Below are 57,671 nucleotides of genomic sequence, written 5' to 3'. Positions count from 1 at the left end.
TGGTGCGCGGGCACTCGCTCCTGCGCGCGACGGCGGGGCGCGCGCACCGTGGCCGAACACGGAGGTCCCGGCGGCGGCCGTGAGTGCGGATCGTTAGGATGAGGTGCGTGAGCAGAACACAGGCGGGGGCGCAGGGCGGGCCGGCACCGCAGCGGGACCGGAGCGGAGCCGATGACCCGGCGTCGGCCCGCGTGGATGTGTGGCTGTGGAGCGTGCGCCAGGTCAAGTCCCGCTCGGCCGCGACCGCCGCCTGCCGCGCCGGGCACGTGCGCATCAACGGCGAGACCGCCAAGCCGTCTCAGCATGTCAAGGTGGGCGACGAGATCCGCTACCGCGTCCAGGGATTCGACCGGCTCCTGCGGGTGCAGCGCATCCTGGTAAAGCGGGTCGGCGCTCCAATCGCCCGCACTGCCTACGTCGACTTCTCCCCGCCGCGGCCCACGCCCTTGGACGCACCCGCGGCGATCATCCGGGATCGCGGCGCCGGCCGCCCCACGAAGAAGGAGCGCCGCCAGCTCGACGCCCTGCGCGCAACAACCGGCCCCGCCGTCGACATCGAGCACATCCTCGACCAGGACTGAACAGGAGAGCCCATGTCCCCCTCCACCCGTGCCACCCTCGGCGCCGCCGCCATCGCCGCTCTCAGCGCCGTGGGCGCACTGGCGGTGCGGCGCCGTGAGCTCGGCCCGGGGCTGGAGCGGGTGGCGCACGAGCTGCGGGCACCACTGCTGGTCATCGGCCGCGGGCCGACCGGCGACCCCGAGGACCTGCCCGCCGACTTCTCCTCGCTGCTGTCCAGTCGACTGCCGACCCGAGTGTTCCCGCCCCGCCTGGGCCGGCGCGCCGTCGCCTCCTGGCAGGGCCGGGAGGTGCCCGTCTGGGTCTATCAGACCGCTGGTCGCCGGCAGACTCCGCCCACCGGTGCACTGGTGTGGCTCCACGGCGGCGGCTACGTGGGCGGCAGCCCGGCGCAGGACCACCTGCTGTGCTCCCGCATCGCCCGAGAGCTCGGCATCCTGGTGGTCTCGGTCGACTACCGGCTGGCTCCCGCCCACCCCTACCCCGCCGCCCTGGACGACGCCGACGCGGCCCTGCGCTGGTTGGTGCAGCAGGCGGGCGACCTGGGGGTGGATCCCGCACGGATCGCCGTCGGCGGCGCCAGTGCCGGCGGCGGACTCGCCGCCGCCCTGGCCGGCAGAGCCCTGGACGAGGGGCTGCGGCCGGCCTTCCAGCTCCTGGTCTACCCGATGCTGGACGACCGCACCGGCGCCGGCGGCGTGGAGATCCCCGGGCGCGGGGAGTTCGTGTGGACCGCACGCCGCAATGCCGAGAGCTGGGGCGCCTACCTCGGCCGTCCGGCACGGGAGCAACCGGACTCCGCTCCGGCCGAGGCGGCCCCGGCCGCCGCGCCCTGGGCGGTGCCCGCCCGCAGGGCGGACCTGCGCGGCCTGCCGGACGCCTGGATCGGCGTCGGCGATCTCGACCTGTTCCTGGACGAGGATCGCGCTTATGCCGAACGCTTGCGCGCAGCCGGGGTGCGGGTACAGCTGCGCGTGGAGCCGGGCATGTATCACGCTGCCGATTACTGCACCTGGTCGGGGGCCATGCGGGACTTCCGTGATGAGGCGATCACCGCCTTGGGCCGGGCGCTGGCCGCGCAGCGCTGACGGCTCCCGCCGCTCCGCGGGCCACCCTCAGCCCATCCGTTCCAGCAGGGCGTCGATGGTGCGCAGCACCCCGGATTCGGTGTTGGCCGGCGCATGCCAGCGGGCGACCGCCTGGATCCCCGGATGGGCGTTGGCCATGGCGAAGGACAGCTCGGCATGGTCGTACATGTCCAAGTCGTTGAGGTAGTCGCCGAAGACCGCCGTCTGCGCGGGCGAGACACCGAGGCGCGCCTGCAGCGCGGCCAGCGCGCGTCCCTTGGAGGCGCTGGTGGGCATGAGGTCGGTCCAGTGCTCGCCGGAGACGACGGCCTGCACCTCGGGCACGGCGGCCTTGAGCGCCTGCGAACTGCCCGCCTCGACGTCGTCGAAGTCGTAGACGGCGACCTTGAGCGTACGGTCCAGCGGCACCGCCAGCAGGTCGTCGACCACCTCGAGCTCCCGGTAGTAGCGGGAGACCTCCTCCAGGAAGGGCGGGTCCTGCCGGTCGATGTAGGCGCAGTCCACGCCGGCGAGGACGGCGCCGACGTCATAGCCGTCGATGCGCAGGTCGCGGGTGGTGTCGACGGCCGCGATCGTCGCGTCCACGGTGATGGTCTCGCAGTGGATGACCTCCTCGCCCTGCACCACCAGGGTGCCGTTCTCGGCGATGATCGGCGAGTGCGCGATCGACTCGCCCAGCACGGTGCGCAGGTTGGCCAGCTGCCGCCCCGAGGCCGGGGCGAACAGCACCCCGTGCGCAGTCATGCGGGCGACAACGTCGGCGAAGTCGGCCGGCAGGAGGCCGTCGCCGTCGAGCAGCGTTCCGTCCATGTCGGAGACGACCAGTCGCAGGTCGACGGGTGGGTGCGGCAGCGGGGTGTCGGCGTCGGGGCCGGGTGCGGTGGAGGGCTTCACGGAGGCGATTGTTCCAGACCCGGCGCAATGGTCAGTAGCCTGGGGCCGGTCAGATGGTGCGTTTGACAATGCCGTCTACGACGGCGTCGATCGCCTCGATCAGCCGCAGGCCGATTACGTCCACGCGCCTGAGCAGTTCGCGCCGGGCCAGCGCCTCCATGCTCAGCTCGCCCAGGAACAGCTGCCGGAGGCCGTCCTCGTACTGCTCCCGTACCCGCCTGCCCTCCGTGCGGGCCGCTGCACACCTCTCCCGGCTGATGCGGCCGGATGCGGCATCCATGGCACCGAGCAACCGGTTCAGGCCACGGCGCACGTGCTCAAGGCCGGCCCGGGAGTGCGCGTCGGGCTGCACCTGCCAGGCGCGAGTCTCCCTGACGAAGTCACGGGTGTTGGTGAGCACCTCGTCCAGGGATCGGGAGAACCGGAACATGTCCTCACGGTCGAGCGGCGTCACCACGCGGGTCGACAGCAGGTGCACGAACTGCAGGCGGGTGGCGTCTCCCTTGTGCTCAACCTGCTCGATGCGCTCGACCAGCGCGTCCAGATCGGCGTCCGGCTCGCATGCGCGCAGGGCGAGCTCCACGCCCTCAATGGCGAGGCCCGCCTGTGCGGACAAGGTGCCGACCAGGGTCTGTCGCCGAGTTCTCCGCAGCCCCCGCGACCACGCCCGCATTCGCTTCATCGCAAACCCGCCCCCCATACCGTCTTGTGCCCGATTGTGCACGCCGCACCGCGTCGCGCTCAATCGCCGAGCAGCATTGACACGCCACTGCCGCACAATAGGGACACCGGCAGCGTCCACGCCCAGGCGGCGGCGATGCGGCCGACCGCGTTCCACCGCAGTCGTCGCCATTGGACGCCGGGCACGCTCCCCATGAGGGCTCCCACAGTGGCCTGAGTCATGGACACGGGCGCGCCGGCCACGGAACCCACCGTAGCTGCCAGGGAGGTGGCCAGCAGGACGTTGGCGACCTGATACGGCTTCGGGGGAAACACCCCGCCGCGCCAGGCGCGCCCCGCGGACCGCAGCCCCGCCCAGGTTCCGGCGGCGAAGGCCAGCCCAGAGCCGAGCGCTACGACGCACCGCAGCGCGACGACGCCCTCCGGGCCGCCCAGGGAGCCTGCGAACGCCGTCGTCCAGACCACGAACAGCTTCTGACCGTCATTGCAGGCGTAGGCGGCACAGACGCAGATGAATCCCCCGCTGCGGGCGCATCCGACCCAGCGGTCGGCGTGTGGCAGCCGGATCCTCTCCAGCACCGCCAGCAGGGCGCGGGCGCACAATCCCGCCAGCAGGGGTGCGAGGGCGGCGAGCACCAGCACCCGGATGACGAGCGGCCAGTCGGCGTCTCCGCCCGCCAGGCGCGTGCCGGTGGCGGCACCGACCAGCGCGAGCGTCACCGACGTGGGCACGCGCACCACCGCCGCGGCCGCGAGCGTCACTATCGCCGCCAGCAGCACCACCCCGAGCTCGCGGGCACCGCCCCCGCCCAGGAGCTGGCGGTAGGTGTCGGCCACGGGCGTTATCCCGACGAGCGGGACGGTTACCGTGGCCGCCGTGAGGAGGGCGATCAGACGCCAGGGACGCTTCCGGGTGGCCCCGATGCTGAGGGAGCACAGGGGCGCCCCGTCATTTCTGCCGACGACGGCGGTGAAGGCCAGGACCAGCGCGGCGGTGAGGAGCATGGGGCAGGTTCCTCAGGCGCACAGCGCGACGATCCACCGACCCGGGGCCTCCAGCCGGAACGGCCCCCGGCTGTACGGAGCGTGCACCACCTGCCTGTCCTCGTCGATAACCAGACGGGTCCCCGTCCGGTCGACCAGCACTGTTCCCACCGCGTCAACCGCCATGAGCTCATCATGCCCGTAGTTCGCAACGCCGCCGAGCCGCACCAGCGCAGGCGCGTCGGTGAGGGCGGGGCGGGCCTCGTCGGGGCTGATCAGCCGTGCCGTCCCGGTGACCGTGGTGCGTCCCGCCGCCATGGCGTCGATCAAAGCCGCGGCCGTGCACTCCTCCGCGGCGATCCAGGTAGTCGGCATCCCCGGTCGCAATGGGGTGGAACGACCATGAAAATCGCTGCCGCCGATGATGATCTGGCTGCATCCGCACGCCGCCGCCCAGGCCAGAGGCCCCGTTCCGCTGGGATTGCGGTAGGCGGAGCCGTGGAAGAGCTCCGCGCCGGCGTTGCCCGGCAGCAGGGGATGCAGCCATGCGCAGTCGCCATCAACCGGGTGGTTGATCGAGATGAAGCCGCCACGCCGTTCGGTCTCCCGCCTCCAGAACTCGACCTCCCGACGGAAGTCGATGACACCGATCGAGCCCCAGGCATTGGCGTGCCCACGGTGGGTGGTGATCTCCTGCCCCGGAATCAAGGTGATGCCGTGGCGCTGACCCACGGCGCCGAGGTGCTCGTGATGGCTCACAGTGTTGTGGTCGGTGCAGCCCAGATAGTCCAATCCCGACCTGACTGCCTCATTGGCGAGTTCCCACAAGGACAGCTCCCCGTCGGAGTGAAGGCTGTGACTGTGCGGATCACCGGCGTACCAGGTCATGCCCGGCGGGGCGGGCAGGCCGCGATCGGAGCCGCGCAGGACTCGTCGTACGGGTGCTTCACGAGGGCCGTGGAATGGGCGGGCGTTCGCCGGAGATGCCACGGTGACGGACACGTCAACACCGTCGGCGGGAAGTTGATGCAGCCCCAGCAGAACCGCCCAGGCGCCGGCCTCCAGACCCGGCAGGTATCCGGGAGTGGCGTCGTCCTGCTCGATGACGTAATTGGTCCGGGCTGCTCCCGACCAGCCCCGCAGGCCGTCGGGACCCAACAGGCCCAGGTCGATCACCGCGTCCGCCGCGTTGTCGTGCACGTCCAGGGTGACCTCGACAGAACCGGGATGCGGCGGCAGGGTGAAGGGGATCTGCAGATAACGGTTCGCAGCCTGGTCGGCCAGGGTTGGATGCAGAGTCGCATGCTCAAGCAGCGTCATGACTCCGTCTCCTGCTGCGCTGCATCCGTGCAGCCATGCGACTGCACGTCCTCGCTGGGGCCGCCCGAACGTCGTCGCAGCGTGAGGATGGCTGCCGCGGGAACATCCAGGTCCCACAGCGAGACGGCCTCCTGTGTCACCGTCCCGGTCAGGTCGGTCCTGTCCCACTCCCCCGCGGCGCGTACTCGCAGCGGTTCGGGGTGGCGGTGATAGTTCACGAAACGCGCCTCAAGCACGCCATCGTCCAGACGACGAAGAGACTCCAGCGCCACGCGCCCGTGCGTGCTCAGGGGCGACGCAATGCTCGCTGCGGTGGCGAGCCTGTCCGTGCCGACAAGGCAAACGGGATCGAAGCGGAACTGATCCGCATGACGGATGAGGTCGGAGTCGTCCCAGTCAGGGCATGACAGGTCGATGGCGAAGTCGGTGGTCACGACCGTCCCCAGATACTGGGCGTCGGGCACCGCGACTTCCGCGCCCGCTGGCTCATCGCGCAGCGGGTGGAGGTTGACGCTCATGAGCCCGACAGCACGCAGAAGGGTCAGGGCGATCTCGTCGGGACGGCCTGAGGCCGCCCCCTCTTCGTCGGCGAAAGTGAGTATCTCGTACTCCATGGTCCGGTCGGTGAGGACGGCGACTCCACCGGCGTGGACGAAGCGCGCGGCCGGGTAGGTCGGCAGGGGGTACTCGCCCCAGCCGCCTTCGCCGGCACGGCCGCGCCAGGTGACGCCGTACTGTCCTGCGGCGGCGGCTCCCTCTACCGCCCGCCGACGGATGGGAACGTGAATACGGAGACGGTGATTGCCCGCCGCATTCACCAGGCTGGTGCGCACGCGCACGAACCGCTCGCCCTGACGTAGTTCCAGTCGCGTGTCGATGCCCTGGTCGCAGGCCTGTGGGCTGCGTGACCGGCCGTCCGCCCCCAGCCCAACCGGGATGCGGTACACGCGGTGAATCCGGATCCTTCCTCGCAGGGGACCGTGCTCCTCAACCAGTACCTCTGTGCTGACGGGCTGCCTGACCGTGCCGGATGGAACGGGCCCATAGTTGTAAGAGTCACCCCGGTCGCCCTCGTCGACAATGGCGAGGGCGCGGTCAATGGCGCTTCCACTGGGCAGATCCGTGACTCGGACCAACCCGTCATCATCAATATCGACGCGTATGAGGCCGTTCGTCATGCTGCGTTCCGAGGCCCTTACGGGATGTTCTACGTCGCCGTCCCCGAGCAGGGCGACGCTCATGCCCGCCGCGCGGCCTGCCAGCAGCACTCTGCACGACGGTGAGGTCCGGGTGACCACGTGCCAAGTAGCATCCGGGTCTGCTCCCTCCAGACGGCAGTGGAGCTCCCGGGAGAACGCGTCAGGGTCGAAGGCGCCGGTGTCATGGCGGGAGGTCTCAAGGACGAGCTCGTCCTCCCGCGGAAAGTGGTAGCCGCATATGGTGCGGCCGAAGAGCTCTCGGCCGTGAATCCGTCGCAGCAGGCGGGGCATATCGACGGCGTGAATCCGCTCGTCGCCGATGACCGTGGGAAGCGCCTCTATGAGCTGCGCCCCCTCGGGGATAGCGTCGGCCTCGACGTCCAGCACCGTCTCCCCATGCAGCACTCGCTCCCAACCGGATTGGTTGAAGGCGGCCGCCGCTCCTGCCGGCGTACGGCCGGCCAGCTGCGACAGGGCCGTGTCGATGGCCCCACGAGCCGTATGCGAGGCTACTCGCAGACGATTCAGCACCTCCGCCGCCGTATCGTCGCAACCACAGCCGGTGGCCGAATCGTGGGCTGATGACTCCACAACGAGTCTCCAGCCCCGTTCACACAGCATCCGGAGGGAGGGGCCGCCCGTCGCGGCGTCGAGCCGCTCCGCCGTGGTGAGGTCACGCTCCGCACGCGCCATGGCGGCCTTGAGCTCGGTCCTGACCGACAGCACGCCGGGCAGGATGTTGCCGCGAACGTGTGCACGCAGCTCACCGACCACCACCGGCAACTCACGCAGATGTGCGGCATCGTGTGGGCGCGAGGCGACCACCTCACCGAGAGTCGCCAGGGTCAGGCGGGCGTCCGGGCAGCGTGCGTTATGGCCGCGCACCAGACCGAGTAGATCCGCCCGCGGAGTCATGTGATCGGTTCCGAACATGGCCATCGGCGGAGATCCGCGGAAACGGGCGGAGTGGACCCGCAGATACTCCGCCACGAGCCGGTCGAGTTCCTTCTCCGGCTCGAAAAGCTTCAGCGCCGATCCGTAGCCGTCCCACAGGTACTCGACGCGCACCTCCGAGCCGTCCAGTGCTCTCCACCGGAATGCATCGGTGTCCACCGCAGCCGGAACCCCTCGCCACAGAGCGGCGTCAACCATGCCGAATCCCTTGAGCAACTGCGGCATTTGGGCGGCGTGGCCGAACATGTCGGGAAGGTAGCCGACCCGCATCACCCCGCCGACGGCCTGGGCGGTATGAATACCCTGCTCGAGGTTGCGCACCATGGTTTCGCCGTCGCAGCAGAACTCATCCATCAGGATCGCGAACGGTCCCACCGCCAGTTGTCCGCGGGCAACAGCGGCACACAGCCTCTCCGTGTTCTCCGGGCGGATGGCAAGATAGTCGTCGATCATGGCCGTCTGGCCATCCAGGGTGAAACGGTACTCGCCGTCGTCCTCCAGCAGATCCAGCAGCCGGTCGATGACGGGTATCAGGCGTGCCCGGAACACGTCGTGGGGCTCATACCACTCCCGGTCCCAGTGGGTGTGGGGAACGAGCCACATGGCGGTGGGAGCGGAGTCATCCGAATGCATTGTCACTGCCTCCTCCGATCAGTGTGCCGCCTTCGGTTTCAAAGACCAGAACTTTGGTCATCGGGAAGGTGAACCAGCAGCGCTGCCCCGGTTTTGGAAGCGGATCCTCCCCGACTACTGCCTGCAGGCGATCCGCTCCAGCACGCATGGTGAGCAGAGTATGGGCACCCAGATTCTCCACTGTGCACACCTGCCCGGCGATGGCGCCAATGGCGGGCACCGACCCGACGGCGGGACGGGCGTCGGCGGGCGACCAGCCGACGTACTCTGGGCGCACGCCCCAGGTGACCCGGGCGCCGTCGGTCAGCGCGTGTACCGCCTCCGAGGGTGCGGGAATTGCCGCATCCATCGAGGCGATTCGTCCGCCGTGCAGAACGCCGTCGATGAGGTTCATGGGGTGCGCACCGATGAAGGAGGCGACGAACTCGTTCGCAGGGGCGTGGAAGATCTCCCTGGGGGTACCGACTTGCTGGATCTTCCCGTCCTTCATAACGGCGATGCGGTCGGCGAGGGCGAGGGCCTCGGCCTGGTCGTGGGTGACGAAAACCGAGGTGACCCCGAGCTCGCGCTGCAGCTCCTTGAGGAAGGTACGCGCCTCGAGGCGCAGCCGGGCATCGAGGTTGGACAGGGGCTCATCGAGGAGGAGCACCTCGGGGCGGGTGGCGATGGCACGGGCCAGGGCGACGCGTTGCTGCTGGCCGCCGGAGAGCTGTCCGGGCCGACGCTCCAGCAGTTCCTCCAGAGACAGTTCCGCCGCGGCGTCGGCGGCGATTCGCTTACGCTCACTCCTGGGAACCTTGCGCACACGTAGCGGGTAGGCGATGTTGTCCGAGACATCCATGTGCGGGAAGAGGGCGTAATCCTGAAACACCATGGCCACGCCCCGTTCGCCCGGTTCAACATTCGTCATGTCAACGCCGCCGATGTGCAAGGTGCCCTCGGTGATGGTTTCCAGTCCGGCGATGGTCCGCAACAGCGTGGTTTTCCCACAGCCGGAGGGGCCGAGCAGGGCGAAGAACTCCCCCTCCTTGATCGACAGGTCGATCCCGTCGACTCCGCGCACGCCATTGGGGTACTGCTTGACCAGGCCACGCATGGTGATGGCGCCTGTCATGACTTGATCCCTCCGTAGAAGCGGAAACCGAATCTCCTGTTGACGTAGAAGTAGATGACCAGGACGGGCGCCGCAAACACGAGGGCGAACACGGAGATGAGTCGCAAATCGGCCTGACCGGACTCGGTGTAGAAGGTGTACATGAGCACCGCGGCGGGCTGACTGTCCGGATCACGCAACAGCAGGTAGGGGACCAGGAAGTTCCCCCATACCTGCACGACCGTCCAGATTGAGACAAAGGCAATCCCGGGCCTGGCGACGGGAATGACGATGTCGGTGAGGATCTTGCCGGGGCCGGCACCGCACAGGCGGGCAGACTCCTCGTATGACTTGGGAACGGAGTCCATGAAGTCCTTGAGGATGAACACGACCGTGGGCAGCAGTCCACCGGCCAGGACCAGGACCACGCCGGTATGGGTGTTGATGAGGCCGATGGCGTTCATCAACTGGAACGTGGGGACCATGGCGGCGGTTCCGGTGACGATGGACGACAGCAGCAGCATGGCGTACAGAAGACCGTCCCGTCCCGGAATGCGCACTCGGGAGAGCGCATAGGAGGCGAATGTGCCCAGCACCACCACCACCGCCATCGTGCCCAGGGCGATGACCAGGGAGTTGGCAATGGATCTCATCGCATAGGGGTTGTCCAGCAGGCTGCGGAAGCTCGATAGCGTCCATCGCGGCCACTTCACTGCCATGGTCGGGCTGCCGTCGAACGGGGCGAGGATGAGCCAGGTCAGGGGGAGGGCGAAGAACACGCCCGCCAGGGTCGTCGCCACTGTGAAGACGATTCGTCGCACGAATCTCAACGTCGGCTCCTTCCCGCGCGCATATAGGCCAAGGCGATCACCAGGTTGATGAGCAGCATGAGCACCGACAGGGCGGCGCCGCGCCCGAGTCGTCCGCCGGGAATAGCGGTCTTATAGATGTATACGGACAGGATCTCGCTCCGCCTGCCCGGGCCGCCGGCGGTGAGCAGGTAGGGGGTGAAGGTGTTGAACGTCCACAACGTGATCATGAGTGTGTTGGTCAGAATGTGCCCCCGGATCGTGGGCAGGACGACGTCGCGCAGCTGTTGCCAGCCGGAGGCGCCGGCCATGCGCGCGCTCTCCAACAGGGAGGGTGCCACCGAGGACAGCGCCGAGGAGAAGAGCTGCATGGAGAACGCGGTCCCGCACCAGATGTTGAAGATGATGATGACAGCCATGGGATGTTCAATGAGCCACGCCTTGCCCGGCATGTTGAGCAACACGTTGAGCGTGCCTCCGCGTCGGTCAAGCAGGGCGATCCACAGGAAGGAGACGACCGAGCCGGGGATGACCCAGGCGGCGAGCACCACCGACTCCAGAAAGGTGCGCGCCCAGCCGCTGAGCCTGCGCGTGGACCAGGCCAGGGCGAAGCCGACGACCGTCTGGCCAATTACCCCCGACAGGGCGACGAAGACGACGGTCAGGCGCAGCGAGTTCCAAAAGGCAGGGTCGCGCAGGGTGGCCAGATAGTTGTCCAATCCGACGAATTCGGTGTGCGCGGCCGCCAAACCGGTGAGCCGGTAGTTGGTCAGGCCCAGATAAATGGTCCACACCGCCGGAAACAGGAGAAACAATACGATCAGGACCAGCGCGGGAAGCACGAAGAGCGTGGCGCGTCCGCGGCCGAGGCCGGCTACGTCCTCGGCACGCCTGCGGGGGCGCTTGGTGCGAGTGCGTGCCACGAGATCAGTTCCCATTACCGACCGCGTCGGCTCCAACGATGCTCTCGAGAGCGCTCACGTAGGAGGCCACGGCGTCATCCACGCTGATTCCTGTGACCACGTCGAGGGTCGCCTGCTGTAGCAGCACGGACACCTCCGGGTACTCGGCCAGGCCGGGGCGGTAGGAGGTGATCGGCAGCACCTCCTGCGAGACGAATGACAGCATCGGGTCGCTCGCAAGCAGCTCCTCATTTACGTCGTCACGCGGCGAGATCGACAAAGTGCCCTCCGCCCGGGCCTTGAACGCCTCTGAAGAGTTCATGAAGGCCAGAAGCTCCCAGGCGAGTTCGGGGCTCGCCGAGTTCGGGTTCAGCACCCTGGCAGTACCGCCCGACATGGACACGAAGTCCTGTCCATTGACGCCGTCCCCGGGTGTCATGGCGGGGATCTTCGCGTATCCGACCGTGGTGTCGCGGTCGGCCATGGGGGCGGTACCGACCCCCTCGGCCGGGTTGATGACCGAGCGCCAGAAGTAGTCGCCCTCGAACAGTATGGCGATGCGCGCCTCGGCGAACTCCTGGAAAGAGGCGTCGCGTCCCGAGGCCTCCTGCTGGAGGATCGGATCGCCGAGTTCCTCATCGACGTAGATCGTCTTGTACAGGCCCAGGACATCCCGAATTCCGTCGGTGTCGCCGGCCCATCGGCCATCGGACCAGATGGTCTCTCCGGCGCCCGCGAGCATGGGCAGGAACCCCTGCATGGTGGTGGCCTCCCCCATGGCGGTTCCGGCGTTGAGCTGAAGGGGCACGACGCCGTCGACCCGCTGTTTGAGGGTGCGTGCGGCTTCGAGGATGTCGGCCCAGGACGCCGGCTGCCAGTCGGCGCTCAGTCCGGCCTGCTTGAAGATGTCCCGGTTGTAGTAGATGACGCGCCCGTCGGCGCCCTGCGGCACGCCGAAGCGCTCACCGTCGAAGGAGGCAGCCTGCTGGACGCTTTCAGGAATCTGCTCCCACCCGTCCCAGGAGGCGACGGCGTCCCCGGCAATCTCCTCGAGGGGCTCGATGTAACCGGCCTGGGCGAATTCACCGATCCAGATGCCGTCGAGCCCGACGACGTCGGCGCCCTTGCCGGACTGGAAGTCGAGTGCGGCCTTCGTCTTGTAGTCCTCGTCGTCAACGCCCTGTGCCTCGAAGACCACCTTGACCTGCCTGCCGGCCTCCTTCTGCGCGGCGGTGAACTCGGGAATGACCCAGTTCGCGATCCAGTCGGCTTCGGCGGCGTTCTTCCCCCCGGCGATCGCGTTGGTCATGATGGTCAGGGTCGTAACGCCTGACGTGGAGCTCGGGATGGACTGGTCGCGGGATGTGCAGGACGCCAGTGCGAGTGCTGCCGACGCCAGCGCCGCGCCTGTGATTGCGGTACGTCGCGTGATGGATGACTTCATTGTCATTACCTCCATGGTGTGTGGCTCCGCGCCCGCCACGGGCACAGTCGCGTTCAATACGCCCGCGGAGTGCCCGGACGACCCGACATCACCTCCTCGTGATGTCCGCCACCCATTAGTCTGGACTTCTGAATAAATGCTGTCAACGCCTGCCTGGGCAGTGTTACGTACTTGGGACTCCGATGGGTACGGGTGCCAACGAGTAGAGGACGAGTAGAAGCGGACCGCCCAGTCACACCGAGGAGGTGGGTGGACGAGGAACGTACAGGCTGTCGTGTACCACCGCCGCGGCACCGACTGCCCCAACGTTCTCCCCCATTGCAGACGAGAGCACCGACACCGGGTGCGGCCCCCTGGCCGACGGCCGCCGCACGGCGCGCCCGGCCGCCGGCGCATACCAGGGCCTGAGCAGGTTCCAATAGGGACCGCCGAAGACGACCGTATCTGCATCGAGGAGCTCCACGGCCATCATGACCAGTTCCGCCATGCGCGCGCCCGCCGCGGTCAAGAGCGCATCGGCTTGCTCATCGCCATCTGCGGCGGCGGCGCACAAGCGCGTCAGAAGCCGCTCAACGGCGGCAAAATCCGTACGTTGCGGGGGCGTTTCCGTCTGGAGCCCCAATGCGTGCGCGCGCTCAACTATGAAGGCCGGGTCATTGTCCATCCCCAGGTGGTCCCCGGGAGTGCGCGATCCCAGCGCGGTCATCATCGTCCCCACCTCTCCGCTGTTTCCGGAGAATCCGCGTATGGGCTCACCATTGACCGACAGCCCGAGCCCGGTCCCCGTCCCCACGTAGACGAAGATCATGGTCGAGTCGAGCGAGTCTCCGCCTCTCACCCAGTTCTCACCGATGACCGCCGCCAGCGTGTCCTTGACGACCGGCACGGAGATCCCCAGGCGTCCGCCCAGCACGCCGCCCAGCGGCACGGCATTCCAGCCCGGCAGCCAGGCGGGGCGGTCCGGCGCGCCAGTCACGGGACTCAGCGGCCCGGGGATGGCGAGGCAGGCACCGGCCAGACGTTGTGCGTCAAGGGAGTGCTCAGTCACCAGCCTACGCACGGACTGTGCAACCCGCGCCATAGTCGTATGGGGATCGTCGGGATCCACTTGGCTCAACGACGACACCGCAATCACACTTCCACTCAGGTCGAGTGCAACCACGGTAATGACCGAGGGGTCCACGTGTATGCCAACGGCAACCTTCGCAGAGCCGACGATATTGAGCAGGATACGGGGGCGGCCACGTCCGTTGACCTCCGTACCTACCTCCGCAAGCATCCCCTGTCGTTGCAGGCCGCGCACGATCGCCGACACCGTTTGTGCCGATAGACCCGTGGCAGCGGCGATGTCGCGTTGGCTGCATGCGCCCAGGCGGCGCAGGGCATGGATGACGACGTTGGCGTTGTATCTGCCCAAGTCAGCCAGGTTGGTGCCCGCCCGCATCGAATCGCCCTTCCTGCGGGCAGTCGCCGCAGCTCACCATGACCGGCGCCGACCCGCAGGATCAGCGTACGCAGCCTCCCGTGGCCCGTGAAGTCACGGGAGGCGGGAGCCTCACCGCCACCAGGCCGGCTCAGGCTCCAGCAGGCCGGCGGGATCGGCGTCGGCGTAGTCCCCCAACCGCACGCACCGCAGCGCGGGGTCGTCATAGGTCGAGTAGTAGTAGGTGCCCGTGCGGGCCGAGTAGCAGCCGGTGTACAGCGTGCGCTCGTAGGCGCCGTCGGCCATGAGGGCGGCGCCGTCGACCATGGACACGTTCCCAAGGGTGTGGAACAGCCGGGAGACATTCTCGGCCTCATTGTCCTTGAGGGGATAATGGGCGTTGAGGAATGCGGCCTTGGCGAACCGGGAGGGCGAATAGTAGTCGCCCGGGATTCCTCGCATTCCCGCTCCGGAGCCGAAGGGAACGAGTTCGGCATCGCGCCAGTGGGCCGATTCCGGAAGGTCGCCGGTGGCCGTGATGAATGTGCGCAGGTTCTCCATGTGCCAGTCGAATCCGGGCTGATTCGCGAGGGTGTCGACCGGGTTGTGGTGAATGTGCAGCCCGTCATTCATGCACTCCACGACGATGCTGCGCCGACCATCGCCGATGATCCAGTGCAGCAGCGAGACGCCGAGCTCGTCGCTGACCGGCTTGCCGACGATGGCGGTCTCGCTCAGAGCCGCCTCGACCTCGTCGACGCCGGGGAAGTTCGCGGTGACCCACAGGGGGAACTCGTAGGCGGCCACGTTGGTCTTTCCGACCACGGGACCGTCCTGATAGCGGGCGTAGCCGGGGAAGTTCAGCCCGGCCACGCCCAGGCCGGCATCGTTGCCGCAGTCGAAGTACAGCGGATAGTCCTCGAAGACGATGCCCATGCCGATGACCGCGTGTGCGGCCGGGCCATCGTCCCCGAAGGCCGAACGGACCTGGAAGCCCCGCGGCACGATGACGATGCGCTCGCCGTAGGACGTGCTCCAGTCCAGATTGCGCCCGAAGTACATGTTGCCGTCACTGTCCGTGAATCTGATTGCCGTGCACATGGCCCCTCTTTTCAAGATTGAGCGTTGACGACCTATTGGCTGAGAGGAACCGAGTGGCCCTCTGGAAGGTAATTTAGTACCACACCCACGGACATGTGGGACACTTCACCAATTCGATACGGCGGACGCGGTTATCTGGGAGAACCATGAAATTAGACTGCGGTTCTCCGGGGCGGCGAGTGTGCCATATATAACCGGGCGCATTATGGCTTGTCCGACCCGGGCAAGGGGCTACCGGCCACGATCTCGGCCACGCGGAACACCTCGTCCAGCTCCGGCGCCTGGCCGAGGTAGGCCAGCCGGTACACGAATGTGCCCACCAGCATGTCCACGGCAGTATCCGGATCCGGTCCGTCCCACTGCCCGGCGGCCACCGCGCGGGCGATGGCATCGATCGCCCCGTTGCGGAGCGGTGCGATCACGCGCTCCCGGTACGCAGCGGCCGCCTGCGGATGTCCGGCGAGCTCCATGCCGAGCCCGGGCAGCGCCGTCGTCAGGGGCGGGCGCATGAGCAGCTGCCACGTATGGATGACGATGTGGACAAGGTCCTCCAGCGGGTCCTCCCCCGGCGGGAACTCGCGGGGGCCCAGGGCGGCGTCGACGGCGTCGACGGCGAGCTCCGCCAGAGATGACCAGCGCCGGTAGATCGTGGACTTGGGGACCCCGGCGCGTGCCGCCACCTGGTCGGCGCGCAGGCCGTGAAGGCCCTTCTCGGTCAGCAGGGAGAATGTCTCTTGCAGAATGCGCCTGTCCAGAGCGGCATCACGCGGGCGTCCGCCGCGGCCCACGCTTCTGCGCCGAGCAGTATCGGCCCGCGCCGCGGACCGCAGGTCCGCCTCGTCCCCGTCGTCCGGCTTGTCAGCCACGGCGCCCTCCTCATCCTCTCGCCGACTTGCGCGCGATTCTTCCATCGCACGCCTTTTTCCGCTACCGTGGGTTGCGCAACTGATGGTCGCGCAATGCGGGGAGGACTCATGGACAAGGTGGATCTGGCGACCTCGGGACTGTTCTTCTCCTGGCTCGCCCACGACCTGGAGGAATACGCGACCATGCCGGGCCGCGCCCTTCCCTATATGCGCTCACTGCCGTTCCTGCCCGAGGAGGTGCGCCTGCGCGGGTTCTCCCGCGACCAGGTGTATGTGGCGCTGAGCCTGATGGGGGCGTTGATGGCGGCGGCCTCCGTGGACGGCTTCCGCACCCGGGGGCGTTCAGCCTTCTATCAGGCGATGCTCTACGGCTACGGCATGCACGCCTTCATGCACCTGGGCTCGGCAGCACTGGCCCGCGGCTACACGCCCGGCTGCGTCACCGCCCTGCCGGTGGTGCTGCCCTTCTGGCGCTTCGCCAAGGCGGCTCTGCGGGCCGACGGCGTGGAGCCGAAGGCGGCCCGGTGGACCATTCCGGCCTTCCCCGTCGTCGGCGTCGTGCTGCACGGGGCCGGGTACCTGGCCGCCCGGCGCTGGCGAAGGTTCGCGGCGTGAGACGGCCGAGCCCGGTGGACGCGGCCACACTGGGACTGGCTGTCTGCTACCTGCTCAACGACTCCGAGGAGCTGGCCACCTACCGGGCCTCCTCCGCCTGGCTGCTGCGCCGCGCGCCGGAATGGGTGCCGCTTCCGGAAGGGGCGCGGCGCGAGGGGTGGAGTCAGGCGCACGTGAACCTGGCGATCGCGCTGATCGGAATCCACTGGGTGGGCGCCTCGCTGGCCGGATACCGCTCCGAGGGCCGCTCCGCCTGGTTCCAGAACGCGGCGGCCGCCTGGGGGCTGCACGGCTTCGTCCACCTGGCGGCGTGCGCAGCCCGGCGCGCCTACGTCTCCGGGGCGCTGACCGCGCCGGCCGTGATCGCCTACGGGGCATGGGCGCGCCGCACGCTCAGGCGTGCCGGAGTGCCGTCGCGGGTCTCGGTCGCCGGGGTGGCCGCCTCGCTGCCGGTGCTGTGCGCCGCGCACGCCGGGGCTGAGCTACTTCTCGCCATCGCCCGGCCGGCTAGCGGTACCGTGGCAGTTAAGCCCTGACCGGATAGGAAGACAGCAGAGGCCGGCGTGACACGTGTACTGGTAACCGGAACAAGCACCGGCCTGGGGCTGGGCGCCCTGGGCGACCTGCTCGACGCCGGGGCGCAGGTGGTGGCACACGTGCGCCGCGAGGAGCAGCTATACGAGGTCCGCCGAGCGCTCGGGACGCCACTGCCCGGCGTCGTCGGGGACCTGGCCGACCAGGCCGAGGTACACCGCGTGGCCGAGCAAGTCGCCGACCTGGGCGGCGTGGACGCCGTCATCCACAATGCCGGCACCATGGACGAGCGCCTGGTACTGCCCGTCAACGTCGTCGCCCCCTACCTGCTGACGGCGCTCATTTCCGCGGAGCGGCACGTGTACCTCTCCTCCAGCATGCACCGCGGGGCGCGCCTCAACACCGACCGCCTGACGGGACTGGACTGGACGGGTGCGCGGCCGACGGCGTCCTACTCGGACTCCAAGCTGCTGGTGACGGCGCTCGCCGCCGCCGTGGGGAGGCTGCGACCGGGCACCTGGGCCAACGCCGTCGACCCGGGCTGGGTCCCCACCCGCATGGGCGGCGCCGGCGCCCCGGACGACCTGGAGGCCGGACACCGCACCCAGGCGTGGCTGGCACTCGGTCAGGACCCGCGCACCCGCGTGACCGCCTATTGGCACCACATGCGCGCCGGGCAGCCCGACCGGCGCGCAGCCGACGCCGAGTTCCAGGACCGGCTCCTGGCGGCGCTGGAACGGGCGACGGGCACGGAGCTGGTATAGCCCAACCGGCGCGCACCAGCACAGACTTCCGGACCGTTGCACGACGGTCTCGACCCGGCAGCCGGGGCACGTCCCGGGCGCCCGTCACGGCGTCAACGACCTAGATTTCCCGCATGCCAATGCTTACCGCGCGCGGCGTCGCCACCGATGCCGCCCCCGACCGGATGCCTCCCCGCTCCTGGTCCCTCACATTGACGCTCACCATGCTCGGGCTGTTCTCCGCCTGGTTCGGACCCATCCAGGTACTGCTCGGCCTGCAGGCCTCACAGCTCGCCCCTGACCACAAGGAGGCCGTGCTCTCCCTGGTCACCGGGCTGGGCGCACTGGTGTCCACGCTCGGCAATCCGGTCTTCGGCGCCCTGTCGGACCGCACCTCCGGCCGCCTCGGTCGCCGCCTGCCGTGGATCGCCGGCGGCCTGGCCCTGGGCACGATCGGCCTGGTGGTCCTCGCCGTCGCCGACTCCGTGGGCGTGATGATCCTCGGCTGGTGCCTGGTGCAGGGCTTCCTCAACGCCGCCTACGCCGCCCTGAACGCCTCGGTCACCGACCAGGTGCCGGTCGACCGCCGCGGCCTGGTCTCCGGGCTCATCGGCGTGGCACAGACCGCCGGATTGGTGATGGGCGCCGGCATCGCTGCCGCTGCGGGCGGGACCCGCACCGGCTACCTGGTACTCGCGGTGCTCGTGGTCGTGCTCGGTCTCCCGCACGTGCTCAACGCCCGTGACCTGCGGCTGCCCGACGGCGCCCCACGTCCGTCGCTGCGCCACATCCTCGCGGGCTTCGTACCGCCGCTGCGCTCCCACCCCGACTTCGGCTGGGCGTGGCTGACCCGCTTCCTGGTCAACCTGGGCAACTCCACGGGCACCCTGTACCTGCTGTACTACCTCATGGACGCCGTCGGCATGGAGGCCGATGCCGCCGCGACCGGCGTCTTCATCCTCACCGGCATCTACGCCGTCGCCGTGTTCGGCTCCACCGTCTCCGGCGGCATCTGGTCCGACCGTCTGGGAAGGCGCAAGCCCTTCGTGATCGTGGCCGCGCTGGTCACGGGCCTGGCGGCGCTTGACCTGGCGCTGACCCAGACCTGGGTGGGCGCGATCATCGGCGCGGTTATCCTCGGCGTCGGCTTCGGCGCCTTCACCAGCGTGGACTTCGCACTGGTCACCCAGGTGCTTCCCTCCTCCGGCGACGCCGCCCGCGACCTGGGCATCATCAACATCGCCTCCGCCGGCGCCCAGGTGCTGGCACCCGTTATCGCCGCACCGATAGTGACCAGCTTCGGCGGCTATACCGGCCTGTACCTGATGGCCGCCGCCGTCTGCGTGCTCGGGGCCGTCTGTGTCACCAGGATTCGCACGGTCGCCTGACACCCCGGCCGCCTCGGGCAGCTGCCGCTCCCGCCACTCAGCCGAGTAGCTCAATCTCCCGCACGACTTCCCCAGGCGCATCCAGCATCACCAAGTGCCGACACTCTGGAAGGCGCCGCAGTCGGGTGCTGTGGAATGCCGATGCCAAGCCGGACGTCACTCCCGCACCAGCGAAGGGCAGTGCCTCCAGGACTACCGCCGTCGTCGGCGCCGGCAGGCCCTGGACGCGGCGCAGGGCCGCCAGCTCGGCAGCCTGGCCCCGGAAAGAAAGCCACTCGGATGCAGCGGCCCCAAGCTCTCGCTCGCCACTCCACAACGGCCGCCATCGCTCGGCGTCGACCATCTCCGGCCGCCTAGTCTGCCGCCTCATGCCAACTCGCAGAACCCGGCCCGCGACAGCGCGTATGGGACTGATGCGCAAGCAGCGTGTCGCCAACCGACTCAGCGGGCCCGCAGCAGCGCAGCTCCGCACCCGCTTCGGCGGCATTGAGGGATCGACGAGCACCACTCCCGACACCAGTGCTGGCCGCACGCGGGCCAGCGCCTCGGCCTGGAAGGATGCCATTGAGTGTGCCACCACCACCGCAGGCCCAGGTTCTGTTGCAATCAGCTCCGCCAGGAAACGGGTCTCCGCCGCCAAGGACGGCGGTCCGGTGCACACGGTCCCGTAATGTCCGGGCCGGTCCACGGTGATCACCCGTCGGCCCGGGAGGCCTGCGACAACGTCATCCCATCCGGCGCTGGATAATCCACAGCCGTTTAGGAACAGCACCGCCCGCCCGTGCCCCTCGCGCACCCGAATCGTATGGCCGCTCGGATAGCGCCTCTCACCGGTCCCCGAGGAATCAGCCATCCCTTACCTGCTGGCCTTCGTCCTCGTCCTCGAGCCGCCACGCAAGCAGCCCTATCCATGCTGAGCACAGCACCACCTGGATGATCTGCACCGCCCCCTGGGTTCCGGGGGCGAGCTTGGGAGCCACCGTGCTTGAGAACAGCAGGGCCGCGACGACGACCCCGAGTCCGGCGGTCGCCCGAACCCGCCCACTCCACCGCTCTCGTTCCCACCAGCCCAGCGCCACCAGCCCGATCAGCAACAGCATTGAGGTGGACACCACGGTGGAGGAGGCCTCGTGCACGCGCCTGACCAGGCTGGGAGTCGCTGCGCATACGGCGTCACGGCTCTCCGCGCACGGCAGGTTGAATACGGCGTCCGCCACAGTCCCGACCGCCACCACCAGCAGGGCCGCCGACACCTGCGCGGCGCGCGGACCGATCCATCGCCCCCAGCCTCGCCGTCCGAGGACCGCAATGACTGCGAATACGGCGGCCGCCAGCAGATCTCCCAGGCGGAACAGCCACTGGTAGGGCTGGTCCTGCGCCGCCAATTCGGACAGGTAGCCGGACAGCGCTCGTGGATCGCCGTTGAGCCTCCACAACAGCCAGCTGTTGTAGGTGACGATGGCGAGCAGGACGAGCACGGCCCGTCCCCGGTGGCGGCTCATCGCCCGGGCCTTACCAGCGGGAAGGCGATGGTCTCCCGGATCGAGGCGCCGGTCAGCATCATGACCAGCCGGTCCAGACCCACGCCGAGCCCGCCCGAAGGCGGCATGCCCTGCTCGAGCGCCTCGAGAAAGGCCTCGTCCAGCTCCATGGCCTCCGGGTCCCCTCCTGCGGCGGCCAGGGACTGGGCGGTGAGTCGTTCGCGCTGAAGAACCGGGTCCACCAGCTCGGAGTAGGCGGTGCCCACCTCCGCGCCGAACACGATCAGGTCCCAGCGCTCCGCCAGGCGTGCGTCGCCACGGTGGGGACGGGTCAGCGGCGAGGTCTGTGCCGGGAAATCCGTGAAGAAGGTGGGCTCCACGGTGGTGGACTCGGCGAGGTGCTCGTACAGCTCCTGCATCAGGTTCCCCCACTCCCAACGCGGGTCGTATGGCATGGCAAGAGCGTCGGCGTGCGCGCGCAGTGCCTGGACGGGGGTGTCTGGACCGACCTGCTCGCCGAGCCCCTCGGAGACGGCGTCGCATACGCTCACCGTGCGCCATGGGGCGGACAGATCGATCTCGCGCTCCACGCCGCCTACCCGACCGCGCACCACGGTGGTGCCCAGCGCCGCACGAGCCGCGGCAACGATGAGTTCGCGCGTCACGTCCTTCATGACGTTGTAGTCGGCATGCGCCTGGTACGCCTCGAGCATGGTGAACTCGGGGTTATGCGTGGCATCCGCGCCCTCATTGCGGAAGTTGCGTCCGATCTCGAAAACGCGCTCCATGCCGCCGACCATGAGCCGCTTGAGGTATAGCTCCGGTGCGATGCGCAGGTACAGGTCAAGGTCATAGGCGTTGATGTGCGTCTTGAACGGGCGGGCATTGGCGCCGCCGTGCACAGGCTGCAGTATGGGAGTCTCCACCTCCAAGTAGTCCCGTGCCAACAGCTCCTCGCGCACCGCCTGGATGGCGTGGGCACGGGCCACAACCATTTCGCGCTCCCGCGGGTCGACGATCAGTGCGAGATGACGCTGACGCACCCTGGTCTCGGGGTCCCTGATGCCCCTGCGCTTGTCCGGAAGGGGGCGCAGTGCCTTGGACGTCATGGCCCAGTCCTGCACCAACAGACTGCGTGTGCCGTTGCGGGACGCACCTACCTTGCCGGAAACCATCACCTGGTCGCCGGAGCGCACCAGTCGCTGGAAGCGGCCGACGGCGTCCGCCCCGGCACCGGACCGTTCCAGGATCGCCTGCAGGTCCCCGCTGCGATCGCGTAGGTCGGCGAAGACGACGCCTCCGTGGTTGCGTACGGCCAGTACCCGCCCCGCGACCGCGCAGTAGTCCCGCGCATCCGCACAGGAGGAGTCCACCTGGACCAACGGCGGGTACGGCTCGAGGCCCTGAGCGAGCATGGCCTGACGTGAGCCGAGGCGTGAGCCGAACTGCTTGGTGCGGCGCCTGGGCGGAGCGGTACTGACCGATCCCATACTGATCGCCGCCAGACGTGCCGAGTCCTCGTCGTCGCGGCGAGGCTGCTGGATATCCGTGGCGGATGAGAACCATGCGGGAGGAGAAACAAATCCCTCCGCGACTCCCATGGCAAAGGCCACGCGGGCCAGGTCCCCTCCGTCGGGGTAGCAGATCATCCGTGGATGCCAGCCCGGGTTGTACTTCGCGTTGGACCGGTAGAGGGACTCCAGCTGCCACCAGTGGGAGGCGAGCAGCAGCAATCGTCTCCACAGACGCCGAACGGGGCCGGCGCCGATTCGCTCCCCCTCCACGAACGCCGATCGGAAGACCGCGAAGTTCAGCGACGCCCGAGTGACACCCAGTTCGACGCCGTCGGCTATCAGGGACACAACCATGAGCTCGGTCACACCGTTGTCGGCCTCGGGGTGCCGCCTCATCACGTCCAGGCTCAGACCATCCGCTCCCCAGGGCGCAAAGGAGAGCAGTGCGGCAACTTCCCCGCGCTCATCGCCGCCCGGGAAGAGGGCCTCGACCATCATGCAGTCGCCGTCGGAGGGGTCACCCAGGCGCCCCAGCGCCATTGAGAAGCCGCGCTCCGCCTCTCCCCCCAGCCATTCCTGCGCGAGGTCGGCCAGTGCCGAGAGCTCGTCGGCGGGAATCGAGCGATGCCTCCGAATTCGTACCGTGTACCCCAGCTCCTTGAGACGACGAACCGGTCGGCGCACCTCGGGCATGTCGTCGATCCGCACTCGTGCGAAGTCAAGCACGGCCTCGTCCCCAATGTGCAGTGCCCGCAACCCGGCATCGGCGTAGGCGCGGGCGCCCGCCTCGGAGACCCCAATGACGGCGGGAGTCCACCCGAATTCCGCGGCGCGGCGGACGAAGGCGCGCGCCGCGGACGGCCAGGTGGACGGATCCCCCAAGGGGTCGCCGGAGGCCAGCGCCACGCCCTTGGCGACCCGGTAGACCACCGCGGAGTCGTTAGTGAGTAGTGCGGACTTGTCTCGGCGCGTGGCGAAGTAACCCAGCGAGTCCGCCGGATGCTCCGCCAGTAAGGTGCGTACTCGGCTCTCCTCCTCTGTCGTCATCTGCGCGATCTCCTTCTGGGAACGCAGCAACATCCCGAAGGCGATGAGGAAACTGACCGCCCATCCGAAGCCGAGCAGACTCACCAGCCACTGGGGGGACGCGTTTCCGGCGAGCAGCCCGCTCAACTGTTCTATTCCAATGCCGGATATGGCGAACTTGGTGCCGATGGCGGCCAGGGTGACGCAACCGGCAAGGATCAGGAATACCACAAGGGCGCGGCGGCTGTTACCCGGCTGGGAACGTACCGTGTAGCTCCGGCGATACACCGTCAGCAACACGATGAGCACCAACAGCGTGGCTACGTTCACGATCAGGAAGGACCGCATGTCCGCCAGGTCTTCGTCTTGAAGCGCGACGATCAGGACGAGTGCGTGCAGCAGGGCGGCCAGCACCGTCATCACCGTCAGAGCCGTCCAGGCCGCCCGCTTGCGCTTGTGCACACCCGCTGCGAGCAGAAACAAGACCACCGCAGTCAGCCAGTCGATGGAGGGCAGAGGAATGATCCAGAGGAAGATGAACTCCAGGGCCGGCCCGACTCCGGGGACGGAGTCCAGTACGGTGTCTGCCAGCGCGAGAATGGCGATGACGTACAAGAACTTGGGCAGGAGCCGTGTGAATAAGGGATCGTGCGTCCGCATCGTCGGTGTTCGTTCCTTCCGGTCTGTGCCCGCGCGGGCACAGATGAGGATTCTTCACAAGAACACCGCAGTCGGGATCATCCCCGCGCAGGACATGGGACCACGAATCCTTGCCCCCGCAGGAGGATGCGACCATCCCCGCTCAGCGGAACCTATAGGGCCTCGGCGATCGGATGCCGGACCACGGTGCGCAGCTTCTCCGGGGCGACGCGCCGCGCATCGCTCAGGTAGATCTCGTGGTGGCGGCGTTCGGCGGTGAAGTCGGGCGCGTAGCCCTGCGCCTCCATGAACTCGTGCATGAGTGCGAGCGTGGTCGGCTCGTCGTCGTAGGGGCCGATGTGCATGCACTGCACGCACAACCCCTCCTGCAAGGGCATGAACTGGACCCTGGAGAAGTCGGTGCGCTTCTTGGCCGTCGCCTCCTGAACGGCCCACTCGAACTCCGTCTCGGTCACGAAGTCGGGCAGTCGGATCGCGGAGATCCACTCGAACCGGTCCTTGTGGGCGTAGTCGATCCCCTCGACGCCCTCCTGCCACCAGAAGCCCTCCAGGGGTGGGACGACGTAGTCGAAGTAACCCTCCATCAGGTGCCCGGACCGCTTGCTCATCTTGATGGTGAAGGCGACGGCGTACAGCAGGCCAGTCGCCCGCTGGTACTCCCCGTCCTCGCGGTTGGGGTCACCGCTGCCCCGCACGGCGATGTAGTTCATCGCCGGGACGTCGACGATGCCCGGCCGCCTGGGCGGGGCGTAGAACTCCTTGTATTCCTTCTTGTAGTCGAAGGCCATGTCACACCTGCTGCTTCCTTGCACCCGGTCGATTCGACGGTTGTCCGAGCGAGTCGCGTCTGCGTTTCCTGCCGTGAGCGGCCCTGAGGCTACCAGTCAGTCCTTCGTCGCGATCCACGTAGCCACCGAACACCCTGACACCGTGGCAGATACAACCGCAGGCCCCGGGGCCTCCCAAGTCGAGGCGGTTCAAGTCACCGCCGCCGACGTGCCCGCCGCTGGATCAGTTCGCGCAGCTGCGCCCGCCCCATGCCGGTGGCGGTTGCCAGCATCAGTGCCAGCTCGGCGTCGTCGAGCCCGGCGGCATCGGTGGACTCGGGCGACGGTGTCTGCGGGGCCTCATGTTCGCCGGGAGCTCCCGTACCGTCTGCGGTCAAGATGAATCCTCTCCTCACTGCCGGGCTCCACGCACAAAACAACCCCGGCAGGAAACAGAATCCTCCGGGGTTATGGTCGGGCTGGCGGGATTTGAACCCACGACCCCTTGACCCCCAGTCAAGTGCGCTACCAAGCTGCGCCACAGCCCGCGTCCGCGCGGTTCGCGCCGCTCGGAACATGGAAGACGATAGCCCATCCGGGCGCCGGCGTCGAAATCCGCGGGCGGTGACGCCGCTCACCGTTCCTGCCGAGCCCTGGGAGCCACTTCAACCGATCTCGGCACGTAACTTCAACCGATCTCGGTGGTTGTTTCTACCGATCTCGGGAATTGGGGCCGCAGGCCGGGCAGTCTGGGCGCTTCCCGATCGGCAGCTCCGCGCCGCGCCCGTCCCAGGCGTCCAGCACCAGCATGCGGCCGATCAGCGGCCGCGCTCCCCCGACCACCAGCTTGAGCGCCTCCGCGGCCTGCATGGCCCCGACGATGCCGGGCAGCACTCCGAGCACGCCGACCTCGGCGCAGGAGGGCACCGCACCAGGTGCCGGCGGGATCGGGTGCACGCACCGGTAGCAGGGTCCGCGCGCGGCGTCGAAGATGGTGACCTGCCCGTCCAGCCCGAGCACCGCCCCGTGCACCAGCGGGATGCCGAGCAGCACGCAGGTGTCGCTGAGCAGGTAGCGGGTGGGGAAGTTGTCGGTGGCGTCGACCACCACGTCCCAGCCGCGCAGAAGCTCCAGGGCGTTGGCGCTGGTCAGTGCGAGCCGATGAGCGACCACCTCCACGTCCGGGTTCAGAGCGGTGACGGCATCCCGGGCAGAGTCGACCTTGGGCCGGCCCGCGGCGGCGGTGGTGTGCAGCACCTGCCGCTGCAGGTTGGAGATGGCGACGTCGTCGTCGTCGATGATGCCGAGCGTGCCCACGCCGGCGGCCGCCAGGTACAGCACCGCGGGCGAGCCCAGGCCGCCGGCACCGACCACCAGGACGCGGGCGGCCCGGATGCGCTGCTGGCCGCGCCCGCCCACCTCCGGTACGAGCACGTTGCGCGAGTAGCGTGCGCGCTCGGCGGTGGTGAGCGGGCGCAGGCGGGCGTCGTCGATCAGCGAGGGGAAGGACTCCCCCGCGCTCACGGCAGTGCCCCTACACGGTCCGGCACCGCGTCAGTGACGCAGCCCGCGGTAGCGGTCGATCAGCTGCCGGGTGGAGGCGTCCTGGGCGGCGTAGGCGGACTCGTCGCCCTGCACGGCCGGGGCGATCTCCAGGGCGAGCTTCTTGCCGAGCTCCACGCCCCACTGGTCGAAGGAGTCGATGCCCCACACGATGCCCTCGGTGAAGGTGATGTGCTCGTACAGGGCGATCAGCTGCCCCACCACGGCGGGGGTGAGGGCCGGGGCGAGGATCGACGTCGTGGGCCGGTTGCCGGTGAACACGCGGGCCGGGACGATCGCCTCCGGGGTGCCCTCGGCGCGCACCTCCTCGGCGGTCTTGCCGAAGGCGAGGGCGGCGGTCTGGGCCAGGTAGTTGGACAGCAGCAGCTCGTGCACGTCCACCTCGCCGTCCTTGACCGGGTGGGCCGGGTTGGCCACGGTGATGAAGTCGGCGGGGATCAGCCGGGTGCCCTGGTGGAGCAGCTGGAAGAAGGCGTGCTGGCCGTTGGTGCCGGGCTCGCCCCAGAAGATCTCGCCGGTGTCGGCCACCACGGGGCTGCCGTCCCAGCGCACGGACTTGCCGTTGGACTCCATGGTCAGCTGCTGCAGGTAGGCCGGGAAGCGGTGCAGGTACTGGGCGTAGGGCAGCACCGCGTGCGAGGCGGCCTGGAAGAAGTTCACGTACCAGACGTTGAGCAGGCCCATGAGCATGGGCACGTTCTCCGCCGGCGCCTTGGTGGCGAAGTGCTCGTCTACGGCGTGGAAGCCGGACAGGAAGTCGGCGAAGTTCTCCGGGCCGACGGTCACGGCCAGCACGGTGCCGACGGCGGAGTCCACCGAGTAGCGGCCGCCCACCCAGTTCCAGAAGCCGAAGGCGTTGGCGGGGTCGATGCCGAAGGCCTCCACCTTGTCCAGGGCGGTGGACACGGCCACGAAGTGCTTGGCGACGGCGCCGTCGGTGCTGATGCCGCGCGCTGCCAGCGCCTCCAGCAGCCAGGTGCGGGCCATGCGGGCGTTGGTGAGGGTCTCCAGGGTGGTGAAGGTCTTGGAGGCGATGATGAACAGGGTGGTCTCCGGGTCCAGGTCGGAGACCTTCTCGGCGCAGTCGTTGGGGTCGATGTTGGAGATGAAGCGGGCCTCCAGGCCGTCGCGCACATAGGGGCGCAGGGCCTCGTAGACCATGACCGGCCCCAGGTCGCTGCCGCCGATGCCGATGTTGACGACCGTCTTAATGGGCTTGCCGGTCACGCCGGTCCACTCCCCCGAGCGCACGCGGCGGGCGAAGGCGTAGATCTTCTCCAGAACCTCGTGCACGTCGGCGACCACGTCCTGCCCGTCCACGGTCAGGGAGTCGGTGGCGGGGCGGCGCAGGGCGGTGTGCAGGACGGCGCGGTCCTCGGTGACGTTGATGTGCTCTCCGGCGAACATGGCGTCGCGGCGGCCGGGCACGTCCACGGCCTCGGCCAGCTCCACCAGGGCGTCGCGGACCTCATCGGTCAGGAAGTTCTTGGACAGGTCGACGAACAGGTCGCCCATCTCGTAGGAGTAGCGCTCGGCGCGCTGCGGGTCTTGCGCGAACCAGGCGCGCAGGTCGGGCTCCATGGCCTGGTGCAGCTCCGTGAGGCGCTTCCAGGCGGGCGTGGTGGTGGGGTCAACCGGTGTCTGCATTGTCGACATGTGGCCAGTCTAGGCCGTCCGCTACGGTTGCCGCATGGGCGACCTGGTGATTGGCGCGGACGGCCTGGCGCGGCCGGTGTGGGCGGCGGGAGATCCGCTGCTGCGCGACTACTACGACACCGAGTGGGGCATGCCGGTGCGCGACGAACGCGGCGTGTTCGAGCGGCTCAGCCTGGAGGCCTTCCAGTCGGGCCTGTCCTGGCGCACGATCCTGGTCAAGCGGCCCGCCTTCCGGGAAGCCTTCGCCGACTTCCGGCCGGAGGCGGTGGCCGCCTTCGGGGACGACGACGTCGCCCGGCTGCTGGCCGATTCCCGGATCGTGCGCAACCGGGCCAAGGTGTTGGCCACCATAAGCAATGCCCGGGCCACGGTTGCCCTGCGGGATGCCGACGACGTCGACGGCGGCCTGGCGGGCCTGGTGTGGTCCTACCGGCCGGCGGCCACCCCCGCCCCGCGCACCCTGGCGGAGACTCCCACGCGCTCACCGGAGTCGGAGGCGCTGGCCCGCCGGCTCAAGCGCCTGGGCTTCCGCTTCGTCGGCCCGACGACGGTATTCGCACTCATGGAGGCCATCGGCATCGTGGATACTCACCTGGTGGGCTCCTGGCGGCGCGGCTCATCCGGGGTGTGGGCCTGAGCGGTCCCCCGCGGTTGCCCGACCCACCACCATCACTCCTCTGGATCGCCTCACGGCAGGCAGAATGTCCGAAATCGGCACGAACAAGCCCGCAGCTCCAAGGCGCAGCTCAGTAATCGTTGGAATCATGCGGTTTCATATTTGGCACAGAGAACCAAACCCGGCGTTTGTGCCGATCTGGGACAGTTTCCCGACACGGGTGGAAGGTCAGCGCTGCGAGTCCTCCAAGAGCTTGGCCAGGCGCTTCTTGCGGCGGTTCTGGGTGACGATCCAGGCCATGTCCGGGTCGCCGACGTCGAGCGCCGCGAATACGGGGAGGCCCGCGCCGGGGTCGGCCGCAACGGCCACGCTCCAGCAGTAGCCCAGGGACTTGCGCAGCGTCCTGGCCGCAGGGGTCTTGCGTGCCTGCGCCGGCAGCGCGATCAAGTGGTCGGTGGTGCGCTGGCACACCTCAATGGCGATCCGTGCGGCCTCGGAGGTGCGCAGCAGCCGCGGCTCGCAGATCGCCACTGCGGCAGCGCGCTGCACCAGCGGGTCTTCGTCGTCGGCCCATGCCCGAACGAGGGAGAACAGTGTCTGTAGGTCGGAGTCGCCCAGCAGCTGCAGGCCGATGGTGACGGCCTCCCGCACGCGCCAGCGCTCGTCTTTGGCCAGCTCACGCGCCCGCCGTTCGAACTTCTCATCAGTCGCCCGGAAGCCCAGTGCGGCGGCCGCGCACGCAGTGGTGTACTCACCGCCGTCGGCCAGCAGCTCCTCGATCGTGCCTGGATCAGCGGCCCGCGCGACCACCGCGATCAACTCGATGTTCGCCCGGGGGCCGGGAAGCCCCGAGCGCTGGTTCAGGTACGCAGGCCAGCCGGCGGCCTCCAATGTCTTGAGCTCAGCCAGCCACAACGTTGTGTCGACCATGCCTCCAAACGCTACGTCGCGACGGCGTGCAGGGCAACTGGAACGCAGGAATGTCCGAAATCGGCACGAACGAGCCCGCGGCTTCAAGGCGCAGCTCTGAAATCGTTGGAATCATGCGGATGCGAAATCAGCCCGGGCAGCCTAATCCGGCGTTAATGCCGATCCTGGACATTCTGCCACACCCGACGCGCTTTCACGCCCGGGCGAAGCCGCCCTCAGCGCCGCTGACGGCGCTCGCGCACGCGCACGCCGATCTGGATGGGGGTGCCGACGAAGCCGAACTCCTCGCGCAGCCGGTTCTCGATGAAGCGCCGGTAGCCCGCGTCCAGGAAGCCGGTGGTGAAGATGACGATGCGCGGCGGGGCGGCCTGCACCTGGGTGGCGAAGAGGATGCGCGGCTGCTTGCCGCCCCGCACGGGATGCGGCGTGGCCGCCTGCAGCTCACCCAGGAAGGCGTTCAGTCTTCCCGTGGGCACGCGCGTGTTCCAGCCGGCCAGGGCCGTGTCCAGGGCGCGCGCCAGCCGGTTGGTGTGCCAGCCGGTGCGGGCGGAGAGGTTGATACGCGGAGCCCAGTCCACGTGGGCGAGCTCGTGATCCGCCTCCCACTCCAGCTGCTTGCGGCGGTCCTCGTCCACCAGGTCCCACTTGTTGTTGACGATCACCAGGGCGCGCCCGGCATCCACCACCTGCTGGATCACGCGGATGTCCTGCTCGGTGATGGCCTCGGAGGCGTCCAGCAGCACCACCCCCACCTCGGCCTTCTCCACGGCCCCCTGGGTGCGCAGCACCGCGTAGTAGTCGGCGCCGCGCGCCTGACGGATGCGCCGCCGGATGCCGGCGGTGTCCACCAGCACCCACTGGCGGCCGTCGAACTCGACGACCTCGTCCACCGGGTCGCGCGTGGTGCCGGCCAGCTCATTGACCACCACCCGCTCGCTGCCGGCGAGCTGGTTCAGCAGGGAGGACTTGCCGACGTTGGGGCGCCCCACCAGGGCGATGCGGTGCAGGTCGTCGCTGCGCTCCGGCCCGGCCACGGCTGACACCTCCGGCAGGATGGCGACGGCGGCGTCCAGCAGCTCCCCGCTGCCGCGGCCGTGCAGTGCGGAGACGGCGTAGGGCTCCCCCAGGCCCAGGGCCCACAGGGCGGCGGCGTCGCCCTCCTGCACGGGCGAGTCGACCTTGTTGGCGGCCAGCACCACCGGCTTGCCGGAGCGGCGCAGCATCTTGACGATCCGGTCGTCCGCCTCGGTGACGCCGACGCGGGCGTCCACCACCAGCAGCACCGCGTCGGCCAGGTCCACGGCGGCCTCGGCCTGGGCGGCGACGGCGGCGTCCAGCCCGGCCACGTCGATCTCCCAGCCGCCGGTGTCGACGATGGTGAAGCGCTTGCCCGCCCACTCGGCCGGGTAGGAGACGCGGTCGCGGGTCACCCCGGGCACGTCCTGCACCACAGCCTCCCGCCGGCCCAGCACCCGGTTGACGAGCGTGGACTTGCCCACGTTCGGACGGCCGACGACGGCCAGCACCGGCAGGCCCGCGTCCAGGCCCGTCTCGGCGGCGGGGATCGCCTCCCCCGCCAGCAGCGCCCGGTCCGCCTCATCGAGCTCGTAGTCGTCCAGGCCCGAGCGCAGGGCGTCGGCCCGCGCCTCCTCCAGTTGCTCGCGCTCGGTGGCCTCGGCACGCGCCTGTTCCACCAGCTCGGTGACGCGGGCGACGGTCTGCTCCAGCGTCAGGTTCGAGGTATCCACCACGGTGACGCCCTCGGGAGCGGTGAGGAACTGGGAGACGGTGGCGTCGTCGCGGTCGCGGCGCACCACCTGATCGCGCAGGGCGGCGGCGTCAACGGTCTTGCCGGCGGCGTCCAGGTCGGCGCCGCGGCGGGCCAGCCGGGCCTGCTCGCTGGCGGTCAGCAGCAGGCGCACGTCGGCGTCGGGGGCGACGACGGTGGTGATGTCGCGGCCCTCGGCAATGATGCCGGCGCCGCAGGAGAAGGATCCGGACAGACCGCTCGCCTCGGCGCGGATGATCTCCCGCTGCAGGCGCGCCATTTCGGCGCGCACGTCCAGGTTGGTGGCAACCTTGGACACCACGGTGGACACGTGCGGTTCGCGGATCGCCTCGGCGATGTCCACGCCATCGCAGGTCACTCCCGGCGCCTCGGGATCCAGTCCCATCACCAGCGGCATGGCCTGCACGGCGTGGGTAACGGCTTCGGCGTCGTCCAGGTCGATGCCGATGCGCTCACACCACCAGGCGGCCGCCCGGTACATGGCGCCGGTGTCCAGGTAGGCCAGCCCCAGCGCGGTGGCAACCCGCTTGGACACCGTGGACTTGCCGGACCCGGACGGCCCGTCAATGGCGACGACGATTCCCATGTGCTCCTCCAACTGTCGGCCCGGCGAACCCCGGCGAGCTCCGGTCGGCCTCAGGGGGTAAGCGTCGCACAATCATGCGGCCGGGCGCGGATCTGCCTCGGATGAGTCCGCCCACAGCCCCGCGGCCTCGGATTCAGCCCGCCACCAGGGAGGAGTAGCTGTCCCATATCGGCATGGGCACCCCGAGCCGTCTGCCCGCCGCCAGCACCTCGAAGAATCCGGCCCGCCACTCGGCGCGGCCGTGAGCCAGATGCGCCAGCACCATGCGGCGCGTGTCGTCCTGGGAGAACATGCGGCCCAGGCCCGCGGCAACCATCCCCACCGGAAGCCGCAACAACGGCGCGGGCGGGATCCGTCCGGTGGCAATCCCCCGCGCCCGGCATACGGCCACGCCCTCGCGCAGAGCCAGCACCATGCGTCTTAACGCGGCGTCATCGGCGCACAACCGGTCGTAGCCGCCGGCCTCCAGCAGCGGGCCGAGCGTGAGCGACTGCTGCAGGTAGTGCACGGCGAGCCAGCCGGGCATGTCCCGCTCCCGCTTTACCTTCAGCCCCGCCGCCGCCAGCGCCGAGTCGATCCGGTCCAGGAGCGCGCGCCTGCCCCGAGCGCCGGCCTCCAGGCGCGTGCCCCGGTCGAAGAGCGTCGCCTCGATCCCCTCCGCGGTATGCCCGCCCCCGATCTGGCCGGGAAAGCCGACACAGTAGTGCCCGGGAGCCAGCCACGAGGACACCTCCCCGACGATGTCCCAGTGGTTGAGCATGAACAGCAGCGGCGTGCTTCCTGCCAGCGGCTCAAGCATGGGAAGCAGCTCGCCCAAGCGGGTGCGGTCCACCGCCACCAGTGCCAGGTCGGCGTCGACGGGCTCGTCGACCACCCCGGGCCGGAACCGGCCGACCAGGGACGGCCTGCCCCGCCGCCCGCCGCCGGCACGGTGCAGCCGCATCTGCACGCCGGCTCGCAGCTGCTCCGCACGATGCGGGCGGGCCATGACCACCACCTGGTGGTCTCGGCTGAGCAGCCAGCCGTAGCTCAGGCCGATCACTCCCGCCCCGATGATCAGGATGCGCATGCTGCACCGCCGTCAGGCCACGACCACGCGCCAGCCGCGGGCGTCCAGGGCCTCCTCCAGCCCCTGCGCGGCGGCCGGCATGACCGAGAGCATCGCCAGTCCGGCGCTCTGCCCCGGCGAGTGCTCCATGGCGAAGTCCTCGATGTTGACGCCCGCCTCGCCCACGTCGGCGAACAGACGGCCCAGCGAGCCGGCGGAGTCGGGCACGAGCACCTGCACCTGCGTGTAACGGCGCGGCGCCCCGCCGTGCTTGCCGGGAATGCGCGCCTGCCCGGCGTTGCCGCGAGTCATGACGTCGGTGATGGCGCCGACGGCGCCGGGGGCAATGGTGGCGGCGTCCCCCGCGGCGGTGTAGGCGGGGTCGGCCGGGTCGACGGCGGCCGGCTCGATCCCGGCGATCAGGGCGTCCAGGTCCTCCCGCAGCCGACGCAGCATGCCCACCACCGGTCCGGCGTTGCCGACCACGATGGCCGACCACAGCCTGGGGTCGGAGGCGGCGATGCGGGTGGTGTCCCGCAGCCCCTGCCCGGCCAGGCCCAAGGCGTTCTCGGGGATGGTCTCCAGCCGGGCGGCCAGCAGGGAGCTGACCAGTTGGGGCACGTGGCTGACGGCGGCCACGGCGGCGTCGTGCTCGGCGGCATTCATACGCACCGGCGTGGCACCGACGTCGACTGCCAGGTTGCGCACGGCCAGTTCGGCGTCGGGGGCCGCCCCGTCCGCAACCACCACCCAGGGGCGGCCGGCGAACAGGTCGGAGTCGGCAGCGGCGGCACCGGAGCGCTCCCGGCCGGCCATGGGGTGAGAACCGACGTAGCGGCGCGCCTCCGGCCCGCCATGGCGGCGCACCTCGGCGGCGATGCGCGCCTTGACGCTCGCCACGTCCGTGACCACCGCGCCCGGGTGGGCCGTCAACTCACGCAGCACAACCTGCGCGGTCACGTCCGGCGGGGTGGCCACCACGATCAGCGCCGGCTCGGAGCTGTACTCGTCGCGAACGCGCCCCGCCCCCATGTCGCGGGCCAGCGCCAGGGAGGTGGGCGAGGTGTCGGCCAGCTGCACCTCAATCCCGGCGGCCGTGAGCGCCAGCGCCAAGGAGGTGCCCAGCAGGCCGGTGCCGACCACCAGCACCGGCCCCCGGGTTGCCAGCGGAGCTGACGGGTTTCCGGCGGCGCTCACAGTCCCACCTCCTGCTGCAGGGCGCTGACCTCCGCGCCGGTAAGCGCCCGCATGGCGCCCGGCCGCAGGTTTCCCAGCGTCAATGGTCCGAGCCGGGTGCGGGACAGGCGAATGACGGGGTGGCCGACCGCTGCCAGCATGCGGCGCACGATCCGATTGCGGCCCGAGTGCAGGGTGACCTCCACGATCGAGGCGTCCGGACCGGCCTCCTTGACCACTGCCCGGTCCGCGGCGATCGGCCCGTCCTCCAGTTCAACGCCGCGCCGCAGTCGGCGCGGCAGTCCGGCGGCGACGTGCCCCTTCACCACCGCCACATAGGTCTTGGGCACCTCATAGCTGGGGTGGGTGAGCCGGTGGGTGAGCTCGCCGTCGTTGGACAGCAGCAGCAGCCCCTCAGTGTCCGCGTCCAGGCGGCCCACGTGCACCAGCCGCAGGGCGGCCGCCTTCTCCGCTCCGCCCAGCTGCTCGGCGTGCTCGGACAGGTAGCGGTCGGCGTACTCGGCTACGGTGGGGCGCCCCTCGGGGTCCTCCATGGTGGTGACCACGCCGGCGGGCTTGTGCAGCATGACGGTGATGACGTCGGGGTCGGTCAGCACCCGGGAGCCGTCCACGCGGATGTCCTGGGTAGCCGGGTCCACGCGGACCCCGGGCTCGGTCACCCGCACTCCATCCACGCTCACCCGCCCGGCCGCGATCAGCTGCTCGCACACGCGCCGCGAACCGACGCCGGCGCGGGCGAGCACCTTCTGCAGTCGCTGCCCGCCGACCACGTAGGGATCCTCCGGCTGCGGCGCCTGCGCCCCGGCCGTGCTTGCGCCTGCCGCCTCGGCCTGCGCATCGGCTTCGTAGCCGATCTCCTCCAGGTCGTCGGCGTCGTAGAACTCCTCGGCGCCAAAGTCCAGCACGGCGTCCGCGCGCTCGGCGCTGTTGTCCTTGCTCGCATTCACGGCAGTATTCTCCCGGTGATCTCGTCTTCGATGTCCCCCAGGGCGGAGGCGTCGGGCAGGTAGGGGGCCAGGGGCGGCAGCTCGTCGAGTGAGTCCAGGCCCAGGTACTCCAGGAACTCGTCGGTGGTGCGGTACAGGATGGCCCCGGACGGCTCGGTGCCCGTCTCCTCGATCAGGCCGCGGGCGTGCAGCGTGCGGACGACGCCGTCGACATTGACGCCGCGTATGGCCGCGATCCGGCCGCGGGTCACGGGCTGCCGGTAGGCGATGACGGCCAGGGTCTCCAGGGCGGCCTGTGACAGGCGGGCAGTGGCTCCGCCGACGACGAAGCGATCCACCAGCTCGCTGAACCGGGGGGCGGAGGCCAGCCGCCAACCGCCGGCGGCGCGGCGCAGCACGAAGCCGCGGGCCCGGGCGTCGGCTTGGGCTCCTCCGTCCTCAGCGGACCGCTCACCCGCGTACTCGGCGGCGAGGGACTCCAGCACCGCCTCGACGGCGGTCTCCTCCCGGTCGAGGGCGGCGGCCAGGGCGGCCGCGGTGACCGGCTCGTCGGCAACCACCAGCACCGCCTCGACGGCGGCGCGCAGATCCTCCTCCGGCACGGGTACGGGCAGCCGGGCGGGGGCCGAGTCCGGGGTGGTCATGCGAACTCCTCCTCCAGTTCGGGGGCCGCCATGCCGATCGCCTCCGCGTCGCCGCGCCAGACGACGGTGATCTCCTCCATGGGGGCGTCCTGCGCCAGGTCGACCCCGCCCTGCCGGTACAGGATCAGCAGGGCCAGGAAGCGGGCGACGACGACGGCGGTGCGGCCCGCGTCGGCGGTCAGCTCCGTGAAGGTCAGCGTGCCGCAGCGGCGCAGCCGGTCGGCGAGCAGGCGCAGCTGCTCCCCCACGGGGACGCGCTCGTGCAGGTGGACGGTCTGCACGCCGGGGTCACGCGGGCGGGTGAACACGTCCGCGGCGATGCGGGCCAGGTCCTCGGCGTCAATGGTGGCCACGAGCCGGGGCAGCAGCGCCGCCAGCTCGGGGGGCAGGGCCACCACGCGCGGGTGGGTGCGGGAGGCGGTCTCGGCACGGGCGCGGAAGGAGGCGGCCGCCTCCTTGTAGGCGCGGTACTGCAGCAGGCGGGCGAAGAGCAGGTCACGGGCCTCCAGCAGCTCCATGTCCTCGTCCGTGTCCTCCGGGTCGTGCGGCAGGAGCCGGTGAGCCTTGAGGGCCAGCAGGGTGGAGGCGACAACCAGGAACTCGCTGGCGCGCCCCAGGTCCCAGTCGGCGCGCAGGTAGGCGATGAACTCGTCGGTGACCTCCGCCAGGGCCAGCTCGGTGATGTCGAGCCGCTTGCGGGCGATCAGGGTGAGCAGCAGGTCGAAGGGCCCCTCGAACTGGGGCAGGTTGACGCTGAAGCCGGGAACCTGGGCCGGGGCGGACGTCGTGGCCGGGTCCTCCGGCGGGGTTTCCAGCTGCGGCTGCCGGGCGACCGGAGGCGTCCCGGCCGCGGTCTCAGGCGACATTGCCGCGGGCGATGACCTCTCGGGCCAGGCGCCGGTATGCCTCTGCGCCGGGATGGCCGGAGGCGTAGCTGGTGATGGGTTCGGCGGCTACGGAGGCGTCCGGGAACTTGATGGTGCGGCGGATCTGCGTGTCGAAGAGCTTGTCGCCGAAGGCCTCGGCCAGGCGCTCGAGCACCTCCCGGGAGTGGAGGGTGCGCGGGTCCACCATGGTGGCCAGGATGCCGTCGATCTGCAGGCGGGGGTTGATGCGGTCCCGCACCCGGTCCACGGTCTCCACCAGCAGGGCCACGCCGCGCAGGGCGAAGAACTCCGTCTCCAGCGGGATGATGACGCCGTGGGCGGCGGTGAGCGCGTTGACGGTCAGCAGCCCGAGTGAGGGCTGACAGTCGATGATGACGGCGTCGTAGTCGTCCAGGACGGGGCGCAGCACGCGGGCGAGCGCCTGCTCGCGGGCGACCTCGCCGACCAGCTGCACCTCGGCCGCGGACAGGTCGATGTTGGCGGGCACCAGGTCCAGGCCCTCCACGGAGGTGGAGTGGATGATCGGACGCACGTCGGGCCGGGCGGCCACCAGCATGTCGTAGACGGTCTTGTCCAGCTCGTGGGCGTTAACGCCCAGGCCGGCGCTGGCCGCGCCCTGGGGGTCGAAGTCCACAATCAGCACCCTTCGCCCGTACTCGGCCAGCGCCGCACCCAGGTTGATGGTGGTGGTGGTCTTGCCGACGCCGCCCTTCTGGTTGCACATGGCGATGACGCGGGCCGGCCCGTGTGACTCGAGTGGCGCCGGGGCGGGGAAAACCCTCTCCTCTTCCTCCTGCTGGCCCGGGGCGGAGTTCTCGGGCGGGTCGATCAGGCCGGGCTGCTTGGCGTCACTCACATGGGCAGCCTAGTCGAAGTGGCGCCGCGGGGCTCTCAGACGGGCCCGCCGACCGTCAGCCACGGGCCCGCGGGTGGCTGGTGGCGTAGACCTCGCGCAGGTGGTCAACGGTGACCTTGGTGTAAATCTGGGTGGTGGTGACGGAGGCGTGGCCGAGCATCTCCTGGACGACACGCACATCCGCTCCCCCGGCCAGCAGGTGGGTGGCGAAGGAGTGGCGCAGCGTGTGCGGGGAGATGCGCCGGTCGTCATCGCCGGCGGTGTCGGTCAGCGCGGCGCGCTGCGCGGCGTGCTGGAGCACCGCCCAGGCGGACTGGCGTGACAGCGGCCGCCCGAGGGTGTTGAGAAAGACCTCGGGCGCGCCCCGTCCCTTCGCGGCCAGCACGGGGCGGCCGCGCACCAGATAGGCGTCCAGGGCCTCCCAGGCGTACTGCCCCATGGGCACGATCCGCTCCTTGCGGCCCTTGCCGAACAGGCGCAGGCAGCCGGAGGCCGAGTCCAGGTCGTCCACGACCAGGCCGACCGCCTCCGAGATGCGAGCGCCCGTGGCATACAGCAGCTCCAGCAGGGCGCGGTCCCTCAGGGACACCGGGGAGTCGTCGGTGCCCGCGGACTCCAGCAGGCGCCGAACCTCGTCCACGGTAAGGGCCTTGGGCAGCCTGCGGCCCACCTGGGGCGGGCGCACGGCCGCGGACGGGTCGGCGTCGGTGACGCCCTCGGCGTGGAGGAACTTGTGCCAGCCGCGCACGGCGGTGACGGTGCGGGAGGCGGAGGAGGCGGCCAGCGGCCGACCGCCGTCGGTGCCGGTGCGCAGCGCCTCCAGGAAGGCGGACACGTCGGCCTCGGTGACCGCGGCGGGGGCTTGAATGGAGCGGCTGCGCAGGAACAGGCAGTAGCGGCCCAGGTCGCGCTCGTAGGCCGCCAGCGTATTGGGGCTCAGCCCGCGTTCAACCCGCAGGTGAGCGAGGTAGCCGGCGCGGGCCCGCTCAAGCGCGTCCCCACGGGGGTCAACGACCGAAGGCTCTGCGGGAGCTGTGTCGGCGTGCGGCTTAGTGATGGTTCCGTCCGGTGTGTTCAGGCGAAGCGGGCGACCAGCCCGAGGCCGATGATGGTGGCGGCCCACAGCAGGGCGACGCCGACGGTGATGCGGTTGAGGTTGCGTTCGGCGACACCGGAGGAGCCTGCTGAGGAGGAGATGCCGCCGCCGAACATGTCGGACAGGCCGCCGCCCTTGCCCTTGTGCATGAGGATCGTCATGATCAGGAAGAAGCTGGAAAGCACCAGCAGCACTTGCAGGATGATGGTCAACACGCCCACGCCGCATTCCCTTCGTCGTCATTCCGGCCGGTTGGGCCCTGGTCGCAGTGAGGCGGCCGGCGCCTCGTCCACGGCGAGGATACCCGATCCCCGGCTCCTTGCACGTGTGTGCGCCCGGCTCCACCGGGGAGCCGGGCGCACACGTTGCTCGCAGCAGGATCAGGCAGGTCGATCAGCCGGCATGCCTGGCCCCCGGGTCAGGCGTAGAACCCGGCCATCTGCGCGAAGGAGTCCGCCTTCAGCGAGGCGCCGCCGACGAGGGCGCCGTCGATGTCGGCCTCGGCCATGAGCTCCTTGATGTTGGCGGGCTTGGCGGAGCCGCCGTAGAGGATGCGGGTGGCCTCGGCGGTGGCGTCGCCGTAGTCGGCGCGCAGGGCCTCACGGATGGCGCCGCACACCTCCTGGGCGTCGGCGGCGGTGGCGGTCTCGCCGGTGCCAATGGCCCAGATGGGCTCGTAGGCGATGACGATCTTGGCGACGTCCTCGGCGGACCAGCCGGCCAGCGCGGCACGGATCTGGGCGAGCACGAACTCCACGTGGGTGCCGGCCTTGCGGACCTCGAGGGCCTCGCCACAGCACAGGATCGGGGTCATGCCGGCGTCCAGGACCTTGCGGGCCTTGGCGCCGACCAGCTCGTCGGACTCGTTGTGGTACTCGCGGCGCTCGGAGTGGCCCATGACCACGTAGGTGCAGCCGAGCTTGGTGAGCATGGAGGTGGAGATCTCACCGGTGTAGGCGCCGTTGTCGTGGATGGACACGTCCTGGGCGCCGTACTTGATGTCGAGCCCGTCGGCCTCGACCACCGTCTGGACCGAGCGGATGTCCGTGAACGGCGGAATGACCAGGACCTCGCACTTGGAGTAGTCGTGGCCGGCATCGCTCAGGGCCATGGCCAGGCCCTGCACCAGGTGGTTGGCCTCGAGGTGATCGAGGTTCATCTTCCAGTTGCCCGCCATCAGCGGGGTGCGGTTGCTCATAATGCGCTTCCTTAATGTGGGATGGAATTGGTTGGGGCCGTCAGTCCTCGAGGACCGCGATGCCGGGCAGCGTCTTGCCCTCCAGCAGCTCCAGGGAGGCGCCGCCCCCGGTGGAGATGTGGGAGAAGGTGGACTCGTCGAAGCCAAGCGTGCGCACGGCCGCGGCGGAGTCACCGCCACCGATCACGGAGAAGGCGTCGGAGGAGGAGATCGCCTCGGCGACCGCCTTGGTGCCCTCGGCGAAGGCCGGGAACTCGAACACGCCCATGGGGCCGTTCCAGACGACAGTCTTGGAGGTGGCGATCGCCTGGGCGAACAGCTCCCGGGTCTTGGGACCGATGTCCAGACCCATCTGGTCGGCGGGAATGGCGTCGGCGGCGACGACCGTGGCCGGGGCGTCCGGCTTGAACTCGGGGGCGACGACGGTGTCGACGGGCAGGAGCAGCTCCACGCCGTTGGCCTTGGCGGTGGCCAGGTAGCCCTTGACGGTGTCGATCTGGTCCTGCTCCAGCAGGGAGGTGCCTACCTCGTAGCCCTGGGCGGCGAGGAAGGTGTAGGCCATGCCGCCGCCGATCAGGAGACGGTCGGCCTTGCCCAGCAGGTTGGCGATGACGCCGAGCTTGTCGGAGACCTTGGAGCCGCCCAGCACCACGGTGTAGGGCCGCTCGGGGTTGTTGACGGCCCTGCCGAGGGACTCGATCTCCTTGGCGACCAGCAGCCCGGAGGCGGCCGGAAGGATACGGGCCACGTCGTAGACGGAGGCCTGCTTGCGGTGCACGACGCCGAAGCCGTCGGAGACGAACACGTCGGCCAGGGCGGCGAGCTGCTCGGCGAAGGCGGCGCGCTCGGCGTCGTCCTTGGAGGTCTCGGCGGCGTTGAAACGCACGTTCTCGAGCAGGACGATGTTGCCGGGCTCCAGGGCGGCGACGGCGGCCTTGGCGCTCTCACCCACGGTGTCCTCGGCCAGCGTGACCTTCACGCCGGCCAGTTCGGCCAGCCGCGTGGCGACCGGGGCGAGCGAGAAGTCGGGGTTGACCTTGCCCTTGGGACGGCCCAGGTGGGCGGCCACGATGACCTTGGCGCCGGCGTCGAGCAGCGTCTTGAGGGTCGGCAGGGCGGCGCGGATGCGGCCGTCGTCGGTGATGTTCTTGTCGTCGTCGAGCGGAACGTTGAAGTCGGAGCGGACCAGGACGCGCTTGCCCTGCAGATCGCCCAGGGACTCGATGGTCTTCATGGAACCTCGCAGTGTTGAGATGGGATTGAGTGTGTTGACTGGGATGAACGGGCGGACGCCCGCGCACGCGGGTGGCGTGCGCGGGCGTCCGTCAGGTGCTCACAATGTGAGGACTTGTGTCTGCCCGAGCTCAGGCGAGCTTCTCGCAGACGAGGGCGGTGAGCTGGACCAGGCGGTTGGAGTAGCCCCACTCGTTGTCGTACCAGGAGACGACCTTGACCTGGTCGCCCTGCACCTTGGTCAGCTTGGAGTCGAAGATGGAGGAGTGCGAGTCGCCGACGATGTCGGTGGAGACCAGGTCCTCCTCGGAGTAGGCCAGAACACCCTTGAGCGGGCCCTCGGCGGCGGCCTTGACGGCGGCGTTGATCTCCTCCACGGTGGCCGGCTTGGCGGGCTTGAAGGTCAGGTCCGTGACCGAGCCGGTCGGGACCGGCACGCGCATGGCGTAGCCGTCCAGCTTGCCCTTGAGCTGCGGGAGGACGAGGGCGACGGCGCGGGCGGCACCGGTGGAGGTGGGGACGATGTTGAGGGCGGCGGCGCGGGCGCGACGCAGGTCCTTGTGCGGGGCGTCGTGGATGCGCTGGTCACCGGTGTAGGCGTGAACCGTGACCATCAGGCCGTTCTCGATGCCGAAGGCCTCGTCCAGCACCTTCGCCAGGGGGGCGAGGCAGTTGGTGGTGCAGGAGGCGTTCGAGATGATGTTGTGCTTGGTGGTGTCGTAGTCCTGCTCGTTCACGCCGACCACGAAGGTGCCGTCCTCGTTCTTCGCCGGGGCGGAGATGACGACCTTCTTGGCGCCGGCGTCGATGTGAGCCTTGGCCTTGGTGGCGTCGGTGAAGAAGCCGGTGGACTCCACGACGACGTCGACGCCCAGGTCCGCCCAGGGCAGGTTGCCGGGCTCGCGCTCGGCCAGGACGCGGATCGGCTTGCCATCGACGATGATGTTCTGCTCGTCGTAGGTGACCTCGGCGGCGAGGCGGCCCATGATGGAGTCGAACTTCAGGAGGTGGGCGAGGGTCTTGATGTCGGTCAGGTCGTTGACGGCCACGACCTCGAAGTCGGCGCCCTGCTCGAGGGCGGCGCGGAAGAAGTTGCGGCCGATGCGGCCGAAGCCGTTGATACCAACGCGGGTGGTCACTTTGTGTCCTCCTAGTGCGCCAGTGGGCGCACGTACTCGTAGCTTGCTGCACACATGGTGTGCCCCGGCCTTCGTGGGGAGTCCCCCGTCCGATCCGGCAGGTCGAGTCTAGCCTCACACGTCTGCCGCCGTGCGGGTTCGGGCACGCCACGGGCGAACACGCGGATACATCTCACATGTCGAGCATGTCCTGGGTGAGCACCGACTCGGTGTCCGGGATGCCCAGCTCGTGGGCGCGCTTGTCCGCCATGGCCAGTAGGCGGCGGATGCGCCCGGCCACCGCGTCCTTGGTCAGCTGCGGATCGGCCATGCGGCCGAGCTCCTCCAGGCTGGCCTGCTTGTTCTGGATGCGCAGCCGGCCTGCCTGCACCAGGTGCTCGGGCACGTCGTCGCCCAGGATCTCGAAGGCGCGCTCCACCCGGGCGCCGGAGGTGACGGCGGCGCGCACCGAGCGCCGCAGGTTCGCGTCGTCGAAGTTGGCCAGGCGGTTGGCGGTGCCGCGAGTCTCACGCCGGGAGCGCCGTTCCACCCAGATGGCGTTCGCCTCCACCGCCCCCATCCGCTGCAGCAGGACGCTGATCGCCTCGCCGTCGCGCACCACCACCCGGTCGGCACCGCGCACCTCCCGGGCCTTGGCGGCCACTTCGAAGCGGCGGGCGGCGCCGACCAGGGCGAGCGCGGCCTCGCTGCCCGGGCAGGTGACCTCCAGGGCCGAGGAGCGACCGGGCTCGGTCAGCGAGCCGCGGGCCAGGAAGGCGCCGCGCCAGGCGGCCGCCGAGGCGTTGCGGCCGCCCTGGACGACGGCGACGGGCATGCCGCGCACCGGGCGCCCGTGGGCGTCCACCAGGCCGGTCAGCCGGGCCAGGTCCCGGCCCCGGTCGGCCACGCGCAGCACGTAGCGGCTGCCGCGGTGCAGCGAGCCGGCCTGCACGACCAGTACTTCGGGGGTCATGCCGAACAGCTCCCGCAGGTCGCGGTGCAGCCGCCGCACGGCGCCGCCGTGGTCGAGTTCCGCCTCGACGACGATGCGGCCGGACACGAGGTGCAGGCCGCCGGCGAAGCGCAGCATGGAGGCCACCTCGGCACGCCTCTGAGCGGCGTTGTCGGTGGTCACGCGTGCGAGCTCGTCCTTGACGGTCACCGTCAGCGACATTGGTGGTGCTCCTGGTCCTGTGGCGGGTGAGATGGTTAGTTGTGCGGGGCGGTCAGGCCCCGCGCGGCGGCGAGGTGATGTCCCCCACGACGCCGTCGAAGGCGTCGCGGAAGACGGCTGCCAGCCGCAACGGGTCATGGTGGCACAGCGCGTCCCCGGTGCGCACCTGCCGCAGCACGAGCACCGCCCCCATGGATGCGGCTACGGCCTCCAGGTCGGCGACGTCCTCGACCACGCTGGGGTCGGCGACGACCACGTCCAGGCGCAGCTCGGGGGCGTAGTCGGCCAGGACGCGCAGGTGGTCGGCCACGGTCATGTCGTCGGTCTCGCCGCTCTGGGCCGACAGGTTCAGCACCACGAGCTTGCGGGCGCGCGTGCTCACCAGCGCCCGACGCATGGACGGCAGGATCAGGTGCGGCAGCACGGAGGTGTACCAGGAGCCGGGGCCCAGGATCACCCAGTCGGCGGCGTCGATGGCGCGGATCGCCTCGGGGTGGGCGTCGGCGTCCTCGGGGACCACGCGCACGTGCTCCATGCGGCCGCGGGTGGTGGCGACGGCGACCTGGCCGGAGACGCGCTGACGGTGGTCGCCGTCGACGATATCCGCCTCGATCACCAGCGGGGAGGCGCTCATGGGGATGACACGGCCGTGAATGCTCAGCAGCCGACCCACCCAGTCCAGCCCCTCGACCTCGTCGCCGAGCAGCTGCCACAGCGCCAGGATCAGCAGGTTGCCCAGGGCGTGGTTGTCCAGCTCACCCTCGCCGGAGAAGCGGTGCTGCAGCACGTCGCGCCAGGTCAGTCCCCACTCGGTCTCGTCGGTGAGGGCCGCCAGGGCCATGCGCAGGTCCCCGGGCGGCAGGCAGTCGAACTCGCGGCGCAGGCGCCCGGAGGAACCGCCGTCGTCGGCGACGGTGACCACGGCCGTGAGCCGGTGGGTGACGTGGCGCAGGGCCCGCAGCGTGGCGGACAGGCCGTGCCCGCCGCCGAGGGCTACTACTGCCGGCCCCTCCTCCCCGCGTCGGCGCCAGCCGGCGGCGTCTATGGTGGCGCGGGCCGTCCGGGTGGCGGTGTCGGCGTCCTGACTCGGAGCCGCGCTCCGCTGGTCGCTCGGCGTCATGCTCATATCCGCCTCACTCCCTGCCCAGGTCCCGGTGCTGCACCGAGACCTTGAAGCCGACGGCCCGTAGGCTCGCGGCGATTCGTTCGGCGGAGGCGACCGAGCGGTGCTTGCCGCCGGTGCAGCCCACCGCGATGGTGACATTTGGCTTCAGCTCGTCGACATAGCGGGGCAGCGCCGGAATCAGCAGGTTAACGTAGCCGTCGACGAAGGCGGCCGCACCGTCCTGCTGGAACACGTACTCGGCCACGGGGGCGTCCCGCCCGGTCAGATGCCGCAGCTCCGTAACCCAGTAGGGGTTGGGGATGAAGCGCACGTCCAGGACGTGGTCGGCGTCCATCGGCAGGCCGTACTTGAACCCGAAGGACATGACCGTTACCCGCAGGGCCAGGTCGGACTCGTGCGCGACCAGCTCGCGGATGCGGCGGGCCAGGTCGTGCACCGAGTAGTCGGTGGTGTTGATGACCTCGTCGGCGGTGCCCTTGAGCCCCGCCAGGAGCGTGCGCTCGTGCTCGATGCCGTCCAGGATGGAGCCGGTTCCCTGCAGCGGGTGGGGGCGGCGGGAGGACTCGAAGCGGCGGATGAGGACGGCGTCGGAGGCGTCCAGGAAGATCAGGCGCACGTCGACGCCGCCGTCGCGCAGCTGCCCCAGGTACTGCATGAAGGAGGCGAAGAACTCGCGGCTGCGCACATCGACGACGGCGGCCAGTCGGTGCACGCCCGCCCCGACGGTGGTCATCATGCCGGCCAGCGCCGGCAGCAGCTGCGGGGGCAGGTTGTCGACCACGTACCAGTCGAGATCCTCCAGGGCGTTGGCGGCCCGAGAGCGCCCTGCACCGGACATGCCGGTGACGATGATCATCTCCGGCCGCTTGGCCGGCGGCACCGGGGCCGCCGCCTCATCAATGGCCGGGATGCCGCGCGGAACCGTGTCCTTGACCGGGTTGCGGGCCGAGTCCGTCGTCTCCGCTCCGGCGGCGTGGCGCACCGGCCGCCGCGGGGGCACGCCCGCGGGAAGCGGGGTGGCTGACCGGGAACCGCCGACGGGGACCGACGGGGGGATCTGGTTGGGGCCGCGGCCTTCGGCCGACGCGCGGCCGGGGTCGGTTCGGTCCAGTGCATCCATGCCCCCAGCATGGCACAACCGGCTGTGATGGGCGCGTGGAGTTTCGGTAGCGTGGTAGCAGCACTCGGCGCCGCGGCGCCGAACCGCCCGGGCGCGACCGCGCCCGGCGCACGCATCGACTTGGAGGCGACCGTGACCGCATCCCAATCCCCCACCCCCGCAGCCGGTCTCGGCACCCCGGGGACGCCGTCGGCAACCAGGGTGGTGCTGCTCGGCTCCGGCGAACTCGGCAAGGAGGTGACGATCGCGCTCATGCGCCTGGGCGTGGAGGTAACCGCCATTGACCGCTACGCGGGTGCTCCCGCGCAGCAGGTCGCCCATCACGCCCTGACCGTGGACATGTCCGACCCGGCGGCTCTGACTGCGGCGATTGAGTCGACCGGGGCGCAGATCGTCGTCCCGGAGATCGAGGCGCTGGCCACCGATGCGCTGGTGACCCTGGAGGACACCGGGCGGGTGCGGGTGGTGCCGACGGCGCGCGCCGCCCGACTGACCATGGACCGGGAGGGCATCCGCAGGCTGGCCGCGGAGGAGCTCGGCCTGCCCACGAGCCCCTACGCCTTCGCCTCCTCCGCCGCGGAGCTGGCCGCCGGGGCCGAGCAGGTCGGCTATCCGTGCATCGTCAAGCCGGTGATGTCATCCTCCGGGCACGGCCAGTCCTTACTGCGCGGCCCCGACGACGTGGCGGCCGCCTGGCGCCTGGCCGCCGCGGAGGGGAGGGTGGACCGGGGCCGGGTGATCGTGGAGGGCTTCGTCGACTTCGACTCCGAGATCACCCTGCTCACGGTCCGCTCCCGCGACCCGCGCACCGGTGAGACCGTCACCTCCTTCTGCGAGCCGGTCGGACACCGGCAGGTCGACGGCGACTACGTGGAGTCCTGGCAGCCACACCCGCTGCCCCAGCCGGCGCTGCGGCGCGCGCAGGAGGTGGCCGCGGCGGTCACCGGGGCGCTCGGGGGCTGGGGCCTGTTCGGCGTGGAACTGTTCATCTGCGGCCAGGAGGTGCTGTTCTCGGAGGTCTCCCCCCGGCCGCACGACACCGGCATGGTCACCATGGCGAGCCAGCGGCTGAGCGAGTTCGAGCTGCACGCCCGGGCGCTGCTGGGGCTGCCGGTGGACACGGCGCTGCGCTCCCCCGGCGCCTCCGCCGTCGTCAAGTCGCCCGTCGAGTGCGGGGCCGACACCGGGGCGACCTACCGGGGCGTCGCCGAGGCACTGGCGGTGCCGGGCAGCGACGTGCGCCTGTTCGGCAAGCCCGACGCGCATCCGGGACGCCGCATGGGGGTCGCCGTCGCCACAGCCGACGACGTCGAGGCCGCGCGCGAGCGGGCGCGGGCGGCGGCCGCGGCCATCGCCGTGTCGCGCTCCGAGGAGTGAACGCGGGAGACGTCAGCGGGTTCGGCGGGTCCGCGGCGGCGCAGAGACACGCGCTTCGCCGTCCCCGTAGAGCACGCCCTCCTCGGCCTTGACCGCGGCCACCAGCACGAAGCTCAGGGTGACCAGCAGCGCCCAGCTGCCGAGCTTGCCCACATGCACCAGGTGCCACCCGGCCTGTTGGTCCGGATAGCGCCAGGCATTGAGGAAGGTGCCCAGGTTCTCAGCCAGCCACAGGAATACGCCGATGAGCAGGAACGACACGGCGGTGGGCATGCGGTAGCGGTCCCCGCCCACCGACGCGTACATGAAGCCGGAGAAGATCGGCACCCCGCCCAGGCGCACCACCCCGGCCTCCGGATAGGTCCAGGACCCGACGCGCACCTTGAACACCTCCAGGGCCAGGCCGATCAGGTGGAAGGCGCAGATGACGGCCAGCTCCCTCCAGGTCTCCAGCCTCAGCGCCACGAAGGCTAGCTGCACCACCAGCACGTAGATGAGCAGCGCGTCGTACCTGGCCAGGGGCATGTCCACGCGGTTCCAGACGAGCACGGAGGCGGCCATGCCGAGGAAGACCGCGATCGGGAAGGCGCAGCAGGCCAGCTGGACAGCGGTGAACTGGACCAGCCGCAGCGGCAGCAGCCGCAGCCGACTCAACGGGGCGCGTGCTTCGGGCATCGGCACAGATTATCCGGTGCCCGGTGTGCGCGCCGCGAGTCCGCTGCGGCCGTTGCTGCCGATCCGGTCGTTCAGGCCTTCAGGGTCGCACCGTTCGAGGCGATCACGTCCCGGTACCAGCCGAAGGAGCGCTTGCGGTAACGGGCCAGGGTCCCGGTGCCGTCGTCGTTGCGGTCCACGTAGACGAAGCCGTAGCGCTTGGACAGCTGGGCGGTGGAGGCGGACACGCAGTCGATGCAGCCCCAGGAGGTGTAGCCCATGACCTGCACGCCGTCGGCGATGGCCTCCCGCACCTGCACCAGGTGGTCGTTCATGTAGTCGATGCGGTAGTCGTCCTCAACGGTCGGGATCCCATCGGGGCCGGTGACCAGCTCGTCGCGGGCGCCCAGGCCGTTCTCCACGATGAACAGGGGCTTGCCCCAGCGGTCCCAGTAGTCGTTCAGGATGGTGCGCAGGCCGCGGGGATCGATGGCCCAGCCCCACTGGGACACCTCCAGGGTGGGGTTGACCACCCCGCCCATGAGGTTGCCGCCGCCGGACTCGCGCTCCTGGGTCGCCGTCTCGCAGGAGGACATGTAGTAGGAGAAGGACACGAAGTCGACCGTGTGCTCGGCCAGCGTGCGCCGGTCCTCCGCGGTGATGTCCAGCTCCACCCCCTTGTCCCGCAGCTTGCGCAGGAAGTAGCCCGGGTAGGTGCCGCGCACGTGCACATCGCCGAAGGCGTAGTTGTCGCGCTCGGCCTGCTTGGCGGCCCACACGTCCCGCGGGTCCGGGGTGAGCGGGTAGAAGGGGATCGCCAGGATCATGCAGCCGACCTTGAGGTCGGGGTTGACCTCGTGGGCGATGCGGGTGACGGAGGCGGAGGCCACCAGCTCGTGGTGGATCGCCTGGTACAGGTCCTGCTCGCGCAGCTGGTCCTTGGGCGTGTTGATGCCTCCGGACATGAAGGGCTCGTGGAGCACGGAGTTGATCTCGTTGAAGGTGAGCCAGTACTTCACCCGCTTGCCGTAGCGCTCGAACAGGGTGCGGGCGTAGCGCTCGAAGAAGCCGATCATGCGCCGGTCGGCCCAGCCGTTGTACGCCTCGGCCAGGTGCAGCGGGGTCTCGTAGTGGCTGATCGTCACCAACGGCTCGATGCCGTACTTCTCGAGCTCGTCCAGGACGCGGTCGTAGAAGGCCAGGCCCGCCTCGTTCGGCTCGGTCTCATCCCCCTTGGGGAAGATGCGCGACCAGGCGATCGAGAAGCGGAAGACCTTGAAGCCCATCTGGGCGAGCAGCGCGATGTCCTCCTTGTAGCGGTGGTAGAAGTCGATGCCCACCAGCTTGAGGTTGTCCGGGGTGGGGGCCTCGGTGCGGGGGCCGACGATGCCCTGGGGCATGACGTCCTGCACGCTCAGGCCCTTGCCGTCGGCGTCGTAGGCGCCCTCGTACTGGTTGGCGGCCAGCGCCCCGCCCCACAGGAAGTCGTCGGGGAAGGTGGCGGGAGTGGTTGAGGTGGTCATGGAATGTCCTTTCTCGTGGGTCTTGGGGGCGCCGTTCACTTGCTGACCACGATGACGTTGTCACCGGCGTCGACTGCACTGCCGACCGCGGGAGTAGTGACGGCCTTGTGGTTGGCGGAGTTGGTGACGAGCACGGCGGTGGCGGTGGAGTGTCCGGCCGCCTCAATGGTGGCCAGGTCCGCCTCGAGCAGCAGCTCGCCGGCCTCCACGTGCTGCCCCTTGGACACGTGCTGAGTGAAGCCACTGCCCTCCATGTTCACGGTGTCTATGCCGACGTGGACCAGCACCTCCACGCCGTCGTCGGTCTTGAGCCCGATGGCGTGGCCCGAGTCCACCGTGACCACGACCTCGCCCGCCACGGGGGCGACCACGCGGCCGGAGGTGGGGATGATGCCGACGCCCTGCCCCATGACGCCTGAGGAGAACACCGGGTCGGGAATGTCCTCGACGGCGATCACGCGGCCGGGCAGCGGGGCGACCAGGAACACGTCGACGTCGGCGGCCGGAGCGGTCGCACCCGTGGCGGACGGGGCGGAGACGTCGTCGTCCTGGTCGGCGGCTACCGCGTCAGGGTCATCCTTAACGCCGAAGAAGAAGGTGAGCAGGAAGGCGATCACCACAGCCAGGATCACGCCGAAGAGGAAGAGCGGGAAGTTGGGTGTGGACAGCCAGGCGGGCAGGCCAATGATGGAGGGGAACACGCCCGCGGACGTGGTGCGGCCGCCGGCGATGGCGCCCAGGGCGCCACCGATGGCGCCACCCACGACACCGAAGTAGAAGGGGAGCTTACGGGGCAGGTTGACACCGTAGATGATGGGCTCGGTGACGCCGGCGAGGAAGCCGGACAGCGAGGCCGGACCGGCCATCTCGCGAGTCTTGCGGTCGCGGGTGCGCAGCATGACGGCCAGGCCGGCCGCGGCCTGGGCGAGTACGGGAGCGACGAGCGGGCCGGTCATGACGGAGAAGCCGTTGGTGGTGATCTCCTGGGTCATGATGGGCACGAAGCCCCAGTGCAGACCGAAGATGACGAAGACCTGCCACAGGCCGCCCATAATGGCGCCGCCCAGGAGCGGCACCGTGTTGAACAGCCACTGGACGGCGGCAGCAATACCATTGGCGAGGTAGGTGGTGGCCGGGCCGATGGTGAGCAGCGTCAGCGGCACCATGATGAGGACGGTCAGCCAGGGCGTCATGAAGTTGCGGAAGGCACTGGGGATCACCTTCATCAAGAACCGTTCCAAATGGCTCTGCGCCCACACCGCAACGATGATCGGGATGACGGAGCTGGTGTAGCTCATCATGACCAGCGGGATGCCGAAGAAGCTGTGGGTGCCGCCGTCGTTGAGAGCAATGATCGACGGGTACACCAGGGCGCCGGCGATGGCCATGGCGGTGAACTGGTTGGCCTTGAAGTGACGCGCCGCCGTCACCGCCAGGATGATGGGCAGGAAGTTCATGAAGGCGTCGGAGGCGGCGTACAGCACGGTATAGCCATCGGTGCCCTCCTTCAGCCAGCCGAAGGTGACGAACATGGTCAGGAAGGCCTTGAACAGACCGGTTCCCGCCAGGGTCCACAGCATCGGGGAGAAGATGCCGGAGACCAGGGCGATGAAGGCGTCCAGTGGGTTCTTCCGCTCGGCCGGGGCGTCGTCGTCGCCGACGACGGGCCCAAGCAGCTTCATGAGTTCGGCGTACACCTCGGGCACGTCATTGCCAATCACCACCTGGTACTGGCCGCCTGCCTGCACCACGGTCACAACACCGGAGGTGTCCTTGATCGCGTCGGTGCCGGCCTTGGACTCGTCCTTGAGGACGAAGCGCAACCGGGTGGCGCAGTGGGAGAGCGAGCTGACGTTGTCCTGCCCGCCGACCTTGTCCAGCAGGTCCGGCGCCAACTCCGCGTAGTTGGTCTTTGCCATGTAGATCCTCCTCGATCCCGTGTCCCGCAAGCGGCCGGGAAAACAAAAAAGACCCGAGCCGGCAACGCAGTGGTCTGCGAAACCGTCTCAGGTCTTGCCCCTTGCGGGTCACAATCCTGGGCCCCGAGCGGGGCTCGGTAGAACTCTAGCCGCATTCTCCGTGACCCGAACAGGGAACACCGGGTATGCCCTTGGTCACAGTATTAGGTGCGGCCGATGCCGGCCTCCAGGCGGGCGACGTGCATGGTCAGGTAGGCGGTCTCGTCGTCGGAGACGGTCAGCCCCAGCCGCAGTTCCAGCAGCTCCTTGACGCGCAGAGCTACCTGGTAGGCGCGCGGCCGGTCGCGGCGTAGCACTCGCGCGACGGTCACGGCGATCCCGTCCTCCACCTGGTTGGTGCGGGCGCGGGCGAGGAAATAGCGCAGGTGGGCGATGAAGCGGGCCGCGTTGACGGACTCGATGTCGAGGTCATCCCCGTAGGTGCTCACCAGCAGGTCCATGATCTGGCGGATCAGCCGGGACTGGGCGACTGCCTCCTGAGTGGAGGGCGCGCCGATCGCCGCGGTGAACAGGTGCAGGGCCAGGGCGACCGCCTCGCCGTCGGGCAGCTGGATCTCCTGGGCGCGGTTGAGCTCGGCCACCATGCGCTCGGCCAGGTGCAGCTCGTGGGGGTGCAGGTGGGCGGCCTCGGCGCGCAGCGGGTAGTCCATGACGATGCCCGCGGCCACGCGCTCCATGGCCTGGTTGACGTGGTCGACCACCGCCACGATCGTGGAGGAGGGCACGGTGGTGCCCAGCTCGCGGGCGGCGGCGCGGAAGGTGCGCTCGATGAGCGCGATGCGCTCCAGCGGGATGGCGGCCATGACCTCGCCGATGCTCTCGGCGTTCTGTGCCAGCACGTAGCGGCGCGCCACCATGGCGGTATCCACGTCCTGCCCCGGCTTGCGCTGGAAGCCGAGGCCGCGACCGGTCAGCACCGCCTCGCGTCCCAGCTCGTCTCGCGCCAGGATCACATTGTTGTTGAACACCCGCAGGATCTCCACCTACGGGATTGTGTCACCGATCCGGCGGTACCGCAGCGGGGGCCGTCTCCGCGTCCGTCCCGGTAGCTGCCCCGGCTTGAGAATCGACGGCGAGGTGCTGCTTAATCGTGGCGGCCAGGGCGGGGCCGATGCCCTTGACGGCGGCGATCTGCTCGGCCGAGGCGGCCCGCAGGCGCTTGACGGAGCCGAACTCCTTCAGCAGCGCCGCCTGCCGGGCAGGGCCGAGGCCGGGGATGGAGTCGAGCACGGAGCGGGTCATGCCCGCCGAGCGCTTCTTGCGGTGGTGGGTGATGGCGAAGCGGTGGGACTCGTCGCGCAGGTACTGCAGCAGGTACAGGGCGGGCGAGGTGCGCGGCAGCACGATCGGGAACTCCTCCCCCGGCACCCACACCTCCTCCAGGCGCTTGGCCAGGCCGACCAGCGGCACGTCGACGCCGAGCTCGTCCAGCACGGCCCGGGCGGCGTTTACCTGCGGCAGCCCGCCGTCGACGACGACGAGCCCGGGGGCGTAGGAGAACCGGCGGGGGCGACCGGTGTCGGGGTCCACGGGACCGGAGACCTGCGCGCCGACGGCAGTATCCCCGGGCGGGCCGTCGGGACGCTGCGCAGCGGCGTCGTCGGCGGTCTCCTCGACATACTCGCCACCGACGTCGGCCGGCACCGAGCCGGACACCGGCCCCGGACTGTTCTGCTCCGCGAGCAGCCGCTTGAAGCGGCGGGTGAGCACCTCGTGCATGGCGGCGGTGTCATCCGCCACCCCGGAGCCGTCCCGGCCACGGATGATGAAGCGGCGGTAGTCGGACTTCTTGGGGGCGCCGTCCTCGAAGACGACCATCGAGCCGACCTGGTAGGTGCCCTGGGTGTGGGAGATGTCGTAGCACTCCACCCGCAGCGGCGCCTCGGGCAGGTCCAGGGCCTCGGCGAGCTCCTCCAGCGCCTGGGAGCGCTGGGTGAGGTCGCCGGCGCGACGGGTCTTGTGCTGGCGCAGCGCCTCCTCGGCGTTCTTGCGCACGTTGTCCATGAGGGCGGCCTTGTCTCCGCGCAGGGGCACGCGCAGATCCACTTTCGCTCCGCGCAGGCCGGTGAGCAGATCCCCGATGGCGGCGGCGTCGGGCGGCAGCACGGGGACGAGGATCTCCCGCGGCACGGCAGTGGTGGCGGTGTGGGCGACGTCGTCGACGCTGGTGGCTCCGCGCTCGCGCCGCCCGGTACGGGTGCCGTTCTCAGGGGCGGTGCGCTCCAGCGGCGCGGCGGGGGCGCGGTCGCCGACGCCGAGGGAGGTGGTGGGGCCGGAGCGGGCGGGGGCGCCGACGGCGGTGCCCGCGGGGGCAGTGGCGGCGGCGTCGGCCGGATCGAGCAGGTCGGAGTAGACCTGCTGGAGCAGCCGCTCGATGAGCTCGGCGTCGGTGGCGTCCTCAACCAGGTCGATCACCCAGCCGCGCTGGCCGCGCACCCGCCCGCCGCGCACATGGAAGACCTGGACGGCGGCGGTGAGCTCGTCGCGAGCCAGGGCGAAGGCGTCCACGTCGGTCGCCTCCGGCAGCACCACCGCATTCTGCTCAATGACCTTCCGCAGGGCCTCGGCGTCGTCGCGCAGGCGGGCCGCCTTCTCGAAGTCGAGGGCCTGGGCCGCGGCCCGCATCTGCGCCTCCACCTCGCGCAGGTAGGGGCCGGTGCGTCCGGCCATGAAGGCGCAGAAGTCCTCGGCCAGCGCCCGGTGGTCGGCGGGGCTGATGCGGCCCACGCAGGGGGCGGAGCACTTGTCGATGTAGCCCAGCAGGCAGGGGCGGCCCGAGGCGTGGGCGCGCTTGAACACGCCGGCCGAGCAGGAGCGGATGGGGAATACGCGCAGCAGCTGGTCGAGGGTCTCGCGGATGGACCACACCTGCACGAAGGGCCCGAAGTAGCGCACGCCGGGGCGCCTGGCACCGCGCACGATCTGGGCGCGGGGGAAGGTCTCCTGCATGGTGACGGCCAGGTACGGGTAGGACTTGTCATCCTTGTACTTGACATTGAAGCGCGGGTTGAACTCCTTGATCCAGGAGTACTCCAGGGCCAGGGACTCCACCTCGGTGGACACCACCGTCCACTCCACCGCGCAGGCGGTGGTCACCATCTTCTGGGTGCGCGGGTGCAGGGCGGCGAGGTCCTGGAAGTAGTTGCTCAGGCGGGCCCGCAGGTTCTTGGCCTTGCCGACGTAGATGACGCGCCCCTCGGCGTCGAGGAACCGGTACACGCCCGGCGCCGTGGGGATGTCGCCGGGGGCGGGGCGGTAGGTGGACGGGTCGGCCATGGCAGGAGCCTACTGGCAGGAGACCAGGTGCCCCCCGGCCCTCACTGCCCTCGCCTGCCCTCGCCTGCCCTCGCCTGACCCCCGCCCTTCGCCGCCGCCCCCTTCGCCGAGATCGGTAGAAGTCACGTGCCCAAATCGGTAGAAGTTACGTGCCCAGATCGGTTGATGCGGTGCCCGGCCCCCCGTTGCCCAGGCCGTGGGCCCGGACGCGGCCGCGGACGCGCCCGCCCGGAGCCGTCATGAACACGAGTTCACGCCACCAACACGAGTTCTTGACGACCTACACGGGCATAACCCATGCACACCTCCAAAACTCGTGTCATCGAGCAGAACCCGTGTCCCCGAGGCAAACACCTGCGCCTGGAGCCCCAGCCAAGCCCCGGCACACGAGTCCCAAGAGTTCGCGCGTCTGCCCCACGAGCCGCCGTCTCCGGGGGCCGCCGTCGAGTGGGACGGGGCTGTCCGGGCTGGCGGCACATGACATCAGTGGCAGCGAGCCTCCGGGCGTGACGCGATCACACGCCGAGGCAGCATCGACGGAGACTGTCAGAATCGATGACAAACGCTCCCCAGGTGCCCAGCCGACGGTCAACAGATCATTGGAATAGCAGCGTTTCGCAGCACGTCGCTAGACCGGAGTCCGAATTTTGTCATCGTTTTTGACGTTTATGTTGGTTGTGCTCGTCGTGGGGCGTGACCCTCATTTTGACTGGCCTGCCGGTGGTGGTGCCTTGCGCGTGATTTGTCCGCCTCGCCGACGAGCGCGGCCGTCCGGGCCGGCGCGTGACCTAATAGGAGCCTGAACTTATCCTACGTATCGTCCCGTAAACGTCTTGTCCGCGCACGCCCGGGCGGCCGCAGCCCCCCACACCACATACTGCGCGAGAGGCAGACCCCATCATGACAAAGACATCGCAGCGCGTCCAGGCGAGCGTCCAAGGCACCGCCAACAACGCGCCAGCGAGCGTGTTCGCCGGCGTGGACACCCACGCCGACACCCACCACGCGGCCATAGTGGACGCCCTGGGCCACCCGCTGGCGGACCGCCAGTTCCCCTCCACCCCGGCAGGCCACCAGGACCTGCACGACTTCATCACCAGCCACGGCCGGCTCGCACTGGTGGCGGTGGAGGGCACCGGCTCCTACGGCAGGACCCTGACCAGCCACCTACTGTCCCAGGGCCTGCAGGTACGCCAGGCCCTGCGCCCCGGCGCCCCCAAGCGCCCCAGGGGCAAGACCGACACCATCGACGCCTACCGGGCCGCACGCGCCGCCGCAGCGGACGACGGATCGCTGCCGGTACCCAAGACCGGCACCGGCACCTCAATCGCGATCCGCGCCGCCAAGAACGCCCGCCGCCAGGCCGTACGCGCCCAGGGCGACACCATGCGCCAGCTCAAGGACCTACTGATCACCGCCCCCACCAGCGTACGCGAGGACTACCGCGGCCTGGACGACCGGGCCCTTCTGGACGCGCTGGCCGCCCTGGACCAGCCCGACCCCCAACAGGGCCCGGACCAGATCGTGCGCGCCGTCCTGGGCTGCCTGGCCCGGCGCTGGCTCGACCTGGACGCCGAGATCACCCAGCACACCCGCCTGCTCGACACCCTGACCCTACAGGCCAACCCGGCCCTGCGCGCCACCAAGGGCGTAGGCGCCGTCGTCGCAGCCGAACTGCTGTCCCTGGCCGGGGACAACCCCGGCCGCATCCGCTCCCAGGCCGCCCTGGCCGCCATGACCGGCACCTGCCCCATACCCGCATCCTCGGGCCGCACCCACCGTCACCGCCTCAACCGCGGCGGCGACCGCCAAGCCAACTGGGCCATCCACCGCATCGCCCACAACCGCGCCACACACGACCCCGCCACACGCGCCTACATCCAACGCCTGATCTCCCGGGGCAAGACCAAACGAGAAGCCATCAGATGCCTCAAAAGAGCCATCACCCGCGAGATCTACAAGACCCTGACCAACCCCCAGCCCCTACCAGACCACACCACCCTGCGCCAACGCCGCAAGGCCAAAGGCATCACCCTCACCCAAGCCGCCACCGCCCTACACACCTGGCCCGCCCGCATCAGCGAACTCGAACGCGGCAAACGCCCCGACCACGACCTCGCCACCACCTACGACCAATGGCTCACCACCGCTTGACACACATAGGAGCATCACTTTCGCCCCGATCCTCGCTCTCAGCAGTGCACCCGAGCTCCGACGTCTCCACCCGCCATTACGGCTGATACACAGCCGCAGGCGGCAGTAACGACTCCCGCCGTGAACACGCCCCATGCCGGGCTGAACGAGCCCATCAAGGCTCCGAGTCCGCTGCCCAGAGGCGCTCCAGCGAAGACGATCGACCGGTACATGGTCGTGATGCCATGCAGTCCCGGTCCATGGGCGGATCTAAGCAGTGAGCTGGAAGTACTCGAGTTCCAGCCTCGGAGCCCGATCCCGTAAAATGCGGTGCACGCGAGCAGCAGGCTGATGGTGGAGTTGAGCCCGTACACCTGCGGCGGCAGTTGCACGACCTTCAACAGGTACAGCGGGAGCACTGCCGAATAGCACCCTGCAAAAACGTTCGACAGGAATCCACTGGTGCTCAACGCCAGCGCCGTGCGAGGCGAACAGCGCGCCGCCAATGAGGGCCCGGCAACTCCGCCAAGAGTCTGCCCGGTGGAAAGCTCGCCGTTGGTGCGCTCAATCGCGGCCACTGCCGTGGGGATGAATGCCGTGTACAGGGCGATGTTCGCGAGGATGCCGCACAGAGCGGCGCGCCTGGCACCGTGACGATCCGCGAGCCGGGCGACGGCTCGCCCCATGAACACCGTGGGGGAGTACCGACCCCGCACCGATGAGAGCGGTCGTTACCGCGCCGCCCCTGCTGACACTGCCATCAGCATCAAGGCTGTGGCCCGCAGGCTGAACTACAGGCGCGAAATAGTGCCCAGTGCTACGACCCGTGCAGTCTGTCCGCTCAGGACGGGGTCAGATGGTTCGAATCCGGGCGGCGTCGGCAGCACGGCGGGGACCCTATCGCCATATCAACGGTCAAGTCTCTTGGTGTGGTGTAGATCTGGTTATGCGGTGATGGCCATGATGGGGTGGGTGGTTTCGGCTTGTTCGTGGAGGATCCGTGTGAGGCGGCGTAGTGAGGTTTCGGATAGGTAGCGGCGTTCGCCGTACTGCCATTCCTCGTGCTGCTCTTGTAGGACCGCACCGACCAGTCTGGTGACGGAGTCCCGGTCGGGGAAGACCTGGACCACGTCCGTGCGGCGCTTGATCTCACGGTTGAGCCGTTCAATGGGGTTGCCCGTCCAGATCTTCTGCCAATGCTCCCTGGGGAAGGCGGCGAACGCGGTCAGGTCCGGCTCAGCCTCGAC

51 protein-coding genes, 1 tRNA gene and 1 pseudogene (1 of these 53 running past the window's edge) are annotated in these 57,671 nt (G+C 69.7%); 10 read left to right on the top strand and 43 right to left on the bottom strand.

What is annotated here, in order from left to right; translation table 11 throughout:
- The 3 genes from BLR49_RS07810 to BLR49_RS07800 all read left to right on the top strand — a co-directional run.
- Positions 1 to 83 carry the final stretch of an HNH endonuclease family protein gene (locus tag BLR49_RS07810; protein ID WP_092535994.1) on the top strand. It extends 985 nt beyond the left edge of the window, so only the last 83 of its 1,068 coding nucleotides appear in the window; its start codon lies off the left edge, out of view; it ends in the stop codon at positions 81 to 83.
- Positions 84 to 191: 108 nt separating this feature from the next.
- Positions 192 to 581, top strand: a complete 390-nt coding sequence (locus tag BLR49_RS07805; RefSeq protein ID WP_245690557.1) for an RNA-binding S4 domain-containing protein — start codon at positions 192 to 194, stop codon at positions 579 to 581.
- 12 nt (positions 582 to 593) lie between these two features.
- Positions 594 to 1,667 (top strand): alpha/beta hydrolase, encoded by a 1,074-nt coding sequence (locus BLR49_RS07800; protein WP_092535988.1) that lies wholly within the window; start codon positions 594 to 596, stop codon positions 1,665 to 1,667.
- Positions 1,668 to 1,694: 27 nt separating this feature from the next.
- On the opposite strand, the gene BLR49_RS07795 is transcribed toward BLR49_RS07800, so the two are convergent.
- The 12 genes from BLR49_RS07795 to BLR49_RS07740 form a co-directional block, all read right to left on the bottom strand.
- Complete coding sequence (locus BLR49_RS07795) at positions 1,695 to 2,561, bottom strand: Cof-type HAD-IIB family hydrolase (RefSeq protein ID WP_281241806.1); 867 nt, start codon at positions 2,559 to 2,561, stop codon at positions 1,695 to 1,697.
- Positions 2,562 to 2,610: 49 nt separating this feature from the next.
- Positions 2,611 to 3,177: a DUF47 family protein gene (locus BLR49_RS07790; protein WP_176760807.1), complete on the bottom strand. Its 567-nt coding sequence runs from the start codon at positions 3,175 to 3,177 to the stop codon at positions 2,611 to 2,613.
- A gap of 125 nt (positions 3,178 to 3,302) precedes the next feature.
- Positions 3,303 to 4,247, bottom strand: coding sequence for an inorganic phosphate transporter (locus BLR49_RS07785; RefSeq protein WP_092535982.1), 945 nt, complete (start codon positions 4,245 to 4,247; stop codon positions 3,303 to 3,305).
- 12 nt (positions 4,248 to 4,259) lie between these two features.
- Positions 4,260 to 5,546 carry a PHP domain-containing protein gene (locus tag BLR49_RS07780; protein ID WP_092535979.1) on the bottom strand — a complete coding sequence of 429 codons (1,287 nt, stop codon included), beginning with the start codon at positions 5,544 to 5,546 and terminating at the stop codon, positions 4,260 to 4,262.
- Positions 5,543 to 8,332, bottom strand: a complete 2,790-nt coding sequence (locus tag BLR49_RS07775; protein ID WP_092535976.1) for a glycoside hydrolase family 38 N-terminal domain-containing protein — start codon at positions 8,330 to 8,332, stop codon at positions 5,543 to 5,545. Before BLR49_RS07775 ends, BLR49_RS07780 begins: the two co-directional genes overlap by 4 nt.
- Positions 8,319 to 9,446, bottom strand: coding sequence for an ABC transporter ATP-binding protein (locus BLR49_RS07770; RefSeq protein WP_092535973.1), 1,128 nt, complete (start codon positions 9,444 to 9,446; stop codon positions 8,319 to 8,321). The genes BLR49_RS07775 and BLR49_RS07770 overlap by 14 nt, the downstream gene beginning before the upstream one ends.
- Complete coding sequence (locus tag BLR49_RS07765; RefSeq protein ID WP_245690556.1) at positions 9,443 to 10,246, bottom strand: carbohydrate ABC transporter permease; 804 nt, start codon at positions 10,244 to 10,246, stop codon at positions 9,443 to 9,445. Before BLR49_RS07765 ends, BLR49_RS07770 begins: the two co-directional genes overlap by 4 nt.
- A gap of 5 nt (positions 10,247 to 10,251) precedes the next feature.
- Entirely contained in the window at positions 10,252 to 11,157 is a 906-nt protein-coding gene (locus tag BLR49_RS07760) for a carbohydrate ABC transporter permease (protein WP_218121328.1), read from the bottom strand.
- A gap of 4 nt (positions 11,158 to 11,161) precedes the next feature.
- Positions 11,162 to 12,445 carry an extracellular solute-binding protein gene (locus BLR49_RS07755; protein ID WP_218121327.1) on the bottom strand — a complete coding sequence of 428 codons (1,284 nt, stop codon included), beginning with the start codon at positions 12,443 to 12,445 and terminating at the stop codon, positions 11,162 to 11,164.
- Positions 12,446 to 12,812: 367 nt separating this feature from the next.
- Entirely contained in the window at positions 12,813 to 14,024 is a 1,212-nt protein-coding gene (locus tag BLR49_RS07750) for an ROK family transcriptional regulator (RefSeq protein ID WP_092535964.1), read from the bottom strand.
- Between the two features lie 111 nt (positions 14,025 to 14,135).
- Entirely contained in the window at positions 14,136 to 15,104 is a 969-nt protein-coding gene (bsh, locus tag BLR49_RS07745; protein ID WP_092535961.1) for a choloylglycine hydrolase, read from the bottom strand.
- 203 nt (positions 15,105 to 15,307) lie between these two features.
- Complete coding sequence (locus BLR49_RS07740) at positions 15,308 to 15,970, bottom strand: TetR/AcrR family transcriptional regulator (RefSeq protein ID WP_245690551.1); 663 nt, start codon at positions 15,968 to 15,970, stop codon at positions 15,308 to 15,310.
- A 108-nt stretch (positions 15,971 to 16,078) separates the two neighbouring features.
- Between BLR49_RS07740 and BLR49_RS07735 the strand changes: the two genes are divergently transcribed.
- The 4 genes from BLR49_RS07735 to BLR49_RS07720 all read left to right on the top strand — a co-directional run bounded on the left by BLR49_RS07735 (position 16,079) and on the right by BLR49_RS07720 (position 19,250).
- Positions 16,079 to 16,585, top strand: coding sequence for an HXXEE domain-containing protein (locus tag BLR49_RS07735; RefSeq protein WP_092535955.1), 507 nt, complete (start codon positions 16,079 to 16,081; stop codon positions 16,583 to 16,585).
- The gene (locus BLR49_RS07730; RefSeq protein ID WP_092535952.1) at positions 16,582 to 17,121 is read left to right on the top strand and encodes an HXXEE domain-containing protein; all 540 of its coding nucleotides are present in this window, start codon (positions 16,582 to 16,584) and stop codon (positions 17,119 to 17,121) included. The genes BLR49_RS07735 and BLR49_RS07730 overlap by 4 nt, the downstream gene beginning before the upstream one ends.
- Positions 17,122 to 17,148: 27 nt before the next feature.
- A complete protein-coding gene (locus BLR49_RS07725; protein ID WP_092535949.1) occupies positions 17,149 to 17,883 on the top strand; it encodes an SDR family NAD(P)-dependent oxidoreductase in 735 nt (244 codons plus the stop codon).
- Between the two features lie 113 nt (positions 17,884 to 17,996).
- Positions 17,997 to 19,250 carry an MFS transporter gene (locus BLR49_RS07720; protein ID WP_245690550.1) on the top strand — a complete coding sequence of 418 codons (1,254 nt, stop codon included), beginning with the start codon at positions 17,997 to 17,999 and terminating at the stop codon, positions 19,248 to 19,250.
- A 37-nt stretch (positions 19,251 to 19,287) separates the two neighbouring features.
- Here the strand turns inward: BLR49_RS07720 and BLR49_RS13965 are convergent, their stop codons facing one another.
- The 8 genes and pseudogenes from BLR49_RS13965 to pgi all read right to left on the bottom strand — a co-directional run bounded on the left by BLR49_RS13965 (position 19,288) and on the right by pgi (position 27,908).
- Positions 19,288 to 20,103, bottom strand: a complete 816-nt coding sequence (locus BLR49_RS13965) for an alpha/beta fold hydrolase (RefSeq protein WP_092535946.1) — start codon at positions 20,101 to 20,103, stop codon at positions 19,288 to 19,290.
- Complete coding sequence (locus BLR49_RS07710; protein WP_092535943.1) at positions 20,096 to 20,752, bottom strand: DUF998 domain-containing protein; 657 nt, start codon at positions 20,750 to 20,752, stop codon at positions 20,096 to 20,098. Before BLR49_RS07710 ends, BLR49_RS13965 begins: the two co-directional genes overlap by 8 nt.
- Positions 20,749 to 23,931, bottom strand: coding sequence for a bifunctional lysylphosphatidylglycerol synthetase/lysine--tRNA ligase LysX (gene lysX / locus BLR49_RS07705; RefSeq protein ID WP_092535940.1), 3,183 nt, complete (start codon positions 23,929 to 23,931; stop codon positions 20,749 to 20,751). Before lysX ends, BLR49_RS07710 begins: the two co-directional genes overlap by 4 nt.
- Positions 23,932 to 24,083: 152 nt before the next feature.
- The gene (locus tag BLR49_RS07700; RefSeq protein ID WP_092535937.1) at positions 24,084 to 24,719 is read right to left on the bottom strand and encodes a GyrI-like domain-containing protein; all 636 of its coding nucleotides are present in this window, start codon (positions 24,717 to 24,719) and stop codon (positions 24,084 to 24,086) included.
- Between the two features lie 194 nt (positions 24,720 to 24,913).
- Entirely contained in the window at positions 24,914 to 25,096 is a 183-nt protein-coding gene (locus BLR49_RS07695; RefSeq protein WP_092535934.1) for a hypothetical protein, read from the bottom strand.
- Positions 25,097 to 25,169: 73 nt separating this feature from the next.
- Positions 25,170 to 25,246: transfer RNA gene (locus BLR49_RS07690), tRNA-Pro, on the bottom strand.
- Between the two features lie 178 nt (positions 25,247 to 25,424).
- Positions 25,425 to 26,222 (bottom strand): annotated as a pseudogene (locus tag BLR49_RS07685) (HesA/MoeB/ThiF family protein); the annotation flags it as partial.
- A 30-nt stretch (positions 26,223 to 26,252) separates the two neighbouring features.
- Entirely contained in the window at positions 26,253 to 27,908 is a 1,656-nt protein-coding gene (pgi, locus tag BLR49_RS07680; protein ID WP_092536192.1) for a glucose-6-phosphate isomerase, read from the bottom strand.
- A gap of 43 nt (positions 27,909 to 27,951) precedes the next feature.
- On the opposite strand from pgi, the gene BLR49_RS07675 reads away from it, so the two are divergent.
- On the top strand, positions 27,952 to 28,554 hold the full coding sequence (locus tag BLR49_RS07675; RefSeq protein ID WP_092535931.1) for a DNA-3-methyladenine glycosylase I: 603 nt from the start codon (positions 27,952 to 27,954) through the stop codon (positions 28,552 to 28,554).
- Between the two features lie 207 nt (positions 28,555 to 28,761).
- On the opposite strand, the gene BLR49_RS07670 is transcribed toward BLR49_RS07675, so the two are convergent.
- The 16 genes from BLR49_RS07670 to rapZ form a co-directional block, all read right to left on the bottom strand.
- Entirely contained in the window at positions 28,762 to 29,463 is a 702-nt protein-coding gene (locus tag BLR49_RS07670) for a HEAT repeat domain-containing protein (RefSeq protein WP_092535928.1), read from the bottom strand.
- A 215-nt stretch (positions 29,464 to 29,678) separates the two neighbouring features.
- Positions 29,679 to 31,838, bottom strand: coding sequence for a bifunctional cytidylate kinase/GTPase Der (gene der / locus BLR49_RS07665; protein ID WP_092535925.1), 2,160 nt, complete (start codon positions 31,836 to 31,838; stop codon positions 29,679 to 29,681).
- A gap of 133 nt (positions 31,839 to 31,971) precedes the next feature.
- Positions 31,972 to 32,907, bottom strand: coding sequence for a ketopantoate reductase family protein (locus BLR49_RS07660; protein WP_092535922.1), 936 nt, complete (start codon positions 32,905 to 32,907; stop codon positions 31,972 to 31,974).
- A 12-nt stretch (positions 32,908 to 32,919) separates the two neighbouring features.
- Positions 32,920 to 34,083: a prephenate dehydrogenase gene (locus tag BLR49_RS07655; RefSeq protein ID WP_092535919.1), complete on the bottom strand. Its 1,164-nt coding sequence runs from the start codon at positions 34,081 to 34,083 to the stop codon at positions 32,920 to 32,922.
- Positions 34,080 to 35,030, bottom strand: coding sequence for a pseudouridine synthase (locus tag BLR49_RS07650; RefSeq protein WP_092535916.1), 951 nt, complete (start codon positions 35,028 to 35,030; stop codon positions 34,080 to 34,082). Before BLR49_RS07650 ends, BLR49_RS07655 begins: the two co-directional genes overlap by 4 nt.
- A complete protein-coding gene (gene scpB / locus BLR49_RS07645) occupies positions 35,027 to 35,674 on the bottom strand; it encodes an SMC-Scp complex subunit ScpB (protein ID WP_092535913.1) in 648 nt (215 codons plus the stop codon). The genes BLR49_RS07650 and scpB overlap by 4 nt, the downstream gene beginning before the upstream one ends.
- Entirely contained in the window at positions 35,671 to 36,540 is an 870-nt protein-coding gene (locus BLR49_RS07640; RefSeq protein ID WP_092535910.1) for a segregation and condensation protein A, read from the bottom strand. The genes scpB and BLR49_RS07640 overlap by 4 nt, the downstream gene beginning before the upstream one ends.
- Entirely contained in the window at positions 36,530 to 37,417 is an 888-nt protein-coding gene (locus tag BLR49_RS07635; RefSeq protein ID WP_092535907.1) for a ParA family protein, read from the bottom strand. Before BLR49_RS07635 ends, BLR49_RS07640 begins: the two co-directional genes overlap by 11 nt.
- Positions 37,418 to 37,472: 55 nt before the next feature.
- The gene (gene xerD, locus BLR49_RS07630; protein WP_176765818.1) at positions 37,473 to 38,474 is read right to left on the bottom strand and encodes a site-specific tyrosine recombinase XerD; all 1,002 of its coding nucleotides are present in this window, start codon (positions 38,472 to 38,474) and stop codon (positions 37,473 to 37,475) included.
- 17 nt (positions 38,475 to 38,491) lie between these two features.
- The gene (gene secG, locus BLR49_RS07625) at positions 38,492 to 38,734 is read right to left on the bottom strand and encodes a preprotein translocase subunit SecG (protein ID WP_092535904.1); all 243 of its coding nucleotides are present in this window, start codon (positions 38,732 to 38,734) and stop codon (positions 38,492 to 38,494) included.
- A gap of 197 nt (positions 38,735 to 38,931) precedes the next feature.
- Positions 38,932 to 39,711: a triose-phosphate isomerase gene (gene tpiA, locus BLR49_RS07620; RefSeq protein ID WP_092535901.1), complete on the bottom strand. Its 780-nt coding sequence runs from the start codon at positions 39,709 to 39,711 to the stop codon at positions 38,932 to 38,934.
- A gap of 40 nt (positions 39,712 to 39,751) precedes the next feature.
- Complete coding sequence (locus BLR49_RS07615) at positions 39,752 to 40,945, bottom strand: phosphoglycerate kinase (protein WP_092535898.1); 1,194 nt, start codon at positions 40,943 to 40,945, stop codon at positions 39,752 to 39,754.
- Between the two features lie 130 nt (positions 40,946 to 41,075).
- Positions 41,076 to 42,083: a type I glyceraldehyde-3-phosphate dehydrogenase gene (gap, locus tag BLR49_RS07610; RefSeq protein WP_092535895.1), complete on the bottom strand. Its 1,008-nt coding sequence runs from the start codon at positions 42,081 to 42,083 to the stop codon at positions 41,076 to 41,078.
- 172 nt (positions 42,084 to 42,255) lie between these two features.
- Positions 42,256 to 43,236: a DNA-binding protein WhiA gene (gene whiA, locus BLR49_RS07605; protein ID WP_092535892.1), complete on the bottom strand. Its 981-nt coding sequence runs from the start codon at positions 43,234 to 43,236 to the stop codon at positions 42,256 to 42,258.
- A gap of 52 nt (positions 43,237 to 43,288) precedes the next feature.
- On the bottom strand, positions 43,289 to 44,356 hold the full coding sequence (locus BLR49_RS07600; protein WP_092535889.1) for a gluconeogenesis factor YvcK family protein: 1,068 nt from the start codon (positions 44,354 to 44,356) through the stop codon (positions 43,289 to 43,291).
- A gap of 13 nt (positions 44,357 to 44,369) precedes the next feature.
- Entirely contained in the window at positions 44,370 to 45,482 is a 1,113-nt protein-coding gene (rapZ, locus tag BLR49_RS07595) for an RNase adapter RapZ (RefSeq protein WP_092535886.1), read from the bottom strand.
- Between the two features lie 132 nt (positions 45,483 to 45,614).
- On the opposite strand from rapZ, the gene purT reads away from it, so the two are divergent.
- A complete protein-coding gene (purT, locus tag BLR49_RS07590) occupies positions 45,615 to 46,859 on the top strand; it encodes a formate-dependent phosphoribosylglycinamide formyltransferase (RefSeq protein ID WP_245690549.1) in 1,245 nt (414 codons plus the stop codon).
- A 12-nt stretch (positions 46,860 to 46,871) separates the two neighbouring features.
- Here purT and BLR49_RS07585 read toward each other — a convergent pair whose 3' ends face one another.
- The 5 genes from BLR49_RS07585 to uvrC form a co-directional block, all read right to left on the bottom strand.
- A complete protein-coding gene (locus tag BLR49_RS07585) occupies positions 46,872 to 47,534 on the bottom strand; it encodes a DUF817 family protein (RefSeq protein WP_092535880.1) in 663 nt (220 codons plus the stop codon).
- Positions 47,535 to 47,605: 71 nt separating this feature from the next.
- Entirely contained in the window at positions 47,606 to 49,036 is a 1,431-nt protein-coding gene (locus BLR49_RS07580) for a glycoside hydrolase family 1 protein (protein ID WP_092535877.1), read from the bottom strand.
- Positions 49,037 to 49,071: 35 nt separating this feature from the next.
- Entirely contained in the window at positions 49,072 to 50,955 is a 1,884-nt protein-coding gene (locus tag BLR49_RS07575; protein WP_092535874.1) for a beta-glucoside-specific PTS transporter subunit IIABC, read from the bottom strand.
- Positions 50,956 to 51,158: 203 nt separating this feature from the next.
- On the bottom strand, positions 51,159 to 51,998 hold the full coding sequence (locus BLR49_RS07570) for a PRD domain-containing protein (protein ID WP_092535871.1): 840 nt from the start codon (positions 51,996 to 51,998) through the stop codon (positions 51,159 to 51,161).
- Positions 51,999 to 52,011: 13 nt separating this feature from the next.
- Positions 52,012 to 54,291 carry an excinuclease ABC subunit UvrC gene (gene uvrC, locus BLR49_RS07565; protein WP_092535868.1) on the bottom strand — a complete coding sequence of 760 codons (2,280 nt, stop codon included), beginning with the start codon at positions 54,289 to 54,291 and terminating at the stop codon, positions 52,012 to 52,014.
- 900 nt (positions 54,292 to 55,191) lie between these two features.
- On the opposite strand from uvrC, the gene BLR49_RS07560 reads away from it, so the two are divergent.
- Complete coding sequence (locus BLR49_RS07560; protein ID WP_092535866.1) at positions 55,192 to 56,445, top strand: IS110 family RNA-guided transposase; 1,254 nt, start codon at positions 55,192 to 55,194, stop codon at positions 56,443 to 56,445.
- A gap of 38 nt (positions 56,446 to 56,483) precedes the next feature.
- Here the strand turns inward: BLR49_RS07560 and BLR49_RS13040 are convergent, their stop codons facing one another.
- Both BLR49_RS13040 and BLR49_RS07555 read right to left on the bottom strand, forming a co-directional pair.
- Entirely contained in the window at positions 56,484 to 57,110 is a 627-nt protein-coding gene (locus BLR49_RS13040) for a hypothetical protein (protein WP_143013728.1), read from the bottom strand.
- 258 nt (positions 57,111 to 57,368) lie between these two features.
- On the bottom strand, positions 57,369 to 57,671 hold a 303-nt coding region (locus BLR49_RS07555), incomplete at its 5' end, for a transposase (RefSeq protein ID WP_176765815.1).

Source organism: Actinomyces ruminicola, assembly GCF_900103885.1.
Lineage (GTDB): Bacteria > Actinomycetota > Actinomycetes > Actinomycetales > Actinomycetaceae > Actinomyces > Actinomyces ruminicola.
The sequence above is the reverse complement of the archived record's forward strand: the minus strand, read 5'-3'. Positions and strand labels throughout refer to the sequence as shown.

Coding starts and splice junctions, on each gene's coding strand:
- BLR49_RS07800 (WP_092535988.1), top strand. CDS start 594: ATGTCCCCCTCCACCCGTGCCACCCTCGGCGCCGCCGCCATCGCCGCT.
- BLR49_RS07785 (WP_092535982.1), bottom strand. CDS start 4,247: ATGCTCCTCACCGCCGCGCTGGTCCTGGCCTTCACCGCCGTCGTCGGC.
- BLR49_RS07780 (WP_092535979.1), bottom strand. CDS start 5,546: ATGACGCTGCTTGAGCATGCGACTCTGCATCCAACCCTGGCCGACCAG.
- BLR49_RS07775 (WP_092535976.1), bottom strand. CDS start 8,332: ATGCATTCGGATGACTCCGCTCCCACCGCCATGTGGCTCGTTCCCCAC.
- BLR49_RS07770 (WP_092535973.1), bottom strand. CDS start 9,446: ATGACAGGCGCCATCACCATGCGTGGCCTGGTCAAGCAGTACCCCAAT.
- BLR49_RS07755 (WP_218121327.1), bottom strand. CDS start 12,445: ATGACCAACGCGATCGCCGGGGGGAAGAACGCCGCCGAAGCCGACTGG.
- BLR49_RS07750 (WP_092535964.1), bottom strand. CDS start 14,024: ATGCGGGCGGGCACCAACCTGGCTGACTTGGGCAGATACAACGCCAAC.
- bsh (WP_092535961.1), bottom strand. CDS start 15,104: ATGTGCACGGCAATCAGATTCACGGACAGTGACGGCAACATGTACTTC.
- BLR49_RS07735 (WP_092535955.1), top strand. CDS start 16,079: ATGGACAAGGTGGATCTGGCGACCTCGGGACTGTTCTTCTCCTGGCTC.
- BLR49_RS07720 (WP_245690550.1), top strand. CDS start 17,997: ATGCCAATGCTTACCGCGCGCGGCGTCGCCACCGATGCCGCCCCCGAC.
- BLR49_RS13965 (WP_092535946.1), bottom strand. CDS start 20,103: ATGGCTGATTCCTCGGGGACCGGTGAGAGGCGCTATCCGAGCGGCCAT.
- BLR49_RS07710 (WP_092535943.1), bottom strand. CDS start 20,752: ATGAGCCGCCACCGGGGACGGGCCGTGCTCGTCCTGCTCGCCATCGTC.
- lysX (WP_092535940.1), bottom strand. CDS start 23,931: ATGCGGACGCACGATCCCTTATTCACACGGCTCCTGCCCAAGTTCTTG.
- BLR49_RS07700 (WP_092535937.1), bottom strand. CDS start 24,719: ATGGCCTTCGACTACAAGAAGGAATACAAGGAGTTCTACGCCCCGCCC.
- pgi (WP_092536192.1), bottom strand. CDS start 27,908: ATGCAGACACCGGTTGACCCCACCACCACGCCCGCCTGGAAGCGCCTC.
- BLR49_RS07675 (WP_092535931.1), top strand. CDS start 27,952: ATGGGCGACCTGGTGATTGGCGCGGACGGCCTGGCGCGGCCGGTGTGG.
- BLR49_RS07670 (WP_092535928.1), bottom strand. CDS start 29,463: ATGGTCGACACAACGTTGTGGCTGGCTGAGCTCAAGACATTGGAGGCC.
- der (WP_092535925.1), bottom strand. CDS start 31,838: ATGGGAATCGTCGTCGCCATTGACGGGCCGTCCGGGTCCGGCAAGTCC.
- BLR49_RS07660 (WP_092535922.1), bottom strand. CDS start 32,907: ATGCGCATCCTGATCATCGGGGCGGGAGTGATCGGCCTGAGCTACGGC.
- scpB (WP_092535913.1), bottom strand. CDS start 35,674: ATGACCACCCCGGACTCGGCCCCCGCCCGGCTGCCCGTACCCGTGCCG.
- BLR49_RS07640 (WP_092535910.1), bottom strand. CDS start 36,540: ATGTCGCCTGAGACCGCGGCCGGGACGCCTCCGGTCGCCCGGCAGCCG.
- tpiA (WP_092535901.1), bottom strand. CDS start 39,711: ATGAGCAACCGCACCCCGCTGATGGCGGGCAACTGGAAGATGAACCTC.
- BLR49_RS07615 (WP_092535898.1), bottom strand. CDS start 40,945: ATGAAGACCATCGAGTCCCTGGGCGATCTGCAGGGCAAGCGCGTCCTG.
- whiA (WP_092535892.1), bottom strand. CDS start 43,236: ATGTCGCTGACGGTGACCGTCAAGGACGAGCTCGCACGCGTGACCACC.
- BLR49_RS07600 (WP_092535889.1), bottom strand. CDS start 44,356: ATGACGCCGAGCGACCAGCGGAGCGCGGCTCCGAGTCAGGACGCCGAC.
- rapZ (WP_092535886.1), bottom strand. CDS start 45,482: ATGGATGCACTGGACCGAACCGACCCCGGCCGCGCGTCGGCCGAAGGC.
- BLR49_RS07585 (WP_092535880.1), bottom strand. CDS start 47,534: ATGCCCGAAGCACGCGCCCCGTTGAGTCGGCTGCGGCTGCTGCCGCTG.
- BLR49_RS07580 (WP_092535877.1), bottom strand. CDS start 49,036: ATGACCACCTCAACCACTCCCGCCACCTTCCCCGACGACTTCCTGTGG.
- BLR49_RS07575 (WP_092535874.1), bottom strand. CDS start 50,955: ATGGCAAAGACCAACTACGCGGAGTTGGCGCCGGACCTGCTGGACAAG.
- uvrC (WP_092535868.1), bottom strand. CDS start 54,291: ATGGCCGACCCGTCCACCTACCGCCCCGCCCCCGGCGACATCCCCACG.
- BLR49_RS07560 (WP_092535866.1), top strand. CDS start 55,192: ATGACAAAGACATCGCAGCGCGTCCAGGCGAGCGTCCAAGGCACCGCC.
- BLR49_RS13040 (WP_143013728.1), bottom strand. CDS start 57,110: ATGGGGCGAGCCGTCGCCCGGCTCGCGGATCGTCACGGTGCCAGGCGC.